At 62.5% G+C, this 56175-nt stretch carries 55 protein-coding genes (1 of these 55 only partly in view); 36 read left to right on the forward strand and 19 right to left on the reverse strand.

Translation table 11 applies throughout. The features are described 5' to 3' along the window. A partial coding sequence (locus LBW87_RS17355; RefSeq protein ID WP_225202722.1) for an NAD(P)/FAD-dependent oxidoreductase occupies nt 1-376 on the reverse strand: 376 nt, incomplete at its 3' end. Nucleotides 377-649: 273 nt separating this feature from the next. On the opposite strand from LBW87_RS17355, the gene LBW87_RS17360 reads away from it, so the two are divergent. The 5 genes from LBW87_RS17360 (at nt 650) to LBW87_RS17380 (ending at nt 6107) form a co-directional block, all read left to right on the forward strand. After that, the gene (locus LBW87_RS17360) at nt 650-1078 is read left to right on the forward strand and encodes an acyl-CoA thioesterase (RefSeq protein ID WP_225202723.1); all 429 of its coding nucleotides are present in this window, start codon (nt 650-652) and stop codon (nt 1076-1078) included. A 125-nt stretch (nt 1079-1203) separates the two neighbouring features. Further along, complete coding sequence (locus tag LBW87_RS17365) at nt 1204-2355, forward strand: ABC transporter substrate-binding protein (RefSeq protein ID WP_225202724.1); 1152 nt, start codon at nt 1204-1206, stop codon at nt 2353-2355. Nucleotides 2356-2519: 164 nt separating this feature from the next. Next, nucleotides 2520-3410: a branched-chain amino acid ABC transporter permease gene (locus tag LBW87_RS17370; protein WP_225202725.1), complete on the forward strand. Its 891-nt coding sequence runs from the start codon at nt 2520-2522 to the stop codon at nt 3408-3410. Between the two features lie 4 nt (nt 3411-3414). After that, nucleotides 3415-5382 carry an ABC transporter permease subunit gene (locus tag LBW87_RS17375; RefSeq protein ID WP_225202726.1) on the forward strand — a complete coding sequence of 656 codons (1968 nt, stop codon included), beginning with the start codon at nt 3415-3417 and terminating at the stop codon, nt 5380-5382. Between the two features lie 2 nt (nt 5383-5384). Beyond that, complete coding sequence (locus LBW87_RS17380; RefSeq protein WP_225202727.1) at nt 5385-6107, forward strand: ABC transporter ATP-binding protein; 723 nt, start codon at nt 5385-5387, stop codon at nt 6105-6107. Nucleotides 6108-6417: 310 nt separating this feature from the next. Here the strand turns inward: LBW87_RS17380 and LBW87_RS17385 are convergent, their stop codons facing one another. Beyond that, complete coding sequence (locus LBW87_RS17385) at nt 6418-7134, reverse strand: DUF2076 family protein (RefSeq protein WP_225202728.1); 717 nt, start codon at nt 7132-7134, stop codon at nt 6418-6420. Nucleotides 7135-7370: 236 nt separating this feature from the next. Between LBW87_RS17385 and LBW87_RS17390 the strand changes: the two genes are divergently transcribed. Beyond that, a complete protein-coding gene (locus tag LBW87_RS17390) occupies nt 7371-8174 on the forward strand; it encodes an alpha/beta fold hydrolase (protein WP_225202729.1) in 804 nt (267 codons plus the stop codon). Between the two features lie 4 nt (nt 8175-8178). Here the strand turns inward: LBW87_RS17390 and LBW87_RS17395 are convergent, their stop codons facing one another. Together LBW87_RS17395 and LBW87_RS17400 are read right to left on the reverse strand one after the other, a co-directional pair. After that, nucleotides 8179-9399: an MFS transporter gene (locus tag LBW87_RS17395; RefSeq protein ID WP_225202730.1), complete on the reverse strand. Its 1221-nt coding sequence runs from the start codon at nt 9397-9399 to the stop codon at nt 8179-8181. Nucleotides 9400-10104: 705 nt separating this feature from the next. Then, entirely contained in the window at nt 10105-11331 is a 1227-nt protein-coding gene (locus LBW87_RS17400; RefSeq protein ID WP_225202731.1) for an ABC transporter substrate-binding protein, read from the reverse strand. A gap of 377 nt (nt 11332-11708) precedes the next feature. Here LBW87_RS17400 and LBW87_RS17405 point away from each other — a divergent pair, with 377 nt between their 5' ends. Then, entirely contained in the window at nt 11709-13331 is a 1623-nt protein-coding gene (locus tag LBW87_RS17405; protein ID WP_225202732.1) for a methyl-accepting chemotaxis protein, read from the forward strand. Between the two features lie 5 nt (nt 13332-13336). Here LBW87_RS17405 and LBW87_RS17410 read toward each other — a convergent pair whose 3' ends face one another. The 4 genes from LBW87_RS17410 to LBW87_RS17425 form a co-directional block, all read right to left on the reverse strand. Further along, a complete protein-coding gene (locus tag LBW87_RS17410; protein WP_225202733.1) occupies nt 13337-14770 on the reverse strand; it encodes a sensor histidine kinase in 1434 nt (477 codons plus the stop codon). Continuing rightward, nucleotides 14767-15453 carry a response regulator transcription factor gene (locus LBW87_RS17415; protein WP_225202899.1) on the reverse strand — a complete coding sequence of 229 codons (687 nt, stop codon included), beginning with the start codon at nt 15451-15453 and terminating at the stop codon, nt 14767-14769. The genes LBW87_RS17410 and LBW87_RS17415 overlap by 4 nt, the downstream gene beginning before the upstream one ends. A gap of 10 nt (nt 15454-15463) precedes the next feature. Next, the gene (locus LBW87_RS17420; RefSeq protein WP_225202734.1) at nt 15464-16243 is read right to left on the reverse strand and encodes a MipA/OmpV family protein; all 780 of its coding nucleotides are present in this window, start codon (nt 16241-16243) and stop codon (nt 15464-15466) included. Between the two features lie 71 nt (nt 16244-16314). Continuing rightward, nucleotides 16315-17232 carry a LysR family transcriptional regulator gene (locus LBW87_RS17425; protein ID WP_225202735.1) on the reverse strand — a complete coding sequence of 306 codons (918 nt, stop codon included), beginning with the start codon at nt 17230-17232 and terminating at the stop codon, nt 16315-16317. A gap of 196 nt (nt 17233-17428) precedes the next feature. Between LBW87_RS17425 and aceB the strand changes: the two genes are divergently transcribed. Beyond that, nucleotides 17429-19015, forward strand: a complete 1587-nt coding sequence (gene aceB / locus LBW87_RS17430) for a malate synthase A (protein WP_225202736.1) — start codon at nt 17429-17431, stop codon at nt 19013-19015. 143 nt (nt 19016-19158) lie between these two features. Here the strand turns inward: aceB and LBW87_RS17435 are convergent, their stop codons facing one another. From LBW87_RS17435 to ispD, 3 genes are all read right to left on the reverse strand, one after another. Further along, a complete protein-coding gene (locus LBW87_RS17435; protein ID WP_008115716.1) occupies nt 19159-19362 on the reverse strand; it encodes a cold-shock protein in 204 nt (67 codons plus the stop codon). A 309-nt stretch (nt 19363-19671) separates the two neighbouring features. After that, on the reverse strand, nt 19672-20172 hold the full coding sequence (gene ispF / locus LBW87_RS17440; protein ID WP_225202737.1) for a 2-C-methyl-D-erythritol 2,4-cyclodiphosphate synthase: 501 nt from the start codon (nt 20170-20172) through the stop codon (nt 19672-19674). Next, nucleotides 20172-20918, reverse strand: a complete 747-nt coding sequence (gene ispD / locus LBW87_RS17445) for a 2-C-methyl-D-erythritol 4-phosphate cytidylyltransferase (protein WP_225202738.1) — start codon at nt 20916-20918, stop codon at nt 20172-20174. Before ispD ends, ispF begins: the two co-directional genes overlap by 1 nt. A 169-nt stretch (nt 20919-21087) precedes the next feature. On the opposite strand from ispD, the gene mfd reads away from it, so the two are divergent. From mfd to LBW87_RS17460, 3 genes are all read left to right on the forward strand, one after another. After that, complete coding sequence (gene mfd / locus LBW87_RS17450) at nt 21088-24543, forward strand: transcription-repair coupling factor (protein ID WP_225202739.1); 3456 nt, start codon at nt 21088-21090, stop codon at nt 24541-24543. A gap of 62 nt (nt 24544-24605) precedes the next feature. Beyond that, on the forward strand, nt 24606-25466 hold the full coding sequence (serB, locus tag LBW87_RS17455) for a phosphoserine phosphatase SerB (RefSeq protein ID WP_225202740.1): 861 nt from the start codon (nt 24606-24608) through the stop codon (nt 25464-25466). Between the two features lie 58 nt (nt 25467-25524). After that, complete coding sequence (locus LBW87_RS17460; protein ID WP_225202741.1) at nt 25525-25887, forward strand: DUF4870 family protein; 363 nt, start codon at nt 25525-25527, stop codon at nt 25885-25887. Between the two features lie 31 nt (nt 25888-25918). Here LBW87_RS17460 and LBW87_RS17465 read toward each other — a convergent pair whose 3' ends face one another. Beyond that, the gene (locus LBW87_RS17465; protein WP_225202742.1) at nt 25919-26152 is read right to left on the reverse strand and encodes a hypothetical protein; all 234 of its coding nucleotides are present in this window, start codon (nt 26150-26152) and stop codon (nt 25919-25921) included. Between LBW87_RS17465 and LBW87_RS17470 the strand changes: the two genes are divergently transcribed. From LBW87_RS17470 to LBW87_RS17505, 8 genes are read left to right on the forward strand one after another with little or no spacing between them, the layout of a single operon-like run. Beyond that, the gene (locus LBW87_RS17470) at nt 26133-27758 is read left to right on the forward strand and encodes a methyl-accepting chemotaxis protein (RefSeq protein WP_225202743.1); all 1626 of its coding nucleotides are present in this window, start codon (nt 26133-26135) and stop codon (nt 27756-27758) included. The two genes, LBW87_RS17465 and LBW87_RS17470, sit on opposite strands and share 20 nt — an antisense overlap. Nucleotides 27759-27777: 19 nt before the next feature. Beyond that, the gene (locus tag LBW87_RS17475; RefSeq protein ID WP_225202744.1) at nt 27778-28257 is read left to right on the forward strand and encodes a chemotaxis protein CheW; all 480 of its coding nucleotides are present in this window, start codon (nt 27778-27780) and stop codon (nt 28255-28257) included. Continuing rightward, nucleotides 28254-29522: a CheR family methyltransferase gene (locus LBW87_RS17480; RefSeq protein WP_225202745.1), complete on the forward strand. Its 1269-nt coding sequence runs from the start codon at nt 28254-28256 to the stop codon at nt 29520-29522. The genes LBW87_RS17475 and LBW87_RS17480 overlap by 4 nt, the downstream gene beginning before the upstream one ends. Further along, the gene (locus tag LBW87_RS17485) at nt 29515-30213 is read left to right on the forward strand and encodes a chemotaxis protein CheW (RefSeq protein ID WP_225202746.1); all 699 of its coding nucleotides are present in this window, start codon (nt 29515-29517) and stop codon (nt 30211-30213) included. Before LBW87_RS17480 ends, LBW87_RS17485 begins: the two co-directional genes overlap by 8 nt. Further along, the gene (locus tag LBW87_RS17490; protein WP_225202747.1) at nt 30210-32516 is read left to right on the forward strand and encodes a hybrid sensor histidine kinase/response regulator; all 2307 of its coding nucleotides are present in this window, start codon (nt 30210-30212) and stop codon (nt 32514-32516) included. Before LBW87_RS17485 ends, LBW87_RS17490 begins: the two co-directional genes overlap by 4 nt. After that, a complete protein-coding gene (locus tag LBW87_RS17495; RefSeq protein ID WP_225202748.1) occupies nt 32513-33547 on the forward strand; it encodes a chemotaxis response regulator protein-glutamate methylesterase in 1035 nt (344 codons plus the stop codon). The genes LBW87_RS17490 and LBW87_RS17495 overlap by 4 nt, the downstream gene beginning before the upstream one ends. Before the next feature lie 11 nt (nt 33548-33558). Next, nucleotides 33559-34578, forward strand: a complete 1020-nt coding sequence (locus tag LBW87_RS17500; RefSeq protein ID WP_320442740.1) for a diguanylate cyclase — start codon at nt 33559-33561, stop codon at nt 34576-34578. Nucleotides 34579-34592: 14 nt separating this feature from the next. After that, entirely contained in the window at nt 34593-35048 is a 456-nt protein-coding gene (locus LBW87_RS17505; protein ID WP_225202749.1) for a MaoC family dehydratase, read from the forward strand. A gap of 24 nt (nt 35049-35072) precedes the next feature. Here the strand turns inward: LBW87_RS17505 and LBW87_RS17510 are convergent, their stop codons facing one another. From LBW87_RS17510 to LBW87_RS17525, 4 genes are all read right to left on the reverse strand, one after another. Beyond that, entirely contained in the window at nt 35073-35765 is a 693-nt protein-coding gene (locus LBW87_RS17510; protein ID WP_225202750.1) for a glutathione binding-like protein, read from the reverse strand. A 26-nt stretch (nt 35766-35791) separates the two neighbouring features. Then, nucleotides 35792-36946, reverse strand: coding sequence for a pyridoxal phosphate-dependent aminotransferase (locus LBW87_RS17515; RefSeq protein WP_225202751.1), 1155 nt, complete (start codon nt 36944-36946; stop codon nt 35792-35794). 95 nt (nt 36947-37041) lie between these two features. Beyond that, nucleotides 37042-37530 carry a putative toxin-antitoxin system toxin component, PIN family gene (locus tag LBW87_RS17520; RefSeq protein ID WP_225202752.1) on the reverse strand — a complete coding sequence of 163 codons (489 nt, stop codon included), beginning with the start codon at nt 37528-37530 and terminating at the stop codon, nt 37042-37044. A gap of 36 nt (nt 37531-37566) precedes the next feature. After that, nucleotides 37567-37851: a hypothetical protein gene (locus LBW87_RS17525; protein WP_225202753.1), complete on the reverse strand. Its 285-nt coding sequence runs from the start codon at nt 37849-37851 to the stop codon at nt 37567-37569. A gap of 202 nt (nt 37852-38053) precedes the next feature. On the opposite strand from LBW87_RS17525, the gene yaaA reads away from it, so the two are divergent. Then, entirely contained in the window at nt 38054-38830 is a 777-nt protein-coding gene (gene yaaA / locus LBW87_RS17530) for a peroxide stress protein YaaA (protein ID WP_225202754.1), read from the forward strand. A gap of 199 nt (nt 38831-39029) precedes the next feature. Here the strand turns inward: yaaA and LBW87_RS17535 are convergent, their stop codons facing one another. Beyond that, nucleotides 39030-39830 (reverse strand): outer membrane protein assembly factor BamD, encoded by an 801-nt coding sequence (locus tag LBW87_RS17535; RefSeq protein ID WP_225202755.1) that lies wholly within the window; start codon nt 39828-39830, stop codon nt 39030-39032. A gap of 126 nt (nt 39831-39956) precedes the next feature. On the opposite strand from LBW87_RS17535, the gene LBW87_RS17540 reads away from it, so the two are divergent. Further along, on the forward strand, nt 39957-41075 hold the full coding sequence (locus tag LBW87_RS17540) for an RluA family pseudouridine synthase (protein WP_225202756.1): 1119 nt from the start codon (nt 39957-39959) through the stop codon (nt 41073-41075). 12 nt (nt 41076-41087) lie between these two features. Then, on the forward strand, nt 41088-41831 hold the full coding sequence (pgeF, locus tag LBW87_RS17545; RefSeq protein WP_225202757.1) for a peptidoglycan editing factor PgeF: 744 nt from the start codon (nt 41088-41090) through the stop codon (nt 41829-41831). Between the two features lie 10 nt (nt 41832-41841). On the opposite strand, the gene LBW87_RS17550 is transcribed toward pgeF, so the two are convergent. Beyond that, on the reverse strand, nt 41842-42753 hold the full coding sequence (locus tag LBW87_RS17550) for a LysR substrate-binding domain-containing protein (protein ID WP_225202758.1): 912 nt from the start codon (nt 42751-42753) through the stop codon (nt 41842-41844). 148 nt (nt 42754-42901) lie between these two features. Between LBW87_RS17550 and LBW87_RS17555 the strand changes: the two genes are divergently transcribed. Together LBW87_RS17555 and LBW87_RS17560 are read left to right on the forward strand one after the other, a co-directional pair. Further along, nucleotides 42902-43675 carry a sulfite exporter TauE/SafE family protein gene (locus LBW87_RS17555; RefSeq protein ID WP_225202759.1) on the forward strand — a complete coding sequence of 258 codons (774 nt, stop codon included), beginning with the start codon at nt 42902-42904 and terminating at the stop codon, nt 43673-43675. Between the two features lie 89 nt (nt 43676-43764). Then, entirely contained in the window at nt 43765-43944 is a 180-nt protein-coding gene (locus LBW87_RS17560; RefSeq protein ID WP_225202760.1) for a hypothetical protein, read from the forward strand. 38 nt (nt 43945-43982) lie between these two features. Here the strand turns inward: LBW87_RS17560 and LBW87_RS17565 are convergent, their stop codons facing one another. Beyond that, a complete protein-coding gene (locus LBW87_RS17565; protein WP_225202761.1) occupies nt 43983-44300 on the reverse strand; it encodes a hypothetical protein in 318 nt (105 codons plus the stop codon). Nucleotides 44301-44356: 56 nt separating this feature from the next. On the opposite strand from LBW87_RS17565, the gene phaC reads away from it, so the two are divergent. From phaC to LBW87_RS17625, 12 genes are all read left to right on the forward strand, one after another. Beyond that, nucleotides 44357-46162, forward strand: coding sequence for a class I poly(R)-hydroxyalkanoic acid synthase (phaC, locus tag LBW87_RS17570; protein WP_225202762.1), 1806 nt, complete (start codon nt 44357-44359; stop codon nt 46160-46162). 145 nt (nt 46163-46307) lie between these two features. Beyond that, nucleotides 46308-47048, forward strand: a complete 741-nt coding sequence (gene phbB / locus LBW87_RS17575; protein WP_225202763.1) for an acetoacetyl-CoA reductase — start codon at nt 46308-46310, stop codon at nt 47046-47048. Nucleotides 47049-47478: 430 nt separating this feature from the next. Next, entirely contained in the window at nt 47479-48033 is a 555-nt protein-coding gene (gene phaR / locus LBW87_RS17580; protein ID WP_225202764.1) for a polyhydroxyalkanoate synthesis repressor PhaR, read from the forward strand. Nucleotides 48034-48208: 175 nt separating this feature from the next. Next, complete coding sequence (gene rimO, locus LBW87_RS17585; protein ID WP_225202765.1) at nt 48209-49585, forward strand: 30S ribosomal protein S12 methylthiotransferase RimO; 1377 nt, start codon at nt 48209-48211, stop codon at nt 49583-49585. Further along, nucleotides 49582-50013, forward strand: coding sequence for a hypothetical protein (locus LBW87_RS17590; RefSeq protein WP_225202766.1), 432 nt, complete (start codon nt 49582-49584; stop codon nt 50011-50013). Before rimO ends, LBW87_RS17590 begins: the two co-directional genes overlap by 4 nt. A gap of 55 nt (nt 50014-50068) precedes the next feature. Next, complete coding sequence (locus LBW87_RS17595) at nt 50069-51247, forward strand: cystathionine beta-lyase (protein ID WP_225202767.1); 1179 nt, start codon at nt 50069-50071, stop codon at nt 51245-51247. A 584-nt stretch (nt 51248-51831) separates the two neighbouring features. After that, a complete protein-coding gene (gene flhD, locus LBW87_RS17600) occupies nt 51832-52149 on the forward strand; it encodes a flagellar transcriptional regulator FlhD (RefSeq protein WP_008114171.1) in 318 nt (105 codons plus the stop codon). Nucleotides 52150-52309: 160 nt separating this feature from the next. Further along, the gene (gene flhC / locus LBW87_RS17605; RefSeq protein WP_225202768.1) at nt 52310-52909 is read left to right on the forward strand and encodes a flagellar transcriptional regulator FlhC; all 600 of its coding nucleotides are present in this window, start codon (nt 52310-52312) and stop codon (nt 52907-52909) included. Between the two features lie 88 nt (nt 52910-52997). Then, a complete protein-coding gene (locus LBW87_RS17610) occupies nt 52998-53789 on the forward strand; it encodes a class I SAM-dependent methyltransferase (protein WP_225202769.1) in 792 nt (263 codons plus the stop codon). A gap of 186 nt (nt 53790-53975) precedes the next feature. Then, nucleotides 53976-54836 (forward strand): flagellar motor stator protein MotA, encoded by an 861-nt coding sequence (motA, locus tag LBW87_RS17615; protein ID WP_225202770.1) that lies wholly within the window; start codon nt 53976-53978, stop codon nt 54834-54836. Between the two features lie 57 nt (nt 54837-54893). Then, nucleotides 54894-55826 carry a flagellar motor protein MotB gene (motB, locus tag LBW87_RS17620; RefSeq protein ID WP_225202771.1) on the forward strand — a complete coding sequence of 311 codons (933 nt, stop codon included), beginning with the start codon at nt 54894-54896 and terminating at the stop codon, nt 55824-55826. A 35-nt stretch (nt 55827-55861) separates the two neighbouring features. Further along, nucleotides 55862-56175, forward strand: the 5' portion of a protein-coding gene (locus LBW87_RS17625; RefSeq protein ID WP_225202772.1) for a chemotaxis protein. The gene runs 241 nt beyond the window's last position; only the first 314 of its 555 coding nucleotides appear in the window; the start codon lies at nt 55862-55864; the stop codon falls past the right edge of the window.

The following is a 56175-nucleotide window of genomic DNA, read 5'->3' on the forward strand; positions in this document are numbered from 1 at the left end:
AGATGACATAGTTGCCGTGGTTCTGGAAGCAGGCTGGCAACAGCCAGGACGGGGTCCGGTAGGCTTTGCTGGCAGACAGGAAAAGGAAGCGGTCTTCGGTGACCGGCACGTTCAGGGGCGCGCCTTGCTCCTTCCAGTCGGGGATCAGTTCGCTCAGTGCGCGCGGGTCCATCACCGCGCCCGACAGGATATGGGCGCCAACCTCGCTGCCTTTTTCGAGCACGCAGACGCCGACTTCCTTGCCGGATTGCGCCGCCAGTTGCTTGAGGCGGATCGCCGCCGACAAGCCGGCCGGGCCGCCGCCGACGATCACCACGTCGTATTCCATGGCCTCACGCGGGCCGTATTGTTGCAGCAGTTCTTGAGCAGAAGTCATGGGTGTCCCGTTATCTTTATGAAAGCGTATTTGCGAACGACCGTGCTATTGTTCAGTATTTTTCGCAATGACGCCAGAGCCTGCGCATTTATTTATCGCCTCCGATAAATGAAAGTTTTGCAGGCTCCGCTGTGTTTTCAGGCAATGACGCGTATTTTATTGGATTGATGGCCACCGATGGTGTTGATCTCGATTCGCCGAGCTCGATTTGCCGCAACGTAGGCCTGTTAGTGAACTGAGTTCTAAATCATTTACCGCACCACAAGGACCGCAATGAGCATTCAAGACGCCGACACCGCATTTCACCTGCTGCACACTGCCCGCATCCCCGTTCGCTGGGGCGACATGGATGCGCTGGGGCATGTCAATAACACCGTCTACTTCCGTTTTACCGAGCAATGCCGGGTCGAATGGCTCGATACGGCAGTGGGGCCGACCGGGGGCGGCGAGAGCGGGCCGGTCATCGTCAGCGCGCACTGCAACTTCCGGCGCCAGCTGAAATATCCGGCCACCGTGGCCGTCGAGATGTTCGCCGGCAAGTTGGGCCGCTCCAGTGTGGAAACTACCTACCTTATCCGCGACGCCGACCGGCCCGACATCATCTATGCTGATGGCGGTGCCAAGATCGTCTGGGTCGATTTCGTCAAGGAAAAATCGATGGCGCTGCCTGACTCGCTGCGGCAGATCCTGACGGGCTTGTAAGTTTGACGAAAGGAAACTGCGACAGAATCGGCCCGACACTCCCGCTAACTGCCATAGAGCAGAGGGAGCGACAAGTGCTTAGCCCGCTTTAGTGCTAGCCAACAATTAGAACCCTGGAGGAAGACATGACATACAAGACACAAGCCTTGGTAGCTGCCGCATTGATGAGCCTGGCAGTATCGGTCCAAGCTGCCGATCCGATCAAGATCGGCGTGACCGGCCCCTACACCGGCGGTTCTGCCCCGATGGGCGCTTCGATGCGCGACGGCGTCAAGCTGGCCGTGGCCGAGATCAATGCGCAAGGTGGCCTGCTGGGTCGCCAGGTGCAACTGATCGAACGCGACGACGAAGCCAAGAACGAACGCGGCGTGCAGATCGCCCAGGAACTGATCAACAAGGAAAAAGTCGTCGCCACGGTAGGCTTCATCAACACCGGCGTGGCGCTGGCCTCGCAGCGCTTCTACCAGGAAGCCAAGATTCCCGTGCTCAATAACGTCGCCACCGGCAGCGTGATCACGAAGCAGTTCGAGAAGGACAAGGATAACTACGTCTTCCGCACCTCGGCCTCGGATCAGATCCAGGCCAAGATGATCGCCGACGAAGCGATCGACAAGCAGAAATTCACCAAGGTCGCGATCCTGGCTGACTCGACCAACTACGGCCAGCTCGGTCGTGAAGACCTCGAGAAGGTGCTGGCCTCCAAGAAAATCACCCCGGTGGCCGTCGAGAAGTACAACATCAAGGACGTCGACATGACGGCCCAGTTGCTCAAGTCCAAGCAGGGCGGCGCGCAGGCAGTGCTGACCTATGGCATCGGCCCGGAACTGGCGCAGATCGCCAACGGCATGGAAAAGCTGAACTGGCACGTGCCTATCATCGGTTCCTGGCCGCTGTCGATGGGCAACTTCATCGACAACTCCGGCAAGAACGGCAACGGCGCCCGCATGCCGCAGACCTTCATCCAGGACGGCAATACGCCAAAGCGCAAGGCCTTCATCGAGGCCTATCAAAAAGCCTACAAGGTTGACCGCATGCCATCGGCCGTGTCGGCCGCCCAAGGCTACGACTCGATCCTGTTGCTGGCCGCTGCCATCAAGCAAGCCAACAGCACCGACGGCGAGAAGGTCCGCGCTGCCCTGGAAAGCCTCAACACCAAGGTCGAAGGCGTGGTCACCACCTATGACAAGCCATTCACCAAGGAAGATCACGAAGCCATCAAGCCGGGCACTGTGGTCATCGGCGAGGTGCGCAACGGCCGCGTCGTCCTCGGCAAGTAAAGACGTTCAGGCATAGCAATGAAAGGCCAGTCCTTGCGATCCGGGGACTGGCCTTTTTCGCACGACTAGTTGCCATCCGGTCAACAGCACGTCGAATGTGCTGCCGGTCGCAGGGCTGCTGGTCAACTCCGCCACCCGGCGGCAGCCGCTTCTTGGGAAATACAATGGATATCCTGTTACAGCTGGTCTTTTCCGGCATCGCACTGGGCATGATCTATGCGGTCATCGCATTCGGTTACCAGCTAACTTTTGCCACCTCCGGCACCCTCAATTTCGGCCAGGGCGAAGCGCTCATGCTGGGCGCCCTGGTCGGCCTCTCGGTCGTGGGCAACATCCACGGCGGGCCTTACCTCAACTATTGGCTGATGATTCCCATCGTGCTGGTCTTCGGCGGCCTGCAAGGCATGTTCGTCGAATGGATCGGCGTGCGTCCGGCGATCAAGATCAAGTCCGAGTTCGGCTGGATCATGTCGACCATCGCGCTGGCGATCATCTTCAAGAATGTCGCCGAGAACATCTGGGGCAAGGACGACCTGCCTTTCCCGTCACCGATCTCGGGCACGCCGTTCCAGGTGTTCGGCGCCAACGTGCAGCCGATGCAGGTGCTGGTGGTGATCGGCGCCTTGCTGATCATGGCTGCCGTCGAGCTGTTCAACCGCAAGTCGATCTATGGCAAGGCGGTGGTGGCGACCTCCAACGACCGCGACGCGGCCGGCCTGATGGGCATCAACACCAGCATGGTGATCACCTTCTCGTACGCCTTGTCGTCGGCCACCGCCGCCTTCGCCGGCGTGCTGGTGGCGCCGCTGACGCTGACCGGCGCCACCATGGGCGCCGCGCTCGGCCTGAAGGCGTTTGCCGTGGCCATCATCGGCGGCCTGACCTCGGGCATGGGCGCCATCGTCGGCGGCCTGATCCTGGGCGTGGCCGAAACCGTGACCGGCTTCTATATCTCGACCGGCTACAAGGAAGTACCTGGGCTGTTGCTTCTGCTGCTGGTGCTGGCGGTCAAACCTGCAGGCCTGTTCGGCAAAACTGCGATCAAGAAGGTCTGATGCGATGAACAAGAAAATCCTGCTGCTGTCGGTGCTGGGCCTGATCGTTCTGGCCGGTATCCCCCTGGTGGTGCACAACCCGTATTACCTGCACCTGATCGAAACCATCCTCATCTATGCCATCCTGCTGTTCGGGCTGGATATCGTGGTCGGCTACACCGGCCAGGTCTCGCTGGGCCATGCCGGCCTGTTCGGCATCGGCTCGTATGCCGTTGGCGTGCTGTTCTTCAAGCTGGGCATGCCGATCTACGTCACGCTGCCGGCCGCCATTGCGGTCACGGCCGTGTTCGGCGCGATCCTGGCGTTGCCGGCGTTGCGCGTGACCGGTCCTTATCTGGCGATGGTCACGCTGGCCTTCGGCACCATCATCCAGATCCTGATCAACGAGATGACCTTCCTCACAGAAGGCCCGCTCGGCATCAAGGTCGCCAAGCCGATGGTGGGCGCGGCGAAGATGAGCGAGGTCGAGTTCTTCTACCTGGTGGCGATCCTCACGGTGCTGGCCATGGGCGTGGTGCACCGCATCCTCAAGTCCAACCTCGGGCGCGCCTTCCAGGCGCTGCGCGACAGCCCGATCGCGTCGGACTGCATGGGCGTGTCGGTGTATCGCTACAAGGTCTACGCCTTCATCATCAGCGCTGCACTGGCGGGCTTGTCGGGTGGGCTGTATGCCTATTCGGAAGAGTACATCTCGCCTAACACCTATAACTTCGAACTGACGATCCTGTTCCTGCTGGCGGTGATCATGGGCGGGCGCAAGTCGCGCATCGGCTCACTCATCGGCGCATTGATCGTGGTGATGCTGCCCAGCCTGCTGTCGGACATCGAACTGTTCCGCAAGATCGCCAGCGTGCTGGCGCTGGTGGTGGTGGCCGGTGCGGTGGTGTCGCTGGTCAGGAAGACCAAGACCGTGCGCGCCGTGGCGGTGCCGGTGGTGGCGGTGGTGTTGATGGCGGCCTTCTCGTTCAAGCTGGAAAACATTACCGAATGGCGTCTCACCGTCTTCGGCCTGATGACACTGTTCGTGGTGTATTACCTGCAGGATGGCATCGTCGGTTTCTGCCGTGGCCTGTTCGGTCGCACGCTCACTACCGTGCCGCCGGTGGCGCAGCAGATCAGCGGTGACAGGCAGGTGGCCGTCATTACCACCGACTCGGTCAAGGACGCCGGCGCCACGCTGCTCAAGGTCAACCAGATCCTGATGCAGTTCGGTGGCCTCAAGGCGCTCAACAAGGTCGATCTCGATGTGCGCAAGGGCACCGTACATGGCTTGATCGGTCCCAACGGATCGGGCAAGAGCACCATGATGAACGTGCTCACCGGCATCTACCGTCCCACCGATGGCGGCGTCGAATACGATGGTCGCCAGATCTCGGGCAACACGCCTTCGGCGATCGCCCTGGGTGGCGTCGCGCGGACCTTCCAGAACGTGCAGCTGTTCGGCGAGATGACCGCCACCGAGAACGTACTGGTGGGCTTGCATCACACCTTCGCCAGCAATGTGGTGGATGTGATGGTCAACACGCCGCGTTATGTACGCGAAGAGCGCCAGGCACGCGAGCGCGCCGCCGCCATTCTGGAGTTCGTCGGCCTGGCCAACCTGGCCAACGAAGAAGCACGCAACCTGCCGTACGGCAAGCAGCGCCTGCTCGAGATCGGTCGCGCCCTGGGCCTGAACCCGAGCCTGCTGCTGCTGGACGAACCGGCCGCCGGCCTGACCGCGCCCGACATCAAGGACCTGATCGCGATCATTCGCAAGATCCGCGAGGCCGGCATCACCATCATCCTCATCGAGCACCACATGGACGTGGTGATGTCGATCTGCGACACGGTGACGGTGCTCGACTTCGGCCAGAAGATCGCCGAAGGCAAACCAGCCCAGGTGCAAGCTGACCCCAAGGTGATCGAAGCCTATCTCGGCGGCAGCGCCGGCGATGATCACGACCAAAAACCGACACCTGCGGGAGCCTGAACATGCTGACCATTTCCAACCTGCACGCGTCCTACGGCAAGGTCGAAGTGCTGCATGGCATTTCGATGGAAGTGCCCAAGGGCAAGGTAGTGACCCTGATCGGCTCCAACGGCGCCGGCAAGACCACCACCATGCGCGCCATCTCCGGCATGATCAAGCCGAAGGGCGGCGAAGTCACGCTGGGCGGCAAGAACATCACCGGCCTCGACTCGCACAAGATCGCCCGTTGCGGCCTGGCGCATTCGCCCGAAGGCCGGCGTGTGTTTGCCACCATGAGCGTGAGCGACAACCTGTTGCTGGGCGCCTTTCCGCGCTTTACCCGGGCCCGGCCCAAGGGCGATATCGCGCACGACCTGGAACGGGCGCTGGAACTGTTTCCACGCTTGAAGGAACGTCAGACCCAGCTGGCCGGCACGCTCTCGGGCGGCGAACAGCAGATGCTGGCCATGGCGCGCGCGGTGATGCTCAACCCCGAGGTGATTCTGCTGGATGAACCCTCGATGGGACTGGCGCCGATCCTGGTGGAAGAGGTGTTTCGCATCATCTCGCGCCTGAAGGACGAAGGCGTGACGATGTTGCTGGTCGAGCAGTTCGCCGCCGCCGCATTGAACGTGGCCGACTATGGTTATGTACTGGAGAACGGCCGCATCTCGGTGCACGGCGCGGCCGAAAAACTGAAGGGCGACCCGGCGGTGAAGGCGGCCTACCTGGGCGGCGGACACTAAGTCGATCACCGCTCGCGCATCACCTGACGCCATCCTGCCGGTCGCAGGGTGGCGTTATTTTTTTGATATCGACCATCCGCACAAGCGTTGTTGATCGGTCAATCCCGGGCATGGGGACTTGCGCAATGGGAATATGTAAAGGAAAATCAAGAAACTTTCCAGCCGGCCACATTTGCTGGAGCACCGGATACAACGGCTCGCACGTCGCGAAAGCGGACAGCGTGTCGGGTATATTAAGGGGGAGACATACCTCTTGAAGACTGATTAAGGCGCCCACCGGGCGCCTTTTCTTTTGGGGCGCGCGTGACGCTCAGACGATCGAATCATCGTAGTCGCCGCTGTCACCGGCATCGGCCAGGTCGATGTTGCGGAGGTCGTCGAAGTCATTGCCGGACGCTGCGTCATTGCCGCTGTCGTCGCGGGCGCGGCCAGAATCCTTGCCGGCATCGCTGCCATAGTAGTTATTGACGGTGGTGTTCTCGACCGGTGTACTGCTCAAGGCATTCTGGTGCCCCGATGCGCCGCCGCCGCTGCCATTCATCAGGTGCTCGATGCCCTGGAACAGGAAAGCGCCACCGGCCACGCCGGCTGCCGTCGCCGCCACGGTACCCAGGGTGCTGCCCAGGCCGCCGCCGAAGAAACCGGTGGAGGGCGCTGCTGCAGGCGCCTGTGCTGCCGGGGGCGGCGCTGCCGAATATGCCGGCATATACGCCGGGGCCGATGAGCCAGGGCGTGCGGAGTTGCCCGCCGCGTTACCCCAGGCATTGCTGTCGAGGAAGCCAGGCGTGGCACCGGCGCCTGATTGTGCCGCCTGCAACTGGTTTTGCAGCGATGCGACCTGGGCCTTGGAGGTAGTGAGCGCCTGTTCCATCAGCAGCGCCCGCTGTACCAGCAGATAGGCTGCGTCGGGTTGCTGCGCCACGGCGGCGGCGATCATCGCAGCGGCTTGCGGGTCTTTGCCGATGCCGCGTACTTGCGTCAGTTGATTGAGAAAATCTTGCAGTGTTTGGGTTTCTTGAGGACTCATGATGCCGGGCTCCTGCCTGTGCTGTTACGTCGATGAATATAACAAACTGCAAAAACTGTGACTTCGGTCTGATTATGCGCGCAGCGTCGCGCGTCATTTGTGAAGTTAATTGCAAAGCTCGAAACAGCTTGTAACAAGGTGTACTCTTCTTTGCTCTGTCGCCGCGATGACAGCAGGAAAACGGCTGGCCGACGACAATATTGTTATTCCCATTACCTTCACCGAACTGCCCCGACATGGACCACGCCAAGTCAGTCACCTCGCAACAGCAAACCATCGTGACAGACGGGGGCCGCTTGCATGCCTGCATCTGGAACCGGGAGGCCGCACCGCAGCACGCGCCCATCGTCCTGCTGCACGATTCGCTGGGTTCGATCGAGCTGTGGCGCGACTTCCCGGCGCAACTGGCGGCATGTTCCGGGCGCGCCGTGCTGGCCTACGACCGGCTCGGGTTCGGCCGCTCCGACAGCCATGCCGGCAAGCTGGGACCGGGCTTCATTGCCGACGAGGCGAGGGCATCGTTATGGCCGGTGCTGGATCACTTCGGTGTCGACCAGGCGATCCTGTTCGGTCACAGTGTCGGCGGCGGCATGGCGGTGTCGGCGGCCGCGCAATGTCCCGGGCGGGTGATGGCGGTAGTGACCGAATCGGCCCAGGCCTTTGTCGAAGACCGCACGCTGGAGGGAATCCGCCAGGCGCAACGCAGTTTCGCCGATCCGCAGCAAATCTCCAGGCTGGCGAAATATCATGGCGACACCACGCGCGCGCGCTGGGTGTTGGACGCCTGGATCAACACCTGGCTGGCGCCGACCTATGCCAGTTGGTCGCTTCACGAGAAGTTGCACTGTCCGCTGCTGGCGTTGCATGGCGAGCACGATGAATTCGGTTCGTCCCTGCACCCGCAGCGTATTGCTGCGTTGGGCGCGCCGGGTGAATGGCGGATGATCCCGCAGTGCGGGCATGTGCCGCATCGCGAGCAGTCGGACATCGTGTTGCAGGCGGTCGCCGCATTCCTGCTGAACCTGACGAAAAAAGACTAACGGATCAAGTCGCCGCACGTCCCTGGATAAACCGGTTCAGGCGCCACACCAGCGTGGCCGCCACCAGCGACGTCCCCACGATCACATAGCCCACCGTATCGAAATGCTGCAGGTGTCCGTCTGGGGTCATGGTCACGATGTGACCGGCGATGATCGATGCCACGCCCCCCGACAGTTGCTGGATCGAGGCGCTGATGGCATTGAAGGAGCCGCGCTGGTGCTGCGCCGGCAGGGACGACACCAGTGCCTGGTAGGGGATCATGCGCGAGAAGATGCCCAGGAACAGCACCGCATTGACCACCACGATCACCGGGATCGTGATTCGGCCCAGATGGGTGTAGATCAACACCATCATGATCGACAGCGCGGTGCCGAACAGGAACACCCGGAACTTGCCCAGCTTGTCGGCGGCGCGACCGATCAGGGGGCCGAAGGCAATCGTGCACACGCCGGTGATCATGTAGACGGTCGGCAGGTGATGCAGGTCGATGCCCAGGTTGCCCACCAGGTAGGCGCTGCTGAATGGCATCAGCATGAAGCCGCCCGTCATCAGCAGCGCGGTGGTGGCGAAGGCCAGCAGGTAGCGCGGCTCGGTCACGGTATGCCATAGATGGAGAAAGGCGCTGTGCTCCTGCTTCAGCTTCAGGTGTTCATTGACGGGTTGCATCTTCCACGCCACCACCAGTCCACCGGCCAGGCCCAGTGCGGCCATGGCGATGAAGGGCATGTGCCAGCTCCAGCGGTTGGACAGGTACAGCCCGATCGGGATGCCCAGCACCTGGCTGGCGGCAAACGCGGTCTGGATCACGCCCATGACGCGTCCGCGCAGTTGCAGCGCAAACAGGTCGGTGGCGATTGCCAGCACGATGGAGCCGATCACGCCACCGAACAGGCCGGTGACGATGCGGGCGATCAGGAGGCTTTCGAAGCTTTGCGCCAGCCCGCACCACAAGGTGCCGATGACGAAGCCGGTATAAAAGAACAGCAGCAGTCGCTTGCGATCGAAGCGGTCGGCGAAGCCTGCCGTCAGCAGTCCCGACAGGCCGGCGCTGAAGGCATAGGCCGACACCACCAGGCCGAACTGCTGGGGCGAGATGTTCATCTCGGGCATGATCATCGCACCCAGCGGCGACATGATCATGAAGTCGAGAATGACGGCGAACTGCAGGAAGGCCAGCAAGCCGACGACGGTCTTCTGGTACGGCGTGAATGTGGTGGAGCTCATGTTGTCTTTCTTGTTCAAACGGGCGCCATGATGCTTTTCATGGACGGCGCGGGATGGCAAGGCAGACGTTCTGGAGGGATGAATATTGTGGGCCTGCCCGCACGGTGAGGCGAGCAAGCGTAGGGGCAAGTGCGGTCGGATGCAAGTGCTATCTGCTGACGGCAAGCTGACGTGTCGTCAACGATACAAACGCAAAAGAGCAACTCCATCTCCGTCGTCCCGGCGCAGGCCGGGACCCAGTGACTTGGGTTGCGCATCCACGACCGCTGAACGACGCTGGATTCCTGCCTTCGCAGGAACGACGGGTTAGTGATAACTCCACCACCGTCGTCCCGGCGCAGGCCGGGACCCAGTGACTTGGGTTGTGCATCCGCGACCGTTGAACGACGCTGGGTTCCTGCCTTCGCAGGAACGACGGGTTAGTGATAACTCCATCTCCGTCGTCCCGGCGAAGGCCGGGACCCAGTGACTTGGGTTACGCATCCACGACCGCTGAACGACGCTGGGTTCCTGCCTCCGCAGGAACGACGGGTTGGTTATAAAGTCATCTCCGTCGTCCCGGCGAAGGCCGGGACCCAGTGACTTGGGTTGTGCATCCGCGACCGTTGAACGACGCTGGGTTCCTGCCTACGCAGGAACGTTGAGTTAGTGATAACTCCATCACTGTCGTCCCGGCGCAGGAAAGACCGACTAAATCGAGCCCCCTTACTGCTTGAGCAGGCTGCACTTGGATTCCGCCACCGACGTGAACGCCTGTTCGCCCGGAATCGTCTCCAGCAGCTTCAGGTAATCCCATGGTTTCTTCGATTCGGCCGGCGATTTCACCTGGTACAGATACATGTCATGGATGTTGCGGCCATCGGCACGGATGTAGCCCTTGTTATAGAAATCGTCGATCCTGGTCTTCTTCAGTTCGGCCATCACCTTGGTCGAATCGTCGGTGCCGGCGGCAGCCACCGCCTTGAGATAGGTGGTGGTGGCCGACCAGGCGGCGGCCTGGTGGGTGCTCGGCATCTTCTTCATCTTCTGATAGAAGCGCTCGGCAAACTTGCGCGAGGCTTCATCCTTGTCCCAGTACCAGCTGTCGGTCATCATCAGGCCCTCGGCATTGGCCAGGCCCAGTGCATGGATGTCGTTGATCACCATCAGCAGGCCCACCAGTTTCATCGACTTGGTGATGCCGAATTCCTTGGCGGCCTTGATCGAATTGACCGTGTCTTCGCCGGCGTTGGCCAGTCCCAGGATCTGCGCCTTGGATGCCTGCGCCTGCAACATGAACGACGACAAGTCCGAGGCAAACGGTGGATGCTTGACCGAGCCGACCACGGTGCCGCCATTGGCCTTGACCACCGCGCTGGTGTCGTTGGCCAGCGAGTGACCGAACGCGTAGTCCGCCACCAGGAAATACCACGACTTGCCGCCCTGCTTGATGACGGCGGTGCCGGTGCCGCGCGCCAGCGCTACCGTGTCGTATTCGTAATGCACGGTGTAGGGCGTGCACTCTTCGTTGGTCAGGCGTGCAGTGCCGGCGCCGATGTTGATGTAGACCCGCTTCTTCTCGGCCATCACCTTGTTCATCGACAAGGCCGTGGCCGAGTTGACGCCGCCGATCAGCATGTCCAGGCCTCGCTCGTCACTCCATTCCCGGGCGCGGGTGGCGGCGATGTCGGCCTTGTTCTGGTGGTCGGCCGACATGATCTCGATCGGCTTGCCCAGCACCTTGCCGCCGAAGTCGGCCACCGCCATGCGGATCGCTTCCAGGCCGCCGGTGCCGTCGGTGTCGGCGTATGGGCCGGACATGTCGGTAATGAATCCGATGCGTACCGCGTCGTTCGATACCTGGGCGTGACCGAGCCCGCTGGAACAGGCCAGGGCCACGCCCAGGGTGCAGGCCAGCAGGCGCCGTGGCCGGCGTGAGGGGGATTGCTGCATGTCTTGTCTCCTTGGTTTTTATCGGCCGCCTTGGGACGGCTCGGGGGTAATGCTGATCTTCATTGTGGCGTCAATGGAGCGCGAACTCAAGCAAGCCGGTCTTGCCAGCGATCGGGGCGATATCGGCACGGTCGCGCTGAACTGATTAACTTAATATCTTTCCCGGAGCGCGGGAGCCGGTCGCGCCGCTTCAATGGCCGGCCAGGTGCGCTGCGCGGTCTTTTGCAAAGTAGGGGGGCAATCGCCATCTGTTCCCTGTTTAGCCGGCGGCGGGCGGCATGCGATAGTGTGAGCAGCATGTCACGCATGCGCCAATAATCAAAAAGCAATCAAAAAAATTGGCGTCGGGGAGACGCCAGGATCTGGGACCATATCAAATGAACTTCATCGGCAACATGAAAATCGGCAAGCGCCTGACGCTGGGCTTTGCTGTCATCCTCGCTTTTTCGGTGGTCGTCGCCGGCATCGGCGTCTGGCGTCTTGAAAATGTCTCGACGGCAACCCGCGAGATGATGAGCGCACCGTTGATGACCGAACGTCTGCTGGCCGACTGGTACGCCAACCTGGCCACCGGCATCCGCCGCACCATCGCCATCGCCAAGAGCACCGATCCGGCACTGGGCCCGTATTTCGCCGCTGAAGCGGCAGCCTCGTCCAAGAGCTCGGGCGAATACCAGAAGAAGGTCGAAGCGCTGATGAGCTCGCCCGAAGAGCTGGCCTTGTTTGCCAAGATCGGCGAACTGCGCAAGGTCTACCTGTCGTCGCGCGACGAGATCAACAAGGCCAAGGCCGGCGGCAATGCCGAAGAGGCCGATCGCGTCTTGGAGAAAGTGTTTGTCCCGGCCGCTACCGCCTATCAGGATGCGATGCGGGCGCTGGTCGAATTGCAGCGCGCCGAGATCGACGCCACCGCCAAGGAAATCGATGCCATCGCGGCCAACAGCCGGTTGTTGATCATGGTGCTGGAAGGCTTGATCCTGCTGCTGGGCGTGGTGAGCGCGCGTTTCCTGACGCTCGGTATCACGCGCCCGCTGGATGCGGCCGTCGGCATTTCGCAGCGCGTCGCCCAGGGCGACCTGTCAGGCGAGGTGGCGGTGCGTTCGCGTGACGAGACCGGCCAGTTGCTGCATTCGCTCAACACCATGAACAGCAACCTGCGCGGCATTGTCAGCAATGTGCGCAGCGGTACCGACACCATCACCACCGCCTCGGCCGAGATTGCCGCCGGCAACCTCGACCTGTCGTCGCGCACCGAGCAGCAGGCCAGTTCGCTGGAAGAGACCGCCTCGGCCATGGAAGAGCTGATTTCAACCGTGCGCCAGAATGCCGATAATGCCCGCCAGGCCAGCCAGCTGGCCGTTTCGGCCTCGGAAGTGGCCGAGCAGGGCGGTGGCGTGGTGAGCCAGGTGGTGCAGACCATGGGCTCCATCAATGACTCGTCCAAGAAGATCGTCGACATCATCAGCGTGATCGATGGCATCGCGTTCCAGACCAATATCCTGGCGCTCAATGCCGCCGTCGAAGCCGCCCGTGCCGGCGAGCAGGGGCGGGGTTTTGCGGTGGTGGCCTCTGAAGTGCGTTCGCTGGCGCAGCGCTCGGCCTCGGCCGCCAAGGAAATCAAGCAGCTCATCAATGATTCGGTGTCCAAGGTGGACGACGGTAGCCGCCTGGTGGAGCAGGCCGGCAACACCATGCACGAAGTGGTGACCAGCGTGCGCCGCGTCACAGACATCGTGGCCGAGATCAGCGCCGCCAGCGCCGAGCAGACCAGCGGCATCGAGCAGATCAACCACGCCATCACGCAGATGGACCAGGTGACCCAGCAGAACGCGGCACTGGTCGAGCAGGCTGCGGCGGCGGCGGCCTCGATGCAGAACCAGGCCGATGGCCTGGCCCGACTGGTGAGTGTATTTACCTACGACGATGCGGTCCCACCGGTGGCGCCAGTGCGGGCCGCGGTCGACATCACGCCGCGGGTCAGCTTGCCGGGCGCGCGCTAAGCGTTTCAGCCAGGCCCGGACCGGGCGAACCGGACGTCGAACTGCGCGCCCGGATGGGTATTGGTGACATGCAGCGTCCAGCCGTGCGTGCGGGCGATTTCGGCGCAGATCGACAAGCCCAGTCCGGCGCCTTCGTCGCGCCGGTGCGGGCCGCGCCAGAAGCGCTTGAACAGGTGCGGCATGGCGTCGTGTTCGATGCCCGGGCCCTGGTCCCTCACGCTCAGGCTGAAGCGGTCGGCATGGACACTCACCGTGCTGCCCGGCGGGCTGTGATGGATGGCGTTTTCCAGCAGGTTCTTGACCAGCACCGAGAGCGCGCCGGCATCGGCATTGATCAGGTCGCGCTGCTCTTCATCGCTGGCGATGAAGGCGACGCGTACTTCCCGCGAGCGCGCCAGGCGCGCCAATTGCTCGCCCACCTGCGTCAGCACGTCGGCCGGATCCAGCGCTTCGATCAGGTAGTTGTGTTGTTCGCTGGCTTCGGCCAGGTGCAGTAGTTGATGGACGTGGCGGGCCATCTGGTCGATGTCCTTGAGCAGCATGCTGCGGTCGCCCAGGTCCCCCAGTTCTACCTGGCCACGCATTAGGGCCAGCGGCGTCTTCAGTTCGTGCGCCACGTCGGCCAGGAATTCACGTTGCTGGCGATAACCCTGTTCCACCCGATCCAGCGCCAGGTTGAATCCATCGAACAAGGGCGTCAGCTCGCGTGGCACATTGCTGACCGACAAGCGCGCCGAAAGATTGTCCGGCTCGATGCTGGCCATGGCCACGGCGGCCCGGCGCAAAGGCTTGAGCAGGTAGTGCAGGGTCGCCACCACCACCACCGAAAACAGCAGCATGCACGCCACCACCGTGATGAGGGTCAAGTGCCGCATCCGCTCGGTGCCATCGTCGAGCGTGATCCGGTGCAGGCGGTCGCTGCGCATGACCTGCAGGAACATCGGGCGGCCATCGTGCTCGATGCGCCGCGTCAGCACTTCGGCGCGCATGTTGTTTTCAAGCAGGCTCAGTCGCGTGGCGGCCGGGTCGAAGCCGGCGCCGGCGGCGGTGAAGGCGGTGTCGCTGCCGTCCGAGGCCAGCAGCACGCGGCCCTGCATGTCAAGCACCCGGTATACGCAATCCTGGGTCAGCACCTGATAGCAGGCTTCGACCCGCTGGTTGACATCAAGTTTGTAGGGCCGGCCGGTGGCGTCGTACAACAGGCCGCTCGTGACGCGCTCGGCACTTTTTTCGAGTTTGTAGTCGACGATCATTTCGGGCTGCCAGCGCTGCAGCGCGGCGATACCGCCCACCACCACCGAGGTGGCCAGCGTGAGCAATAAAGCGGTCACGCCCAGCAGCCGCCAGGACAGGTTGTAGGGGCGGTTGACGCAGGCTGAGCGCTGCGTGCGATGTGCGCCTGCCGGGACCGATTGCGGAGGGAGATGGGATACGCTCATGTCGGCTCTTCAGGGCGCCTGAGGGCATAGCCCAGGCCGCGTTGATTGATGATCTGCACCTGTGAACCGATCGCAGTCAACTTGCGTCGCAGGCGGTGCAGTGCCACGTCCAGCGCATTGGGCGTGACCGGTTCGGCGATGCCCCAGGCGGCCGCTTCCAGTGCCGTGCGGCGCACCGTGCTGCCGGCGGCGCGCACCAGCAACATGACCAGCTGCAATTCGGAGGGCGACAGCGAAATCAATTCGTCGGCGCAGACCATGCGTGCTTCCAGCGGGTCGATCAGGATGTCGTCATAGCGCGGCTGCAGGCTTTGCTGGCGCGGCGGGCGACGCATCAGGGCGCGCACGCGGGCCACCAGCTCTTCCATCGGAAAGGGTTTGGCCAGGTAATCGTCGGCGCCGGCTTCGAGGCCGCTGACGCGATCGTGCAAGGCATCGCGTGCGGTCAGCATCAGGCAGGGCGTATCGACCTGACGTGCGCGCAGGCGTCGCACCAGGTCGAGGCCGTCGCCGTCGGGCAGGTTGCGGTCGACCACCAGCGCTGCATAGTCGATCTGCGTCAGGCCCGCATCGGCTTGCGACAGCGTGGCATAGACGTCGGTTTCGATCCCGGCGGCGGCCAGCGCCTTGACCACCAGCGCGGCCATGCGCTCATGGTCTTCCAGCAAGGCGATGCGGTTCATCATGTCATGCTCAGAAACGGTAGAGATAACCAGCACGCACGGCAGCGGCGCTGGAGCGATCCACCAGCGGGCTGTCGGTGATGCCGCTGCCGAAGTGCGTCAGCCGCAGGTCGAGAAACAGCGACTGGCTCTGCGTGAACGAAAAATCGGTGCGCAGACCGCCCACCAGGTTGGTGGTCGAGCCGCCGCGATAGGCCGCGCGCTGGGCGGTGGCTTCGTTCTGGCGCACTCCGAAATAGTAATCGACATAGTTGCTGCTCATCCAGTTGGCGCCGAGGTAGGGCACGAAGGTCAGGCGACCGGTCTTGAAGCGATGCTCGGCCAGCAGCTTGAGGGTCTGGCCGCTGCTGTGGCCGGAGGCGTCGGTCAGCCATTCCAGCGACAGGTCGGCATAGGGATTGCGCCACATCGCGTGCGCCCCGGCCCAGAAGCCGTCCTTGCGTTCTTCCATGCCATTGAGGATGGGCGCATCGCCTGCTTTATAACCGTCGTCCGCATACTTGGCGCGCAGGTCGAACGATACCGGGCCCAGTGCACCCAGCTTGAGGTCGGCGGTGGTGCCGACAAACCGGAAGCGGCTGCCATTGTACATAAGCAAGGGCAGGGCGCGGGTCTTGTTGCCGTAGCCCCGGTAAGGGCTCCGTTCGACGCCGGCCGCCACGCCCAGCGCCCAGGTGGTGGCTTGCGGATCGGCGGCGGATGCGGCTTGCTGGGCGTGCGCGGCGGGCGACGCCAGCAATGCGGCAAGGGTGGTCAGGGCGAACAGGGGACGGGCGGGGATGCGGTGCATGAAAGCTCCATGGTTTGGGTGACAGCGGATCATCCTGCAGGGCGACTTACCGGATCCTTACCAACGCCGCCTCAAGCCAGGGGAATTTTCGCTTTCCAGTAATCGGCCTGGGCATAGGCATGTCGCAGGAAGTCGACCAAGGCACGGATGCGCAGGGGCAGGTGACGCCGCTGCGCGAACACCGCATAGATCGACGGCGCCGGCGCGGCGAACTTGTCGAGCACCGTCACCAGTTGCCCGGCCTCGAGCGCGGCGCCGACTTCCCACATCGAACGCCATGCCAGGCCGCGGCCATTGAGTGCCCAGTCGTGCAGCACTTCACCGTCGTTGCACACCATGTTGCCGCCCACCTTGAACAGCGCCTCTTTGCCGTTCTGGCGCAGCGTCCAGCCGCGCTGGCTGCCTTCGCTGCTCATCGCCAGGCAGTTGTGGCGGGCCAGTTCATCGGGGGATTGCGGCGTGCCATGGCGGCGCAGGTAGGCGGGTGCGGCGACGACGACGCGCTGGTTGTCGGCCAGCTTGACGCTGACCAGGTTGGAGTCCGACAGCGGCGCGATGCGGATGGCGACATCGATTCCTTCACCGATCACGTCGGCGATCCGGTCATTGAGGTTCAGGGTCAAGGTCAGGTCGCGGTGCTCGGTCAGGAACGACGGCAGCAGGGGCGCCACGTGCTGGCGTCCGAAGCCGGCCGGGGCCGAGATCAGCAGGTGCCCGCTGGCGCGGGCGCTGCGCTCGGAGACCGCCGATTCGGCGTCTTCCAGGTCGGCCAGGATGCGCTGGCAATCCTCCAGGAAAGCGGTGCCTTCGTTGGTCAGCATGATCTTGCGCGTCGTGCGCTGCAGCAGCTTTACCCCCAGCCGTTCTTCAAGCGCATCGAGGCGGCGACCGATCATGGCCGGGGCAATTCCCTCGGCCCGCGCCGCAGCCGAAAGACTGCCGCGTGCAACCACGTCGACGAAGGTGGAAATCTGTTTGAACTGGTCCATGGGCTGCCCGTCATATCGCGATTGGCCATTATCGATACACTTGTGACTAAAACGCAAAGATAAATTGATAAATCGTGTCACTCATATCAATTTAGTTTAAATATACTGCGTACATAAATTGTCGGAAGAAGGGCGGACTGCGCGCGACTTCAGGCAGAATTCCGAAGTGTTCTTTTTCTATTTTGAGGAGTCCAGCATGACGCAATTGAAGCTGCCGGCCGGCATGGAAATTTCTGGCGAGATCAAGCCGGGTTACGAAAACATCCTGACCTTCGACGCCTTGTCGCTGGTCGCCAAGCTGTCGCGCACCTTTGAAGCGCGCCGCCAGGAGCTGCTGGCCGCGCGTGCCGAGCGCGTCAAGCGCCTCGACGCCGGCGAGCGTCCCGATTTCCTGAAGGAAACCGAATCGATCCGCACCGGCGACTGGAAGATCGCACCGATCCCGAAGGCGCTCGAATGCCGTCGCGTCGAAATCACCGGCCCGGTCGAGCGCAAGATGGTCATCAACGCCTTCAACTCGGGCGCCGACAGCTACATGACCGACTTCGAGGACTCCAACTCGCCGGTCTGGGATAACCAGGTCACTGGCCAGATCAATCTGTTCGACGCCATCCGTCGCACCATCTCGCTCGAATCGAACGGCAAGAGCTACAAGCTCAACGACAAGATCGCCACGCTGGTGGTGCGCCCACGCGGCTGGCACCTGGACGAGAAGCACGTGACCGTCGACGGTCGTCGCATCTCGGGGGGCATCTTCGATTTCGCGCTGTTCCTGTTCCATAACGCCAAGGAGCAACTGGCCCGCGGCGCTGGTCCTTACTTCTACCTGCCCAAGATGGAGTCGCACCTCGAAGCGCGCCTGTGGAACGATATCTTCGTGCTGGCGCAGGACGAAGTCGGCCTGCCGCAAGGCACCATCAAGGCCACCGTGCTGATCGAGACCATCACTGCGGCGTTCGAGATGGAAGAAATCCTGTATGAACTGCGCGAGCACAGCGCTGGCCTCAACGCCGGTCGTTGGGACTACATCTTTTCGTGCATCAAGAAGTTCAAGAACGACAAGGACTTCTGCCTGGCCGATCGCGCCAAGGTCACCATGACTGCGCCGTTCATGCGCGCCTATGCGCTGCTGTTGCTGAAGACCTGCCACAAGCGCGGCGCGCCGGCCATCGGCGGCATGAGCGCGCTGATCCCGATCAAGAACGATCCCGAGAAGAACGCGATCGCCATGCAAGGCATCATCAACGACAAGAAGCGCGACGCCACCGACGGTTACGACGGCGGCTGGGTGGCCCACCCGGGCCTGGTCGAGGCTTCGATGAAGGAATTCGTCGCGGTGCTGGGCGACAAGCCGAACCAGTTCGAGAAGCAGCGCCCGGACGTCGACGTCAAGGCCTCTGACCTGCTCGACTTCAAGCCCGAGACGCCGATCACCGAAGCCGGCCTGCGCTACAACATCAATGTCGGTATCCACTACCTGGGCGCCTGGCTGGCCGGCAATGGCTGCGTGCCGATTCATAACCTGATGGAAGATGCCGCCACCGCCGAGATCAGCCGGGCCCAGGTGTGGCAGTGGATCCGCAGCGCCAAGGGCAACCTGGAAGATGGCCGCAAGGTCACCGCCGACATGGTGCGTGCGATGATCCCGGAAGAATTGGCGAAGGTGAAGGAAGTGGCCGGCACGGGCGCGACCTATGACCGCGCCGCGAAGATCTTCGAAGAGATGTCCACCTCGGAGCAGTTTGCCGAGTTCCTGACGCTGCCGCTGTACGAAGAAATCTGATCCGGCGCCGGCACTGCCGGACCATGGACCCCGCTCTTGCAGAAAGAGCGGGGTTTTTTTATTGTCGTCCCGGACCTGGCGCCGGTCGTACAGACGAAAAAAATCCCCGACCTTGGCCGGGGATTCTTTTTAAGTCGGAAGACTTACGCAGCTTGGATGTTCGAAGCTTGCTTGCCCTTAGGGCCAGTAGTCACTTCGAAAGTCACGCGTTGGTTTTCTTTCAACGACTTGAAACCGTTCGACTGAATTGCCGAGAAGTGAGCGAACAGATCTTCGCCGCCTTCATCAGGAGTGATAAAACCAAAACCTTTTGCATCGTTGAACCACTTGACGGTACCTTGTGCCATTACAGACTCCAAAATTTAATTGATTGGGGCTTCTATGCCCGGCTCTTTATCGTTACTCGGGAGGAATGACAGCGAGATGACCGCACTACCAACTCGAAACCTAACGACGGCCTGATTATACTCATTAAATTGAGAATGCAAGCTATTTTCAGAAGCAAACTTTCATTTAATTATTCAATCGTTTCGCGATGCACTTTAGTTTTCGATTCTTGCCGAAAAATGGTGCACATTTTTTCACGCAATCCCTTGTCTGGTGCGGCTTTGCGCTTGTCGGTCAGTGTCCTACAGAAATGTCCTACAAGCCATTGTTCAGTCGCCTTTTTGATGAATCAGCACCACCGCTTCGGCGGCAATGCCTTCTTCCCGACCCAGCCATCCCAGGCGCTCATTGGTCTTGGCCTTGATGTTGACTTGCTGTTCGGCAATCCCGAGGTCTTCGGCCACATGCTTGACCATGGTGGGGATGTGCGGCGCCATCTTGGGCGCCTGCGCGATGATGGTCGCATCCACGTTGCCCACCGTATAGCCGGCTTGCGCCACCCGGCGCATCGCTTCGCGCAGCAGCACGCGCGAGTCGGCGCCCTTGAATTGAACGTCGGTGTCAGGGAAATGGCGGCCGATGTCGCCCAGCGCGGCCGCGCCCAGCAGCGCATCGGTGATGGCGTGCAGCAGCGCGTCGGCGTCGGAGTGACCCTTCAGGCCCAGATGGTGCGGGATGGTCACGCCCCCCAGTATCAGCAGGCGTTCGGGCACCAGCGCGTGGCAGTCGTAGCCCTGGCCGATGCGAAACGGAAAAGAGGAAGAAGTCATCAGTGGGGGCCTTTCAGGAAGAACTCGGCCAGCGCGGCGTCTGCCGCCAGCGTGACCTTCAGATTGCGGGGGCTGCCTTCGACCAGTCGCGGCTGCAGGCCGAGCAGTTCGATGGCGCTGGCGTCGTCGGTGATGGCGTCCAGTTGTCCTTGATCGCAGGCGCGCTGCAGCGCCTGCTGCAGCAGCGCATAGCGAAACATCTGCGGCGTCTGGGCCGCCCATAGGCCGGCGCGCGGCACGGTCTGCTGCGCGCGTGTCGCGTCGTCGGCGCTTACTCGCTTGAGGGTGTCGACTACCGGTAAGGCCAGCAGGCCGCCCACCGGATCATCGCCCAGCGTGGCCAGCAATCGGTCGATCAGTGCGGCATCCAGGCCGGGGCGGGCAGCGTCGTGCACCAGCACCCAGTCACCATCGGCGACCTCGGTGCGCATGGCCTGCAATCCGTTCAGGACGCTTTCCTGGCGTGTCGGGCCGCCCACGCGCAGCACCGTCACCCGGTCCCGCAGTGCGTCCTCGAGCAGGGTGTCTATCCAGCCGTCGGCCGCGCTCACCACCACGAAGGTGTGGGCAATGCGCGGGTGGTCGGCGAAGGCGGCCAGCGCGTGATGCAGCATCGGCTTGCCGGCCAGCGTCATGTATTGCTTGGGGGTGTCGCCACCCATGCGCGCACCGACGCCGGCGGCCGGCAGCAGTGCCAGGTAGCGTGGCGGCGCTGCCGCCGGGAAAGGGGAGTCTGCTTGGTTCATGGAGAAGATCTGGCGCGCCGCCAATGGCCAGAGCGCCCGGGCAGCGGCCTTGCAGGGGCCATCGTTTATAATGCGAGGCTGAATTCTAATGCCAAAACCGCTACCGCGGCCGGCATTTGGCAGCGATTTGATCGCAGATCCCTGCCGAATATCCGACCGCTTGAGTCCGATGCCCTTCGACCTGAAAAAATCCCTCCCCAAGCCCGGTGTGCGTTTCGTCCCACCGGCCGTGCATGGTTCGGCCGATGCCTGCCTGCTGGCGCAAGCCGCGCTCGAGCTCAAGCGCCAGGGCCGCATGCTGGCCGTGGTGGTGGCCGGGGCGACCGACGCCCAGCGGCTGCTGGCCGAAATTCCCTGGTTCACGCCGCCGACCGACCCGGCCGACCCCGCCGCCAAATTGCGGGTGCACCTGCTGCCCGACTGGGAAACGCTGCCCTACGATGCCTTCTCGCCGCACCAGGACCTGGTCTCGGAGCGGCTGGCCACGCTCTATGAAGTGCAGTCGGGACAATGCGACCTGCTGATCGTGCCGGCCACCACGGCCTTGCTGCGCATGGCGCCGCCGCAGTTCCTGGCGGCCTATACGTTCTTCTTCAAGCAGGGCGAGAAGCTGGATGAGGCGCGCCTGAAGTCGCAACTGACGCTGGCCGGCTACAGCCATGTGGGGCAGGTGATGTCGCCGGGTGAATATTCGGTGCGCGGCGGCTTGATCGATATCTTCCCGATGGGGTCGGTGCTGCCGTATCGGCTCGACCTGTTCGGCGATACGGTCGAGACCATTCGTACCTTCGACGCCGACACCCAGCGCTCGCTGTATCCGGTGCCGCAGGTGCGCATGCTGCCGGGGCGCGAGTTTCCGATGGATGAAGCGGCGCGGCTGGCGTTTCGCAACCGCTGGCGCGAAGTGTTCGAGGGCGATCCCTCGCGCACCGCCATCTACAAGGACATCGGCAGCGGCATTGCCTCGGCCGGTATCGAGTATTACCTGCCGCTGTTTTTCGAGCAGACCGCAACGCTGTTCGAATACCTGCCGGGCGACACCATGTTCGCCACGGTGGGCGACGTCGAGCAATCGATCAAGCGCTTCTGGAGCGATACCCGCTCGCGCTGGCAGTTTCTGCGCGCCGATCGCGAACGTCCGGTGCTCGAACCGAAGGCCATCTATCTCGACGACGAAGATTTCTTCACGCTCCTGAAGCCCTATGCGCGGTGGGTCGTCAAGACCGACGACGCGCCCTCCGAGCTGTCGGCGCCGCTGCCCGAGATCGCCGTCAACCGGCGTCTCGACGATCCGCTCGCCAATCTGCGCGCGTTCCTGCAGAAGACCGATAACCGGGTGCTGATCTGCGCCGACAGCAACGGCCGCCGCGAGACCCTGCAACAGTACTTTGCCGAATACGACCTGCACCCGGCGCTGTGTGACGATCACCTCGCCTTTGCCTCCAGCAATGAACCGTTGATGCTGGGCGTGGCGCCGCTGCAGTGGGGCTTCCAGCTGCCCGGCCTGGGGCTGGCCTTCATCACCGAGACCGAGTTGTATGCCGGCAGCGGTCGTCGCGCCGGCCGTCGCAAGCAGCAAGCCACGACCGAAGTCGAGTTCATGGTGCGCGACCTGTCCGAACTCAAGATCGGCGATCCGGTGGTGCATTCCAATCACGGTATCGGCCGCTACATGGGCTTGATCAGCATGGACCTGGGCGAGGGCGAGACCGAGTTCCTGCATCTGGAATACGCCAAGGAAACCAAGCTCTACGTGCCGGTATCGCAACTGCACGTGATCTCGCGCTATTCCGGCGCTTCGCCGGAAGATGCGCCGTTGCACTCGCTGGGCTCCGGCCAGTGGGAAAAGGCCAAGCGAAAGGCGGCCCAGCAGGTGCGCGATACCGCCGCCGAACTGCTCAACCTGTATGCGCGACGCACGCTGCGCCAGGGCCATGCGTTCGAATATTCGGCGCACGACTACGAGGCATTCGCCGACAGTTTCGGTTTCGAGGAAACCGCAGACCAGGCCGCCGCCATCAATGCCGTCATCAAGGACATGACCTCGGGTCAGCCGATGGATCGCCTGATCTGCGGCGACGTCGGTTTCGGCAAGACCGAAGTGGCCTTGCGGGCTGCGTTCGTGGCGGTGATGGGGGGCAAGCAGGTGGCGATCCTGGCGCCCACCACGTTGCTGGCCGAACAGCATGCGCAAACCTTTGCCGACCGCTTTGCCAACTGGCCGGTCCGCATTGCCGAACTGTCGCGTTTCCGTACCGGCAAGGAAGTCACGCAAGCCATCAAGGGCATGGGCGACGGCACCATCGATATCGTCATCGGCACCCATAAACTGCTCTCCGGCGACGTCAAGTTCCAGCGCCTGGGTTTGGTCATCATCGATGAAGAGCACCGCTTCGGGGTGCGCCAGAAAGAAGCGCTCAAGGCGCTGCGCGCCGAGGTCGATGTGCTCACGCTCACCGCCACCCCGATCCCGCGCACGCTGGGCATGGCGCTGGAAGGTTTGCGCGAGTTCTCGGTGATTGCCACGGCGCCGCAAAAGCGGCTGGCCATCAAGACCTTCGTGCGCGGCGAAAACGAATCGACGATTCGCGAAGCCTGCCTGCGCGAACTGAAGCGCGGCGGCCAGGTGTACTTCCTGCACAACGAGGTCGAGACGATCGGCAACCGGCGCGCCATGCTCGAGGCGCTGTTGCCGGAAGCCCGCATCGGCGTGGCGCATGGCCAGATGCACGAGCGCGACCTCGAAAAGGTGATGCGCGACTTCGTGGCGCAGCGCTTCAACATCCTCCTGTGCACCACCATCATCGAAACCGGCATCGACGTGCCGAGCGCCAACACCATCATCATGCACCGCGCCGACAAGTTCGGCCTGGCGCAGTTGCACCAGTTGCGCGGACGGGTGGGGCGCTCGCACCACCAGGCCTATGCCTACCTGCTGGTGCAGGACGTGCAGGGGCTGAGCAAGCAGGCGCAGCGCCGGCTGGAAGCGATCCAGCAGATGGAGGAACTGGGCAGCGGCTTCTACCTGGCGATGCACGACCTCGAGATTCGCGGCGCCGGCGAAGTGCTGGGCGACAACCAGTCCGGCGAGATCCACGAGATCGGTTTCCAGATGTATTCGGACATGCTCAACGAGGCGGTCCGGGCGCTCAAGGAGGGCAAGGAGCCCGACCTGGCAGCGCCCCTGTCGTCGACCACCGAGATCAACCTGCACGTGCCGGCGCTGCTACCCAACGACTACTGCGGCGATGTCAACGAGCGCCTGTCGCTCTACAAGCGCTTTGCCAACTGCGTCAAGCCGGAGGCCATCGACGAGTTGCAGGAAGAACTGATCGACCGTTTCGGCAAGCTGCCCGAACCGGCCCGCGCGCTGGTCGAGACCCATCGCCTGCGGATTGCCGCCAAGCCGCTGGGCATCGTCAAGATCGACGCCCATGCCGAAGCGGCGTTGATGCAGTTCATGCCCAATCCGCCGATCGACGCCATGCGCATCATCGAGCTGGTGCAGAAGAACCGCCAGGTCAAGCTCAATGGCCAGGACAAGTTGCGCATCACCGCCGCCATGGTCGACCTGAATGCCCGCGTGCAGCAGGTCAAGCAGATCATGAAGGCCTTGAGCGCCTGAGTTCTAATTAATTAATAAATACCCGATACCCCCGTCTACCCGCATACACCAGCAATCGAACCATGAACCTGATCCTGCAAGCACTCACCAGCAACGCCGCGGCCGCAGCCGCCATCGAATCCATTGCCGGCGTCACCGGCGCGGCCGGCGTGCAAGCCATTGCCGCTCGTGCCAGCGGCACCCAGGCCTGGCGTCTTGACGGGGCGGCGCAAGCGGCCAATGCCGAACTCGACCGCGCCTGCCTGGCCGCCGGCATCGACTACGCCTGGATCGATCCGGCGCTGCGCCTGTCCGACTTCAGGCTGGTGGCGATGGACATGGATTCGACCCTGATCACCATCGAATGCATCGACGAAATCGCCGACATGCAGGGCTTGAAGCCGCAAGTGGCCGAGATCACCGAAGCCGCCATGCGCGGCGAGATCGAGTTCAACGAAAGCCTTACCCGTCGCGTGGCGCTGTTGAAGGGGCTCGATGCCGCCGCGCTGCAGCGGGTCTATGACGAGCGGCTGCAATTGTCGCCGGGCGCCGAGCAGATGTTGCAGGCGATCCAGGCGGCGGGCCTGAAGACCTTGCTGGTGTCGGGTGGCTTCACCTTCTTCACCGATCGCATGAAGACCCGCCTCAATCTCGATGTCACGCATTCCAATACGCTGGAGATCGCCGACGGCAAGCTGACCGGCCGCGTCGTGGGCGGCATCGTCAACGCCGACGAAAAGCGGGCCACGGTCGAGCGCGTGTGCCGTGAGATCGGCGCCGAGACCCATCAGGCCATCGTCATGGGCGATGGCGCCAACGACCTCAGGATGATGGAAGTGGCCGGTCTGTCGGTGGCGTTCCGGGCCAAGCCGGTGGTGCGGGCGCAGGCCGATGTGGGCTTGAATTTCGTCGGTCTGGACGGCATCTTGAACCTGCTGGGCTGAGCGGCGGTCTGAGTGACTGGTCGCGTTTGGCGCGGCCTTGTTCACGAAAGGAGTCGCAATGACGCAGGAACTGGTGCTGGACAACAATACGCAATCGGCCAAGGAACTGGCGCGCTGGCTGTATATCATTCACGGCCTGTGCCTGGTGTTCTCGCTGGGCATGTTGTCGGTGCTGCCGTTGATCGTCAACTATATCAAGCGCGGCGACGTGCGCGGCACCTGGCTCGAGTCCCACCACCGCTGGCAGATCCGGTCGTTCTGGTGGTACGCCTTCTGGGCCGGCGCCGCATTTTTGTTAAGCCTGACCGTGATCGGCATCCCGATCGCGATCCTGATCGCCACCCTGGCCTGGATCTGGAAGGCGTACCGGATCATCAAGGGTTTTATCGATCTCAATGACAACAAGGCGATGCCGGTTTGAACGGACCGATGTTGCAGTGATCCGCTATTTGTTAGTCGACGGCACCTTCGGGTGCCGTTTTTGTTTCCTGAAGGAAAAGAGGGAATTGTCGAATCAATAACTGCAGTGCGTTGCCGAGATAGTCATCTCGAACCCTTTCGTCCATAATCTCGAAGAATTTCCCGTTATTGGCGCTGCGCACGCGAAAGCGAACGCATCCGTTGGAGCAGGAACTGCTGACCCCCCAACCCAAGAAAGCCTGCGGCATGAAAAACTGGTCGATCAAGCAACGTATCCTGGGCAGCTTCGCGCTGATTCTGATCCTGATGGCAACCATGGCCGGCATCTCGGCCTGGAACCTGTCGCGTATCGAAGACAGCGCCACCAGCCTGCGCCGTGATTCCACCCCCGGCCTGTATTACAGCACCATGATCAATGCGGCCTGGTACGAGAATCTGTTGATGGCGCAGCAGATATCCCAGGTCGACGAGACCGAGGGCGAACGCCAGGGCAACATTGCGCTGTTGCGTCGCAACGGCGAACGCCTGGACCGCTTGCAGGAAGACTACGACAAGACCGTCTTCACCGATGAAGATCGCAAGCTGTTCGTCGAATTCAAGGAAACCCGGCAGAAATACCGCGCCATCATGGGCGAGGTGCTGAAGATGGATTTCAGCCAGCGGGCCGTCGTCAACAAGGCCGTCAACGAGCAGCTTCGTCCGCAGTGGCGGCAGGGCTACCAGTTGACCCAGCGCATGGTCGAGAAGAACAAGGCGATTGCCGACGACGCTTCCAACGACATCGTCAGCGCCGTGACCTCGGCGAAATTCTCGATGCTGCTGTCGCTGATGGCCGCGTTGCTGGCCGCACTGGTGTGCGGTTTCCTGTTGATGCGGGCGATCAACGAGCCGTTGCAGCGCCTGATGGCGATCCTCGACGTCATGCGTTCGGGCGATTTCTCGCGCCGCCTCAAGCTCGAGAGCGAAGACGAATTCGGCCACCTGGCCGGTGGCTTCAATCGCATGACCGATGACCTCACTTCGCTGGTGGGGCAGGCGCAACGCTCGTCGTCCCAGGTCGCCACTTCGGTGACCGAGATTGCCGCAACCTCCAAGCAGCAGCAGGCGACCGCCGCCGAGACGGCCGCCACCACCACCGAGATCGGCGCCACTGCGCGCGAGATCTTTGCCACCTCGCGCGACCTGGTGCGCACCATGAACGAAGTCTCGGTGGTGTCCGACCAGACTTCGGCGCTGGCCGGCAACGGCCAGGCCGGTCTGACCCGGATGGAAGACACCATGGGCAGCGTGATGGAGGCGGCCGGTTCGGTCAGCGCCAAGCTGGCGATCCTCAACGAGAAGGCCGGCAACATCAACCAGGTGGTGACCACCATCACCAAGGTGGCCGACCAGACCAACCTGCTGTCGCTCAATGCCGCCATCGAGGCTGAAAAAGCCGGCGAACATGGCCGTGGATTCTCGGTGGTGGCCACCGAGATCCGGCGCCTGGCCGACCAGACCGCCGTGGCCACCTATGACATCGAGGTGATGGTCAAGGAAATCCAGTCGGCGGTGGCCGCCGGCGTGATGGGCATGGACAAGTTCTCCGACCAGGTGCGGCGCGGCATGCAGGAAGTGCAGAACGCCGGTGGCCAGCTGTCGCAGATCATCTCGCAGGTGCAGGCGTTGTCGCCGCGCTTCCAGATGGTCAACGAAGGCATGCAGGCCCAGGCCAACAGCGCCGAACAGATCAACCAGGCGCTGGTGCAGTTGTCGGAAGCCGCGCAGCAGACCGTCGAGTCGCTGCAGCAATCGAGCCAGGCCATCGAAGAACTGAACGTGGTGTCCACCGAGTTGCGCAACGGCGTATCGCGCTTCAAGGTTTCGGCCTGAGGCATTGGCGCCGCATTTCATGAACCAGAAACTGTTTCTGCTGTTTCACATCGGTCGCGACCGCTATGCCCTGCAGGCATCGGACGTGGCAGTGGTGTTGCCGCTGGCGCCGCTGAAGCAGGTGCCGGGCGCGCCGCCGTCGGTGGCCGGTCTGTTCAGCTACGGCGGGCAACATGTGCCGGTGCTTGATATCAGTCATCTGGCGCATGGCCAGCCAGCGGCCGTGCGCATGTCGACGCGGCTGGTGCTGATCCATTACGCGCTGCCCGGGCGCGCGGCGCAGTTGCTGGGCCTGGTGCTTGAAAAAGCGACCGATACGCTGCGTTGCGATCCGGCCGATTTCCAGTCATCCGGGCTGGACAACCAGGAAGCGCCGTACCTGGGCCCGGTGTTGCGACATCACGGCGAATTGCTGCAATGGATCACGGTGGATGCCTTGCTCGATGCGCGCACCCGTGAATTGCTGTTTCCCGAGCAGCCGGCAGGGGAGGCCGCATGAAGGCCTTGCACGATATCGCCGATCGGCTCAAGGCTGCGATGGGGCTGGACATGTCCACCGTCGGCAGCAGCCTGATCGAGCGCGTGGTGCGCGAACGCATGGCGGCCCTGCAGATCACCGACGACCGGCATTATCTGGCGCATCTGCAACCGGGCAGCGACGAGTTGCAGAAACTGATCGAATTGGCGGTGGTGCCGGAGACCTGGTTCTTCCGCGACCGCGAGGCGATGCTGGCACTGGCGCGCATGGGGCGCGAGAAACTGGTGGCCGGGCAATCGGCGCGCCTGCGCATCCTGAGCTTGCCATGCTCCACCGGCGAAGAACCGTATTCGGTGGCGATGGCCCTGTTCGACGCCGGGGTGCCGGCGTCGGCGTTCCAGATCGATGCCATCGACATTCGTACGCTGTCGCTCGACGTAGCCGCCACCGGCGTGTATGGGCGCAATTCGTTTCGCGGCAGCGACATGGGTTTTCGTGATCGCTATTTCACCGTGCAGGGCACCCAGTGGCGCATCGACGAAGAGGTCAAGGCGCAGGTGCGCTTTGCCGCCGGCAATATCCTGTCGGACGACTTCCTGGCCGATGCCTTGCCCTACGATTTCATCTTGTGCCGCAATGTATTGATCTATTTCGAGCGGGCGCTGCAGATGCAGGTGGTGGCGATGCTGGAACGCATGATCAAGGATGACGGCACCATCTTCGTCGGTCCCGCCGAGGGCGGCCTCATGCTCAGCCCGCGGGTGGCCTCGGCGGGTATTCCGCTGGCCTTCGGGTTTCGCAAGCGCCGTCACGATGAAGTCTTACCGGCCGCGTCGATCCCGGCCGCGCCTGCTCCCGTTTCCTTCGCTGCGGCAACCCCGGCTACGCCCAAGGCGCCCAGGGCACGTTCGTCGCGCAGCGCGCAGGTGGCGGCTCCGGTGGTCGACGCCGGTGAGCAGGACCTGCTGGCCCAGGCACGATTGCTGGCCGACCAGGGCGAGTTCAGCCGCGCCGATGCCTTGTGCGAGCAGGTCATGCTGGCCCACGGCGCCAATGCCGATGCCTTCCATCTGAAGGGCCTCATCGCCGATGCCAGCGGCGACGCCAGCGGCGCCCAGCGCTATTACCGCAAGGCGGTCTATCTCGACCCCGGGCACCACGAGGCGCTGCAGCACCTGGCCGCCTTGCTGCAGGCGCAGGGCGACCTGTCGGCGGCGCGCCTGATGCGCCAGCGCGCCGAACGGGCAGAACAATCCACGACACAGGGGGCAGGCAGCCATGGCTGAAATCGCGCTCTCGTCTTTCAACTCAGGTGACGGCATCGACGATTGCTGGAACCACATCGGCGTGCGCGGCGACAGTTCGTGCCCGGAGCTGGTCACGCACTATCGCTGCCTGAATTGCCCGACCTACGCCAGCGCGGCGCTGGTGCTGCTCGACCGTGCCATCGAAGGCGGCGCCGTCGCGCAGGAATGGGCGCAGTCGGCCGAGCAGGCGGCGCAATACGCCACCGGCGGCGACACCACCGGCGTGCGCGAATCGGCGCTGGTGTTTCGCATCGGCGACGAATGGCTGGCGCTGTCGACCGCGGCGGTGCTGGAAGTGGCCGACAGCCGGCCGGTGCATTCGCTGCCGCACCAGCGCAATGGCGCGGTGCTGGGCGTGCTCAACATTCGTGGCGCGCTGCGCATCTGCATCTCGCTGGCGGCGCTGTTCGAGATCTCCGACCAGGCCATCCGCAATACGGGTCAACCTTACATGGTGGTGGCGTTGCACGAGGGCCAGACGCTGGTGTTCCCGGTCGATGAAGTGGCCGGGGTGCAGCGGTTCGACGCTGCCACCGTCGAGCCGGTGCCGACCACGCTGGCGCAGACCGCCACGCCCTATGCGCGCGGCTTGCTGGACTGGCGCGGGCGCAAGGTTGGTCTGCTGGACCATGGCCTGCTGTTCTATGCGTTGGCGCGGAGCATGACATGAGCACGCCAGACCTGAGCCAGATGTCGATGCTGGACCTGTTCCGCTTCGAGGCCGAAAGCCAGATTCAATTGCTCAACACCAGCCTGCTGGCGCTGGAAGGGGGCGCCGATCCGGCCGAACACCTTGAGGCTTGCATGCGCGCCGGCCATTCGCTCAAGGGCGCCGCCCGCATCGTCGGCCTCGACGCCGCCGTCAGGATCGCCCATGTGCTGGAGGACTGCTTCGTGCTGGCCCAGCAAGGCAAGCTGGTGCTGGGGCGACAGCATATCGATGTGCTGCTGCGCGGCGCCGACCTGCTGGGGCGCATCGCCAGTCCACCCGATGGCGACGAAGCCTGGGCTGACAATGCCGGCAGCGTCGAGGTCGATGCCTTCATGTCGGCCCTGTCGATCGTGATGAGCGGTGGCCAGTTGCCGCCGCCGGTGGCGCCTGCAGCGGCAGCGCCAAGCGCACCGGCCGCTGCGGCTGACATCGCGTTGCCTGTGGCGCCGCCTGCACCCGCGCCGGCGGCGTCGGAAGCCCCGGCAGCGCCCACCATGTCAACGGCGGGCAATGCACGCGCGGTGCGCGTGAGCGCCGACAACCTGGACCGCCTGCTGAGCCTGTCGGGTGAATCGCTGGTGGAGTCGCGCCGGCTCAAGTCCTTTGCCGATGGCATGCTGCGCATGAAGCGCATGCAGCGCGAAGCCATGCATTCGCTGGAGTTGTTGCAGCAGCGCCTGTCGGCCTCGGATGCCGGTGAACTGGCCCACGCCGTTCTGGGCGAGGCGCGCGCGCTGATGCAGCAGAGCCAGCATCTGCTGGGCGACCAGTTGAACGAGCTGGAGGCCTTCGACCGCCGTTCGATCAATCTCTCGCAACGACTCTACGACGAGGCGCTGGCGTGTCGCATGCGACCGTTCGCCGACGGCACCGGCGGTTTTGCGCGCATGGTGCGCGATGTGGCCGCGTCGCTGGGCAAGACGGTACGGCTGGACATCGTCGGCAATGCGACCCAGATAGACCGCGACATTCTCGAGAAGCTCGAAGCGCCGCTGGGGCACCTGCTGCGCAACGCGCTCGATCACGGTATCGAATCGCCGGCAGCGCGCCAGGCAGCGGGCAAGCCCGAGCAAGGCGTGGTCAGGCTGGAGGCGCGGCACAGCGCCGGCATGCTGCATATCGAAGTGGCCGACGACGGCGCCGGGATCGACCTGGAACGCCTGCGGGCCAGCGTGATCAGCCGCAAGTTGTCCAACGAGGAAACGGTGGCGCGGCTGTCCGAGGCCGAGTTGCTGGAGTTCCTGCTGCTGCCCAGTTTCACGTTGCGCGATACGGTGACCGACATTTCCGGGCGCGGGGTTGGCCTGGATGTGGTGGCCGACATGCTCAAGCAGGTGCGCGGCACCTTGCGCATCCATACCCAGCCCGGCGCCGGCACCCGTTTCGTGTTGAAGCTGCCGCTGACCTTATCGGTCATCCGCAGCCTGCTGGTCGACATCGGCGGCGAGCCTTATGCATTCCCGCTGGCCTACGTCAATCGCACGCTGCGCCTGGCGCCGGCGCAATTGCAGACGCTCGAAGGCTATCAGCACTTCACCCATGACGGACGCCAGGTGGGGCTGGTCAGTGCCCACCAGATCCTGCAGAAAGGGCAATGGCGCGCCAGCGACGACAGCGTCTGCGTGGTGGTCATCGGCGACCATGAACACGCCTATGGCCTGGCGGTCGACGCTTTCCTGGGCGAGCGCATGCTGGTGGTGCAGCCGCTCGATGCGCGGCTGGGCAAGATTCCTGACGTGCTGGCTGGCGCCCTGATGGAAAACGGCGACCCGCTGCTGATCCTGGATGTGGCCGACATGCTGCGTTCGGTCGAGAAACTGACCTCGTCCGGCCGCCTGGAGGCCTTGCATCACACCGGCGCGACGCAGGTCGTGGGCGCGGCCCACAAGAAGGTGCTGGTGGTCGACGACTCGCTCACCGTGCGTGAGCTGGAGCGCAAGCTGCTGACCAATCGCGGCTATCACGTCAGCGTGGCGGTGGATGGCATGGATGGCTGGAACGCCGTGCGCACCGAGCGCTTTGACCTGGTCATCACCGACATCGACATGCCGCGCATGGACGGCATCGAGCTGGTCACGCTGATTCGCGCAGCGCCCAGCCTGCAGTCGCTGCCGGTGATGATCGTTTCATACAAGGACCGTGAAGAAGACCGGCAGCGAGGACTGGAAGCCGGCGCAGATCACTACTTTACCAAGAGCAGCTTCCACGACGAGAGCCTGTTACAGGCCGTCGCTGACTTGATTGGAGACGCAACATCGTGAGAATCGGGATCGTCAATGACACACCGATGATGGTCGAGGTACTACGGCGCGTGATCGCCGAAACCGGGCGCCACGAATTGATCTGGATCGCCCACGACGGCGAGGAAGCGGTGCAGATGTGCGCCTGGCAATTGCCTGACGTGGTGCTGATGGATTTGCTCATGCCCAGGATGGACGGGGTCGAGGCCACCCGCCGCATCATGCTCGGCACCCCGTGCCCGATCCTCATCGTTACCTCCGACATGGGCACCAGTACCGCCAAGATCTACGAAGCGCTGGGCCATGGCGCGCTGGATGCGACCCAGACCCCGGCGCTGATCGGCGCGGCCGGCAAGCGCGACGCCGCCGCCCTGATCGAAAAGATCGATAATCTCGGCCTGCTGCCGCCGGAAGCCGTGGCGCCGCCGGTGCGCGTCAGGGCAGCGCCGGCAGCGGCGCCGGTGGCCATTGCAAATACTGCTGCCGTGCCGCTGGTGGCCGTGGGCGCATCGGCCGGCGGCCCGGCGGCGCTGGCCCAGTTGTTGCGTGCGATTCCGGCTGATTTTGGCGCCGCGTTGGTGATCGTGCAACACATCGATGCCGCCTTTGCGCAAGGCATGGCCGACTGGCTCGGGATGCAGGCACGCATTCCCGTGCGGCTGGCGCAAGAGGGCGACTTGCCGCAGGCCGGCCAGGTGCTGCTGGCCGGTAACAACAAGCACCTGGTGTTTCGCGGTGGTGGTGCGCTGGGCTATGTGGCCGGCGCGCCATCGGATGTCTACCGGCCCTCGGTCGACATGTTTTTCCATAGCGTGGTCAAGCATTGGCCGGCCCCAGCGGTCGGCGTACTGCTCACCGGGATGGGGCGCGATGGCGCCGCCGGTCTCAAGGCCATGCGCGAGCACGGATCACACACGATTGCACAGGATCAGGCCAGCTGTGCGGTCTATGGCATGCCCAAGGCAGCGGTGGCGCTTAATGCCGCAGTCGAGGTCTTACCGGTTTCAGGCATTGCGGCAAGGCTGCAGGGTCTGCTGGCCACAATCAGTTGAAGGAACAGAAAATGATTTCGGTGCATACCGATATCCAGAATGGCAGCGCTGCGCTGTCTGCGGACGAATACAAGATCATGGTGCTGCTGGTGGATGACCAGGCCATGGTGGGCGAGGCGATCCGCCGCGCCCTGCTCAACGAAAAGAATATCGACTTCCATTTCTGCACCAACGCCGAAGAAGCGTTGGCGGTGGCCGAGCGCACCCGGCCCACCGTGATCCTGCAAGACCTGGTGATGCCGGGTGCCGACGGCCTGACGCTGGTACGCCAGTATCGCGCCAGCCCGGTGCTGGTCGATGTGCCCATCATCGTCTTGTCGAGCAAGGAAGACGCCACCGTCAAGCGCGATGCCTTCACCAGCGGCGCCAATGACTACATGGTCAAGCTGCCCGACATCATCGAACTGGTGGCGCGGATTCGTTATCACTCGCGCTCCTATATCAATGTGTTGCAGCGTGACGCCGCCTATCGGGCCTTGCGCGAGAGCCAGCAGCAACTGCAGAAGAGCAACTTCGAGCTGCAACGCCTGACCAACACCGATGGCTTGACCGGGATCGCCAACCGGCGTTATTTCGACGACTACCTCAATGCCGAATGGAAGCGGGCGCGGCGCGAGAAGCTGGAACTGTCGCTGCTGCTGATCGACGTCGATTTCTTCAAGCTCTATAACGACAACTACGGCCACGTGGCCGGCGACGCCGTGCTCAAGCGGGTGGCGCAGGTGCTCGATGGCAGCGTGATGCGGCCGGCCGACCTGTCGGCGCGATTCGGTGGCGAAGAATTCGCCATGATCCTGCCGCGTACCGACATCGCCGGCGCACATGGCATCGGCGCCAAGATCTGTGATCTGATCCAGGCCCAGCAGTTGCCGCATGCGCGCTCGACCGCCAGCCAGTGGCTGACCGTCAGCGTCGGCGCGGCCTGCGTGGTGCCGGGTGACGAACAGGACGTCAAGGAACTCATCGAGATGGCTGACCAGCGCCTGTACCAGGCCAAGCAGCAGGGGCGCAACCGCGTCGTCTGGCAGTAAGGGAATCGAACCACATGCGCGATATCGCCACACTGGAACAACTCGAAGCGCTGGCCGGACAGCAGGTAGCCGTCAGCGAATGGATCGAGATCACGCAGCAGCAGGTGGACCGGTTTGCCGACGCCACCGGCGACCATCAATGGATACACGTCGATGTCGAGCGTGCGCGGCGCGAATTGCCCACCGGCGGCACGGTGGCGCATGGTTTCCTGACGCTGGCCCTGCTGCCGCAGATACTGGCCAGCACCATCGACCTCGGTGCGCAGGTCAAGATGCTGATCAACTATGGCCTGAACCGGGTGCGCTTTCCGGCGCCGCTGCCGGTCGGCAGCCGGGTACGCGGGGTGGTGGTGCTGCAGTCGGTGGAGCGCATTCCCGGCGGCGCCCAACTGGCTTGGGAAATCACGCTGGAACGCGAAGGCGGGGACAAGCCCGTGTGCGTCGCTGAATTCCTGGTGCGCCGGTACTGAACCGGCGCACCTTCATCACGCTGCTCAGCGCTTGGCGTACTGGCTGCTGCCGAACAGCAGTTCCTTTGCCTTGTCATCGTGCAGCGGCTTGCGCTTGTCGGCCAGCACCGCCACGCCACGCTGGACTGCCGGACGCGCATTGATGGCGTCGAACCAGCGTTGCACATTGGGGTAGTCGGCCAGGTCGATGCCCTGGTTCTTGTGCGAACGGGTCCAGGGAAAGCTGGCGATGTCGGCGATCGTATATTCATCGCCGGCCAGGTAGGCATGCTGGCCCAGTTGCTTGTCCATCACCTGGTACAACCGCTTGGCTTCATTGCTGTAGCGATTGACGGCGTACTCGATCTGCTCCGGCGCATACAGCCGGAAGTGGTGCGCCTGGCCCAGCATCGGCCCCAGGCCGCCCATCTGGAACATCACCCATTGCAGCACGTCGTATTTCTCGCGGTCGGTGTTGCCGAGAAAACGCCCGGTCTTGCCTGCCAGGTAGATCAGGATCGCACCCGACTCGAACAGCGAGATCGGCTGGCCGTCCGGACCATCCGGATCGACGATGGCCGGGATCTTGTTATTGGGCGAGATCTTCAGGAATTCAGGCGTGAACTGGTCGCCGGCGCCGATATCGATGGCGTGCGCGGTGTAGGGCAGGCCGCACTCTTCCAGCATGATGTGAACCTTGTGGCCGTTGGGCGTGGCCCAGCTGTAGACGTCGATCATGGCATTCTCTTGAGGTTGATGTTCAGTTAGAGCCTGGCCAGGCGCTCCAGCGCCAGGCGCAGCGTTTCATCCTTCTTGGCGAAGCAGAAACGCACGATGCCGGATTCCTTCGGGGTGTTATAGAAAGCCGAGACCGGAATGGCGGCGACCCCGATTTCGGTGGTGAGCCACTTGCAGAATTCGGCTTCGGACAAGTCGGAGATGGCATCGTACCTGACGCATTGGAAGTAGGTGCCTTCCGAGGGCAGCAGCTCGAAGCGGGTGCCGGCCAGGCCCTGGCGGAACAGGTCGCGCTTCTTCTGGTAGAAGGCCGACAGGTCGAGATAGGGCGCCGGGTCTTTCATGTACGCGGCGAGGCCGTATTGCACCGGTGTGTTGACGGTGAAGACGTTGAACTGGTGCACCTTGCGGAATTCGGCGGTCATCGCCGCCGGGGCGGCGACGAAACCGACCTTCCAGCCGGTGACGTGATAGGTCTTGCCGAAGCTGGAATTGATGAAGCTGCGCTTGACCAGTTCCGGATGGCGCGCCAGCGACTGGTGCGGTGCGCCGTCATAGACCATGTGCTCGTAGACTTCGTCGGACAAAATCAGGATATCGGTATCACGCACGATATCGGCCAGCGCCTGCACATCGCTGGCATCGAACACGGTGCCGGTCGGATTGTGCGGGGTATTGACCATGATCATGCGGGTCTTCGGGGTGACAGCGGCGGCCACCTTGTCCCACGGGATGCTGTAGCCGCGCTCGCCGACCGTCATCTGCACAAACACCGGAATGCCGCCGGCCAATTCGATGGCCGGCACGTAACAGTCATAGACCGGTTCGATCACGATCACTTCGTCGCCGGCATGCACGGCGCACAGCACCGAGGTCAGGATGCCCTGGGTGGCGCCGGCGGTGACGGTGATTTCGCTGGCGGCATCGTAGCGATGGCCATACAGCTTCTCGACCTTGTCGGCGATGGCATCGCGCAGCAACGGCACGCCGGCCATCGGCGGATACTGGTTCAGGCCGTCCTGCATGGCATTGGTGACGGCCTGCACCAGCGCCGGGTCACAGTTGAAATCGGGAAAGCCCTGGCCCAGGTTGACCGCGCCTTTTTCGGACGCCAGCGCCGACATGACGGTAAAGATGGTGGTGCCGACGTTAGGCAGTTTGGTGACGATGTTAGTGCTCATTGCTGCGGGCCTGGTTGGTTTTGCGAGGCCGTTATTTTAGCTGGAATCGGCAGCAGCGATTATTGCGATGCGGCATGAGCATATGCCTGGCGGCACTATAGCGGCGCGCGATCGAAGAAGGCATCCGCGCGCCAGTGCTGGGGTTGCACGATGGCAAACATGCCGTTGCGGTTGGTGCGACGGGCCAGCTTGAGCACCGCACGGTCCTTGCTTACCAGCACATGGGCCTGGCATTGCAGCGCCAGTTCAAGAAACTTCTGGTCGTCACGGTCGCTGCAGATCGGCAGGCCGAAGGTATTGACCTGCTGCACCGGCAGGCAATGCAGCAGGCGATCGAATTCATCGCAGATAGCCTGGCGGTCGGTGGCCAGCGCCGCCAGGTGCGGATAGTCGAGCACCGCCAGCCATTCGCTGCGGCAGTCGTCGCGCGTAAATGCCTGCACGCTGCCGTCGTTGAGCGCCTGCAGCAGCGCGTGCCAGCGCGGATCGCGAAAGACGAACAGGTCGAGGCAGACGTTGGTGTCGAGTACCAGGCGCTGGCGGGGGAGGGGCTGGGGTGCGGGACTTGCCTGGTTGTTGCTCATCAGTTAATTGTTTAGTGCTTGAAGTGACCGGCGATATCAGTTGTCGATGCCGCCATTGTTGGGGGGCAATGTTTCATGTGACTGAAACAGGTCGCCGCCGTTTTCGAGCGCATCATACCCCTGATCCGTCAGGCGCCAGAAATTATGCATGTCGACCGCCACCAGGCGACGGTCATTGAGCAGCCGCAGGTGATGCAGGATCTGTTCCGGCGCCTGCTTGCCGGCCAGCTCTCCTTGGATCTTCTCGACGTCGCCATAGGTGGTGCCGAATAACGCCAGGGTCTTGAGAATGTCGCCCATCAGGGCCTTGTCCCGTTTCATGGTCTGCCTCCTGCTTTGTGATGGTGTTGATAATGGTCCCGTATCGACTAACTGAATAGACCGCAAAGCAGGCGGCGAGTGCCAGCCATCTGATCCTGCCCTGGTTAACGGCAGGCAATGGCGCCGACTTGAGCCGCACGCAACGGCTGTGCTTTCTGTATCATTGCCGCCATCCTGTAGACCTGATGACCAAGATACTCCCATGCTGATTGTTCTGTCTCCCGCCAAGTCGCTTGATTACGACAGCGCACCCACTACCGACATCCACACCACACCCGGCTTCGTGCCACGCTCGGCCGAGCTGATCGAGATCCTCAAGAAGCTGTCGCCGGCCGAGATCGGCAGCCTGATGAGCATCTCCGACCCGCTGGCGGTGCTCAATGCCGGGCGTTACGCGTCGTGGTCGCGCAAGTTCACGGCCAAGAATGCCAAGCAGGCGGTGCTGGCCTTCAATGGCGATGTCTACGAAGGGCTGGATGCGGCATCCTTGAATGCCCGGCAACTCGATTACGTGCAGGGCCACGTGCGCATCCTGTCGGGCCTGTACGGCATGCTGCGTCCGCTGGACCTGATGCAGCCTTACCGCCTGGAAATGGGGACCAAGCTGGCCAACGCGCATGGCCGCGACCTCTATGCGTTCTGGGGCGATGAAGTCACGCAGGCGATCAACGTCGAACTGGCGCAGCAGAAGGCGCCGGTGCTGGTCAACCTGGCCTCGGAAGAATATTTCAAGGTAGTCCGGCCCAAGCTGCTCAAGGCGCAGGTGATCGCCCCGGTGTTCGAGGACTGGAAGGGCGGCAAGTACAAGATCATTTCGTTCTACGCCAAACGCGCGCGCGGCTTGATGGCCCGTTATGCGGCGCTCAACAACATCAACCAGCCCGAGAAGCTCAAGGGCTTCGATCTGGATGGCTATGCGTTTGCCGAAGATGCTTCCAACGAGCGCAGCTGGGTGTTTCGTCGACGGGTGGCGGACTAGTCATTCTGGCGGACTCTGCAGTAACAGACGCTGGGTCCTGACATGCGTCAGGACGACGGGGAGGGGTATTGCAGGTTTCCGTAGTCCTGGCGAAGGCCGGGACCGAGCGTCTTCTTTCCGGAGCAGTCAATCGCCCAACAAAAAACCCTCGCAATGTGAATTGCGAGGGTTTTTTGTTAGTACCAGCGGTAACGGGTGCTTACCAGATCTTCCACCAGGGACCAGCCTTCTTCTTGGGGCCGCCGGTGTACCACGAGCTGTTCGGGTAGGTCGCCTTGATCACGCGCTCGGTGTCGTCACGCAGCTTGGTCTGGCCCAGTGCGTCGTAGGAGCGCATCAGGATGAACAGCGCTTCTTCATTGGCCGGCGAGTCAGGGTATTGCTTGATGGCAGCCTGGGAACGGTTGGCTGCCGATACGTAGGCGCCGCGGCGGAAGTAGTAGTTGGCCACGTGCACGTCGTACTGCGACATGGCGTTGACCAGGTACTTCATGCGCGCCACCGCATCAGGGGTGTACTTGCTTTCAGGAAAACGTTCTGCCAGCAGCTTGAACGAGTCGAACGCGTCGCGCATGGCCTTGGGGTCGCGCTCGGTGTTGTCCTGGTCGGTGAAGGTGTCGAAAATGCTGGTGCGATCGTTGAAGTTGATCAGGCCACGCAGGTAATACATGTAGTCGACATTGGGATGGTTCGGGTGCAGCTTGATGAAGCGGTCAGCTGCCGCCAGGCCCTGCGCCTGGTCGTTCTGGCGGTAGTAGGCGTAGGCGATATCCATTTGCGCCTGCTGGGCATAGGTGCCGAACGGATAACGCGATTCGAGCTTCTCGAAGTACTTGATTGCCTTGTCGTAGCCACCTGCGTTCAGTTCGTCCTTGGCTTCCGAGTATAATTTGCCCGCCGACCAGCCGACTGTCTCGTCCTTTTGCTCCGGCAGCAAGCCGCAAGCAGCAAGCGACAGGGCGAAGGCTACGGTGATGAATTTAAATAAGATTTTTTGCATGTTTTGCATGACTCAGTGTGCGTGTCTGATTGCGTGTCCGTAAAGGCGTGCCAGGTACGAGGCGCCTGTCTGAGCCGGCTGCAAAGGTTACCCAATCCAACCCGCCCAATCCGGCGATTATAGCTGATGTCACGTAAGAAACCCCCTCAGATTACAAATGACGAGCAGCCTGTAAATCCAGGTTTGCCAACTCCCCTGGAAATCGACGAGGTCGATGAAGGCGACGAGGCGCTCGATGATGCCGCCTCGACGCTGGCCCCGATTTCGCTGCGGCTGACCGATGACGCCATCGGGCAGCGCCTGGACAAGGTGCTCTCGGGGCTGATCCCCGAGTTTTCCCGCAACCGCATCCAGCAATGGATCGAAGACGGCCATGTCACCGTCGATGGCGCCACCGCCAAGATCAAGACCACCATGCTGGGCGACGAGCAGATCGAGATCGCCCCCCAGGCCGCGCCGCAGGATCACCCGTACGAACCCGAGGCGATGGCGCTCGATATCCTGCACGAGGATAAATCGATCATCGTGCTCGACAAGCCGGCCGGGCTGGTGGTGCATCCGGCCGCCGGCAACTGGAGCGGCACGCTGCTCAATGGCCTGCTGCATCATTGCCCGGCGCTGGCTCAGGTGCCGCGCGCCGGTATCGTGCATCGGCTGGACAAGGAAACCAGCGGCCTGATGGTGGTCGCCAAGACTCTCGCGGCCCAGACCGACCTGGTGCGCCAGTTGCAGGCGCGCACCATGAAACGCCAGTATCTGGCGCTGGTGTGGGGCACGCCGCAGTTGAGCGGCACGGTCGATGCGCCGATGGCGCGTCATCCGCGCGACCGCATCAAGATGGCGGTCTCCGAAAGCATGTACGCCAAGACGGCGGTGACCCATTACCGCAAGCTGGCCACCGGGCTGATCGATCGCAAGCCGGTGAGTTTGCTGCACTGTCGCCTGGAGACGGGGCGCACGCACCAGATCCGTGTGCACCTGCAGTCGCTCGGCTTTCCGCTGGTGGGCGATGCGCTGTACGGCAAGCACCATCTGATTCCGGTGTTTCCGCGCCAGGCGCTGCAAGCGGCGCGGCTGGGCGTGGTGCATCCCGGTAGCGGCAAGTTCCGTCAATGGGCCGCGCCGCTGCCGCAGGATATCGTCGAACTGCTGCAACGGGCAGGCATCGATCCGGCGCTGGCGGTGATTCCCGAAATGTCGGATGACCCGGACCCGGTCTCGGGTGACGTCGACGACGACTATTAATTAAGGAACCGCATGCAGCTGCTGATGCCCGACTGGCCCGCGCCGCCCAATGTGGGCGCGTTCGCCACCATGCGCGCCGGCGGTTTCAGCCTGGCGCCGTATGACGATGGCGCCGGTGGTGCGGGCCTCAACCTGGGCAATCATGTCGGCGACGACCCGCTGCTGGTGGCGGCCAATCGGTCGCTTCTGGCGCGCCTGCTGCCGCAGGAACCGGCCTGGTTGACGCAGGTGCATGGCACCACCGTATGCGATGCGGCCACCGTGGCGGCTGGCGCCGAAGGGGATGGTTGCGTCAGTGACCAGCCCGGTGCGGTGTGCGTGATGATGACCGCCGACTGCCTGCCGGTGCTGTTGTGCGATCAGGCCGGCAGCGTGGTGGGGGCGGCGCATGCCGGTTGGCGCGGACTGGCCGCAGGCGTGCTTGAGCAGACAGTGGCCTCCATGCGCGCGCGCGGCGCCGGGCGCATCATGGCCTGGCTGGGGCCGGCCATCGGCGCCCGCCAGTTCGAGGTCGGGGCCGAGGTGCGGGATACCTTCGCGCAGCATGATCCGGCGGCGTTGCAGGCGTTCACGGCGCGTGAGCAATCGGGCAAGTTCCTGGCCGATATCTACCACCTGGGGCGGTTGCGGCTGCGCAGCGCCGGCGTGGACGACATCAGCGGCGGCGGCCTGTGCACGGTCAGCGATGAACGCTTCTATTCCTATCGACGCGACAAGACCACGGGGCGCATTGCCTCGCTGATCTGGCTCAAGTAGCCATCAGCATTCAGCGGTCCGCGTCCTTCTCCTTGAAGTCGAGCAACACCTGTATCAGTGCCCGCGTATGACTGGGCAAGCCCTCCAGCGTGCGTACGCACACCTGCAGTTGTCGCCGGGCCCATGGGTCGGCCAGCGGCACCATCCTGATCTGTAACTGGCTGGCGGCTGTCCTGGCGGCCGTCTCGGGGATGACGGCCACGCCCACGCGTTGTTCGACCATGCGGCAGATGCCGTCGAAACTGCGCAGCCGCACCCGGTATTGCAGCGGCCGTCCGGCACGGGTGGCGTGGCCGCCCAGGTGCTGTTGCAGGGCGCTGTCGCCGGACAGGCCGACGAAGTCCTGGTCCAGCAATTCGCTAAATGAAAGCGATTTGCGGCGCGCCAGCGGATGGCGCGTCGGCAGCACCGCGACCAGGTGATCCGGGCGGAAGGTGAAGGTCTGCAACGGCCCGCTATCGGTGGAGTCGACGATGATGCCGACATCGGCCGCGCCTTCCGTGACCGCCTGCACGACTTCATAACTGAGTTTTTCCTCGAGTTCGATGTCGGTATGGGGGTGCGCGCTCAGGAAGGCGGCCAATGCCTGCGGCAGGAATTCGGTCATGGCCGAGGTATTGCACAGCAGGCGGATGCGGCCCTTGAGGCCGTGCGCGTATTGCCCCAGTTCGTCGCGCAAGCGGTCCATCTGCTGGCCCATCATGCGCGCGTGATGCGCCAGCGCACGGCCGGCGTCGGTGGTGCACACGCCGCGCCGGTTGCGTTCCAGCAAGGCCGTCCCCAGGGCATCTTCCATATTGCGTATCCGCTGGCTGGCCGAGGCCAGCGCCATGTGTGCGCGCGCCGCGCCGGCGGTGATGCTGCCGCTTTCAACGATATGCAGGAAGAGTCGCAGGTCGGACAGGTCGAAACGGTAGCTCATGGCATTCCTCGGGACGGGCGAATCAGGCTTCGGAAAACCCGAAGGCTGGCTAAGTGTATTCCACATTTTCAGGTTCCGGCCGCGCTGGCAGACTGCTGCCATTGCGGTGGTAAATGGGTAAACGGGTAACCAGGGCAGGGTGGTCAGGATGCAGGCAATACTTTCCTTCATGGGCATGAGCAGTGCCGAGCTGGCGCTCAGCCTGGCGGTATTTCTGCTGGCCGGCTTCGTCAAGGGCGTCATCGGCCTGGGTTTGCCGACGGTGGCGGTGGGCTTGCTGAGCCTGGTGATGTCGCCGGTGCAGGCAGCGGCCCTGTTGATCGTGCCGTCGATGGTGACCAACGTCTGGCAGTTGCTGGCCGGTGGCGCCTTCATGGCGCTGGCGCGACGCCTGTGGAGCATGCTCGCCGGCATCGTGCTGGGCACGCTGGTGGGACATGGCTGGATGTCGGTCGATGGCGGGCAGCGCGCCAGCATGGCACTGGGTGCGGCGCTGGTGTTGTATGCGCTGGCCGGCCTGGCTTCGTTCAAATGGTCGGTCACGCCCGGCCAGGAGCGCTGGTGCTCGCCGCTGGCCGGCATGCTGACCGGGCTGATCACCGCCGCCACCGGCGTATTCGTGATACCGGCCGTGCCTTATCTGCAGGCGCTCGACCTGGAGCGTGAACAAATGATCCAGGCGTTGGGATTGTCGTTCACCGTCTCGACCCTGGCGCTGGCGCTCAACCTGGGGCAGGCGGGCCTGCTGGGGTCGGGCGTGGCCGGTGCTTCGCTGGTGGTGCTGTTGCCGGCGCTGCTGGGGATGAGCATCGGCGGCTGGCTGCGCGGGCGCGTGCCGGCGCCGGTATTTCGCCGTTGCTTCTTTATCGGGCTGATGCTGCTGGGGGCGCATCTGGTGGTGCAGGGAGTGTGGCGAGCATGAGCCGGCGCCAGCGTCGCAGTTGGAACATCGACGGACCCCGTCTGCTGCCACGCAACGAGGTCCATGTGTATGCCTACGAGCAGGGATGCATGATCGCCATGCTCGATGGCGAGTTACGTGAAAATCACGTTGCAGTCACCATGCTCTACGTCTCGCCGCCATGGCGCGGCAGCCTGGTGCTGCGTGACATGCTCGCAGCATTGAAGTTGCGCTATCGACATGTTGTGGTGGCGCGGCGGGACGCGAGCGGCGTGTCGTCCGGGGCATGATGCAATGCGCAACCGGAGCGCGGCAATGGGCGCTTGCATCAGTGCTCGGGGGGCTTGGTGCGATGCGCGTGCACCATCGTGGATGAGTCGCCGGTTCTAACTTCTTCGATTGTTTTCTCGACATTCGACTCGCATTTGTCTTCGGTTGCCTGCGCCGGTTTCTCCTTGGGCGCGGCCTTCATCTTCTCAATCCGTTGTCGATTCCGCTTGCGTTGCGGTGTACCCATCAGGTATAAAACGATGGTCAAGGGAAATACACCGTACAGCAGGAAGGTAGCCACACCGGCGACCGCCGATTGTTCAGTGATCGACATCATGAAGACGACGTAGAGCCATGCGATTGCAACGATATACATGGTGAAGATGGCGTCGAGACAAATCGTAAAGATACGCGAAAAGTGCAGATCCGAGCATGAAAAAGCAGAATCCGCAGCAAGCCTCCTCCGACGTCCCTGCATGGTTGACCCAGATGGCCGATCCGAAGTACTGGACCTCCCTGCAATCTCAATTTCAATCGCAGTTTCAGCCGAAGAGCGCCGCCCAGGCACCCCAGCAAGCGTGGCCCAATTTTGCGGCCGGCGCGCCGCTGGATGGCGCTGCGCTGGCGCGGCAACTGGCCGAGCACGGCGCCAGTATCGAGCCCACTGAGCTGATGGCGCTGCAACAGGACTACGCCCGGCAATTCGGCGCGCTGTGGCAAGACATCATCGCCGCGCGCACGCCTGCCATCACCGATCGCCGGCTGTCGAGCCCGGCCTGGCAGGAAAACCCCTACTTCGCGTTCCAGGCCGGCGCCTATCAGCTCAACGCCAAGTTCCTGCTGGCCTTGGCCGATGCCGTCAAAGGCACGGAAAAGGTGCGTCATCGGGTGCGTTTTGCGGTGCAGCAAATGATCGACGCGATGTCGCCGGCGAACTTCCTCGCGACCAACCCGGTGGCGCAGCAGAAGATCATCGAGACCCGCGGCGAAAGCCTGACCAAAGGCATTGCACAGTTGCTGGCCGACTTGCAGAAGGGGCATGTGTCGCAAACCGACGAGACTGCCTTCGAAGTCGGGCGCGATGTCGGCGCCAGTGCCGGTGCGGTGATCTTCGAAAACGAACTGTTCCAGCTGATCCAGTATCAGCCGCTGACCAAGACCGTGCATGCGGTGCCGCTGCTGATCGTACCGCCCTGCATCAACAAGTTCTACATCCTCGACCTGCAGCCGCACAATTCGCTGGTGCGCTATACGGTGGAGCAGGGCCATACGGTGTTCCTGGTGTCGTGGCGCAATGCGGACGCCTCGATGGAGGCGACGACCTGGGATCAATACGTCGACGACGCCGTGGTCAAGGCGATCCACGTGGTGCAGGAAGTGAGTAAGCAGGCGCAGATCAACGCCCTCGGTTTTTGCGTGGGCGGCACCATCCTGTCGTGCGCCCTGGCCTTGCTGGCCGCACGCGGCGAAAAGCCGGTCGCCAGCCTGACCTTGTTGACCACGTTCCTCGATTTCGTCGATACCGGCGCCATCGATGTCTATATCGACGACATGCAACTGGCCATGCGCGAGCGGATGATCGGCAAGCGCGGCCTGATGGCCGGGCGTGATTTCTCGAGCGCCTTCTCCAGCCTGCGTCCGAATGACCTGCTGTGGAATTACGTCGAATCGAACTACCTCAAGGGCGAGCCGCCGACCGCCTTCGACCTGCTGTACTGGAACGCCGACAGCACCAACCTGCCGGGGCCGATGTTCTGCTATTACCTGCGTCATATGTATCTGGAGAACGCGCTCAAGGAACCGGGCCGGCTGACGGTGGCGGGCGAAAAGATCGACCTGCGACGCATCGCCGCGCCGGCGTTCATCTACGCGTCACGCGATGATCACATCGTGCCCTGGAAGTCGGCCTATGCCTCGACGGCGCTGATCAATGCCGGCAAGCCGGCCAACAATCGCTTCGTGCTGGGTGCGTCGGGCCACATTGCGGGCGTGATCAATCCGGCCTCCAAGAACAAGCGCAATTACTGGATCAACGACAAGCCCGCCGCCGATGCCGACGCCTGGATGGCAGGCGCCAGCGAGCATCCCGGCAGCTGGTGGGGCGAGTGGGCCGGGTTCCTGGCCGGGCATGCAGGACGCAAGGTGGCCGCGCCCAAGCAGCCGGGCTCGCCCAAGTACCGTGCGATCGAGCCGGCGCCGGGTCGTTATGTCAAGGTCAAGGCCGAACAGGTGGCGTGACTGCGCCGGTGTCGGTCCCAGCCGGTCGCAGAAGCCGGCGTGAATGAAGGGTGTTGCAAGTGCTCAAGGATAAAAGGGGCGGTGCGAGACAAGGCTGCATGACGAAGTACTCCAATATATTCAATCCACACTAGGAGGCAGGACAATGAGCAAGCGTATCGCATATGTGACCGGAGGTATGGGCGGCATCGGTTCCGCCATCTGCACCCGTCTGTGCAAGGACGGCTATACGGTCGTGGCTGGCTGCGGCCCCAATTCGTCGCGCAAGGATAAATGGCTGGCGGCCATGCGCGAACAGGGCTATGACATCCATGCATCCGAAGGCAACGTCTCGGACTGGGAATCGACCCGTGCCGCCTTCGAGAAGGTGCGCAACGAAATCGGCGAGGTCGATGTGCTGGTCAATAACGCGGGCATCACCCGCGACGGCCAGTTCCGCAAGATGTCCAAGGGCGATTGGGACGCGGTCATCGACACCAACCTCAATTCGCTGTTCAACGTGACCAAGCAGGTCATCGAGGGCATGATCGAGCGCGGCTTCGGACGCATCATCAACATCTCGTCGGTGAACGGCCAGAAGGGCCAGTTCGGCCAGACCAACTACTCTACGGCCAAGGCCGGCATCCATGGCTTCACGATGGCGCTGGCGCAGGAAGTCGCGACCAAGGGCGTGACCGTCAACACCGTCTCGCCCGGTTACGTCGGGACCGACATGGTGCGCGCGATCCGTCCCGAAGTGCTCGAGAAGATCGTCGCCGGCATTCCGGTCAAGCGCCTGGCCGAACCCGAGGAGATCGCCTCCATCGTGGCCTGGATCGCTTCGTCCGAAGGCGGCTACGCGACCGGATCGGACTTCTCGCTCAACGGCGGCCTGTACATGGGTTGAGTTTCATCGCTGCAGCCGGCCGCGCCGGTTGCAGCATTGCGCCCGCTAGGGACATTAAATCTGCGAGATGCGTTGCCCCCGGCAAGCGTCGCCTGCCGTTGTTGCAGCTCCTTGCCGTAGCACCACTACGGCGCGTCGCTACGCCTAGCCAGACAACGCTTGCCGACCTCTCGCACTCGCAGATTTAATGTGGACAGGCCCTGGTACCTTGCGTAGCAATATTGGCTTACCCATTGCTGCTCGTTCCCCCTATAATGAACATGCATGTTGCTACGCAAAAGTGGCAGCACTGCAAAGTCACGTAACGAAGTAATAGAGAGGGCAGACAAGAATGCCCCACACGCCTGCGGGTTGGGAATGCACTGAAGCGGCCCGCATTCGCTGCAAACAATAGCCGGCACCCGGCTAAAAGAGAGAGACTGGACTTCAGATGACCAAAGCAAAAAATTCGGCCGATCGACTGATCAAGAAGTATCCCAACCGCCGTCTTTACGATACCCAGACCAGTTCCTACATCACCTTGACCGACGTCAAGCAGCTAGTGCTGGACAATGAAGAATTCACCGTCGTCGACGCCAAGAATGGCGACGAACTGACCCGCAGCATCCTGTTGCAGATCATCCTCGAAGAAGAATCGCACGGCGCGCCCATGTTCTCCAGCGCGGCGCTGTCGCAGATCATTCGTTATTACGGTCATGCGATGCAGGGCATGATGGGCTCTTACCTCGAGAAGAACATCCAGACCTTCATCGACATCCAGAACAAGCTGGCCGAGAACTCCAAGGGCCTGTACGAGGGCAAGCCGTTCAGCCCCGAGATGTGGAGCCAGTTCATGAACGTGCAGGGCCCGATGATGCAGGGCATGATGAGCAACTACATCGAGCAGAGCAAGAACCTGTTCGTCCAGATGCAGGAACAGATGCAAAGCCAGACCAAGAACATGTTCGGTACCTTCCCGTTCGGCAATCCGCCAGACCAGAAGTAACGTTTCATTGCGCCGCTGGTTTGACCGATGCCGTCCGCGTTGCGGGCGGCATTTTGTTTTTTGCGGCGCATTGGCCGACCCGGCTGGCACCCATCGGTGCGGACGCGGTACAATACTGCCCTGATTTTTAAAGCTTTTTTCCGTCTTAGCCAGTTTTTCCAGCCAGCCTCCTATCATGTCCAACGCATCCTCTCCCGTTTTGCCGTCTAGCCCCAAGGTCGGTTTTGTCTCCCTTGGTTGCCCCAAGGCGCTGGTCGACTCCGAGCAGATCCTGACCCAGTTGCGGGCAGAAGGCTACGACACGGCCAAGTCGTATGACGGCGCCGACCTGGTGATCGTCAACACCTGCGGCTTCATCGATGCCGCCGTGCAAGAGTCGCTGGACGCCATCGGCGAGGCGCTGAGCGAAAACGGCAAGGTCATCGTCACCGGCTGCCTGGGCGCCAAGAAGGATGCCGACGGCGACGACATCATCCAGAAGATCCACCCCAAGGTGCTGGAAGTGACCGGGCCGCACGCCGTGGGCGAAGTCATGCAGGCGGTGCACCGGCACCTGCCCAAGCCGCATGCGCCTTTCATCGACCTGCTGCCGCCGCAGGGCGTCAAGCTCACCCCCAAGCACTTCGCCTACCTGAAGATTTCCGAAGGCTGCAACCATCGCTGCAGCTTCTGCATCATCCCGTCGATGCGCGGCGACCTGGTGTCGCGGCCGATTGCCGATGTCATGCTGGAAGCGGAAAACCTGTTCAAGGCCGGCGTCAAGGAATTGCTGGTGATTTCGCAGGACACCAGCGCCTATGGCGTCGACGTCAAGTTCCGCACCGGGTTCTGGAACGGTAAGCCGATCAAGACCCACATGACGCAGCTGGTCGGCGCGCTGGGTGAGTTGGCGTCCCAATACGGCGCCTGGGTGCGCCTGCATTACGTCTATCCCTATCCGCACGTCGACCAGATCATGCCGCTGATGGCCGAAGGCAAGATCCTGCCTTACCTGGATGTGCCGCTGCAGCACGCCCATCCGGATGTGTTGAAGCGCATGAAGCGCCCCGCCAACGGCGAGAAGAACATCGAACGCATCCAGGCCTGGCGCGCGCTGTGCCCCGATTTGACGATTCGCTCGACCTTCATTGCCGGCTTTCCGGGCGAAACCGAAGCCGAGTTCGAGTACCTGCTGGACTTCCTGAAGGAAGCCGAGATCGATCGCCTGGGCTGCTTCGCCTATTCGCCGGTGGAAGGCGCCACCGCCAACGACATCGCCAATCCGGTGCCGGAAGAGTTGCGTGAAGAACGTCGTGGTCGGGTCATGCAATTGCAGGAAGAAATCTCCAAGAAGCGCCTGCAAGCCAAGGTCGGCAAGACCTTGCGGGTGCTGATCGACGAGGTCGATCGCAATGGCGGCGTCGGCCGCAGCTACGCGGATGCGCCCGAGATCGATGGCGTGGTGTACGTAAAGCCACCGTTCGAGCCGCATCGCAAGCTTGAAGTGGGCCAGTTCGTGGAGGTACGCATCACGGCCGCCGATGCCCACGACCTGTGGGGCGCCGCCGAGTGAGCCGCGCCACGCTGGTTGCACTAACGCTGGCGCTGGCGGCGGCGATGCCGTTGAGCGCGCGGGCGCAGGTGGCGGCAGACAGGAATGCAGCGGACACTGCCGCCAGTGCGGCAACTTCGCTGCGGCAAAGCCTGATGGAGCATGTGCTGGTGATGCGGGGTGAACTCGACGGCCAGCGCATCCAGCTCACGCTCGAGCCCAAGAAAAACGAAGACGGCCTCAAGGGTCGTTATTTCGTCTTTGGCGAGTCCACCGAAATCCTGCTGGCCGGTGAGGTCGACGGCGATGACCTGGTGATGGAAGAATCCCGCAATGGCCGTGATGTGTCGGGCCAGTGGGAAGGCCACCGCCAGGGTGCCGTCATCGTCGGCACCTGGTCCAATGCGGATGGCTCGGTGACCCGGCCTTTCTCGCTGCAACTGCCCTGAGCGACCGGCGCTGCGTGGCCGGTCTTGTCTAGTCTTTCGTCATTCGAGGTATTCCGTGTCCGCACCAGAAAATACGCCGCAGACTTCGCTGGTCCATAGCGCCTATCGCGCCCCTGATGGGTTCGAGGCCTTTCCGGTGGGGATTCATCATGCCTCGACCGTGGTGTTTCCCGATGTCGCGACGATGCGTTCCCGCGACTGGCGCGAAAAACTCGGCTACACCTACGGCCTGCATGGCACCCCGACCAGCTTCGTGCTGGAGGCGCGTTTGGCCGAGATCGAGGGCGGCAACTATTGCCGCGTCACGCCCAGCGGCCTGGCCGCCATCGTGATGATCAATTTCGCGCTGCTCAAGTCGGGTGATGACGTGCTGCTGCCGGATAACGTCTACGGCCCCAGCAAGGACCTCAGTCGCTGGCTGCAGCGCGACTTCAATATCAACGCGCGTTTCTACGATCCGATGATCGGCGCCGGCATTGCCGAGCTGATCACCCCCGATACCCGCCTGATCTGGACCGAGGCGCCCGGTTCGGTGAGCATGGAAGTGCCGGACATCCCGGCCATCTGTGCGGCAGCCCACGCGCGCGGCGTGCGGGTAGCGATCGACAATACCTGGGCCGCCGGGCTGGCCTTCAAGGCCTTCGATCACGGTGTCGACATCGTCATGCAGGCGCTGACCAAGTACCAGTCCGGCGGCTCGGACGTCTTGATGGGCGCGGTCATCGTGCGCGACAAGGCTCTCAACGAGCAACTCGAACTGGCCCACGCGCGCCTCGGTTTTGGCGTCGGCATGGATGATGTGTACCTGGTGCTGCGCAGCCTGTCATCGATGCGTCTGCGTTTCGATGCCCACGATGCGGCCGCGCGCGAAGTTGCGCAATGGCTCAAGGCGCGTCCGGAGATTGCCAGCGTGCTGCATCCGGCATTCGAGGATTGCCCCGGGCACGCGTTCTGGAAGCGCGACTTCACTGGCGCAGGGGGCTTGTTCTCGGTCATCTTCCAGCCGCATTTCGACGAACGCCAGACCGACCGTTTCGTCGACAGCCTGCGGCTGTTCAAGATCGGCTACAGCTGGGGTGGGGCGCACAGCCTGTGCGTGCCTTACCGGATGGCCGGCATGCGCGACGGCTGGCAGCGTCAGGGGCAACTGGTGCGTTTCAATATCGGCCTCGAATCGCCCCAGGACCTGATACGCGATATCGAAGCCGCATTGATGGCCATGCAGGCGGACTAGTCGACGTCCCATTTGATTTCACAAAATGGTTGAATTGGCCGAATTTTCGGCCTTTTTCGAGCTTTGGAATTCGCACGGGCGTTCTACAATTTGCCTTGTGTCCACCTCGGCTGTAGATGTTGCGCAAACGGCGTAAGGCTTTGTAAATCGACGCAAGTTTTTGCGCAAAGCTGATCCGAAAATCTACAGTGCTGGCAGCGTGAGTTGACACAAAGCGAACTTTAGTTGATGAGCTAGTCGTTCCCTAGCAACATGCGTTGGTTCCCGGCGTGGAATTTACACATTGTTTTATTGGTGTTTAGGCAAGTTTTTTTGCTCGTTTCGTGGTGGAAATTTTTTTTGTCACGAAGTTGAAATCAAGCTCGAAAGTCTTTCGCTGCCTGTCTCATCTAATTTTTATGTTGTTTTTTTCAACATAAACATCGGTTTTTGTAAGACAAACTCTTACAAGGTATATCGGCGTCTACCTGACGAAAAATACCGACCAAGTCTAATTTCCCGCCTTCCTTGCCCCCCTCAGAATTGGCTTGCAGTCAAGTAAATGTAACCGACTGTAAGCAGCTTTCCTTTGAAGTGGGGTCCAAATGAATACCAACGACATGATGGCGGAAATTCGTGACGCCAATCTCAGTTATCTGATGCTGGCGCAGCAGATGATTCGATCGGACAAGCCGACGGCAATCTTCCGGCTTGGCATCAGCGCTGAAATCGCTGACTTGATCGAGGGACTGAGCAATGTCCAGATCATGAAACTGGCGGGGACCAACATGATGCTGACGCGCTTTCGTTTCGACGACGGCGCCATTCTCGGCATGCTGACCAACTACAACAAAGATAAAAGCCTGGCGCAGTCGCATGCGGCCATTCTGATGGCTTGCCAGCCTGGCGAACAGATTTCGTAAAACCACAAGACAAGAAGCGCGGTCGTCGGTGCGGGGCACCGGTGGCAAAGCGCAGGCAGGGGTGACGTTGGGCCAAGCATGTCTTGGAAGTTGATCATCGGTCTCGCATACAGGTGGATTGCGAGATCAAATCAGTACGAAATTATCGGGGGGTAGTCGCATGGCTAAGAAGAGCGTTGTCACAGAGGCGCAGGAAATTCAGTTGGCCATAGAGCTGATCAACCTGGGGGCCCGCCTCCAGTTGCTGGAATCCGAAACTTCACTGTCGCGCGAGCGCCTGCTGAAGCTTTACAAGGAACTCAAGGGTGTTTCGCCCCCAAAGGGCATGCTGCCATTCTCGACCGACTGGTTCATCACCTGGCAGCCCAATATTCATTCTTCGCTGTTCATCAACGTGCACAAGTACCTGCTCGGTCACGCCCGCATCTCGGGCATCGAGGCAGTGATGAAGGCCTACAAGCTCTATCTTGAGCAAGTCGGCCAGACCGACTCGGGCGAGCCGGTCCTGTCGCTGACCCGGGCCTGGACCCTGGTGCGCTTCTTCGAGAGCAAGATGCTCACGACCACGCCATGCTGCAAGTGCAACGGACACTTCGTGGTGCATCGTCTCGACTTGCACCAGGATTACCTGTGCGGCTTGTGCCATATGCCTTCGCGTGCCGGCAAGACCAAGAAGGCCAAGGACGCCATCGGCGTGCCGCTGGCCGAACCGGTGCGCCTGCCGGTGGCCGCTGCGCTGCCGCAGGTAGCGTTGGCTTGAGGACTGGCTTGAGACTTGCGATCGGGTCTTGCATGGCAGTCAGTGGCATCGGCGGGGCGCTTGGTTCCCGCATGAGGCGCCCGGCATAGTGGCGCTGCTTCCGAATCAGGGTGAGGGGCGCCGGCCGGTGTGGCGGGCGCCCGCTGTCCAGGCGTTGCTGCTGTTCGTGCTGGCGCTGGTGGGCGCCAACGCGATCGATATCCTGGCGCAGCGTGCCGGACTCGCCGCTTTCTCCCCGCTCCAGACAGCATTGCTGCACGGCGTCCTGGCCGCGCTGCTGGCGCGCCTGCGCCGCATGGCGGTATGGTGGTGGTTCATCCTGCTGGTGTTTCCCGTGGCCGCACTCGGCGTGGCCCGCCTGCATCTTCCTTCCTGGCTGTTCCTGGCCGTCTTCCTGTTCATGCTGGTGTTGTTCTGGTCGACCTTTCGCAGCCAGGTGCCGTTCTATCCGTCCGGGCTGCCAGCCTGGAATGCGGTGGCGCAGTGCCTGCCGGCCGACCGGCCGATCCGCTTCATGGATATCGGCAGCGGCCTCGGCGGCGCCGTGCTCGAGTTGTCGCGGCGTCGCCCCGACAGTGACTTCACCGGCATCGAGATCGCGCCGTTGCCCTGGGCGGTCAGCCGCGTGCGGGCCGCATGGGCGGCAAACCGCTGCCGCTTTGTGCGTGGCGACTACCTGCGCCTCGACTTCGCCGACTATGACGTGATCTTTGCCTACCTGTCGCCGGCGGCGATGCTGGCCTTGTGGCAAAAGGCCTCGGCCGAGATGCGTCCGGGCTCGCTGCTACTGAGCTACGAATTCCATATCCCCGGCACCGAGCCCGATATCGTGATGCAGCCCGAGGAGGGCGGTCGGGTGTTGCATGGCTGGCGAATGTGAGGCATTGCCCCCATTCGAAAGACTTCGTCTTGGCGAGACGCAACGTATTAAGTTTTATGGTTTCGCGCCGTAATTGAAAAGGAAGGACGTTTTTCGGATATGTATTCCCCCATTTGCTTGAATGGAATACATGTAATCTGACATTCGTGAAGAAACACTCAACGCCATCTGGACGGGAGTAGGCACTTGTTAGTCATTATTGGATATGTCATTGTCTGTGGCTCCGTCTTCGGCGGTTTTGCCATGGCCGGCGGTCACCTGGGGGCTCTGTGGCAACCGCTCGAAGTGCTGATGATCGGCGGTGCAGGGGCGGGGGCGTTCCTGGTCGGTAACAACAGCAAGGCGATCAAGGCCACCATGGCCGCCATGCCGTCGCTGTTCAAGGGCTCGCGCTACACCAAGGCCTTGTACATGGAATTGATGGCGCTGCTGTTCGAGATCCTGACCAAGTCGCGCAAGGAAGGCTTGATGTCGATCGAAGGCGATATCGAAGAACCCGAAAGCAGCCCGATCTTCAGCAAGTACCCGGGCGTCCTGGCCGACCATCACCTGATCGAGTTCATGACCGATTACCTGCGCCTGATGGTGTCGGGCAACATGGACGCGTTCCAGATCGAAAACCTGATGGATAACGAAATCGAGACGCACCACCACGAAGGCGAGATCCCGGTGCATTGCATCGCCAAGCTGGGTGACGGCCTGCCGGCGTTCGGTATCGTGGCGGCGGTGATGGGGGTGGTGCACACGATGGAATCGGTGGGTATCCCGCCATCCGAACTGGGCATGCTGATCGCGCACGCGCTGGTCGGTACCTTCCTCGGTATCTTGCTGGCGTACGGTTTCGTGGGGCCGCTGTCGAGCCTGCTCGAACAGAAGCTGCACGAATCGACCAAGATCTATCAATGCGTCAAGGTCACGCTGCTGGCCAGTCTCAACGGCTATGCACCGGCGTTGTCGATCGAATTCGGCCGCAAGGTCCTGTTCTCGACCGAACGTCCGACCTTCCTCGAGCTGGAAGAGCACGTCAAGCAGGCCAAGGGCAAGTAAGCCCTGGCCAGCAGATCGATTCGACCGCAATGACAAGACATCAGCAGGAGTAGAGACATGGCCGACGAAGGGCTACGTCCCATTATCGTAAAACGGATCAAGAAGGGCGGCGGTGGTCACCACGGCGGCGCCTGGAAGATCGCCTATGCCGACTTCGTGACGGCAATGATGGCGTTCTTCCTGCTGATGTGGCTGCTGGGCTCGACCGCCAAGGGCGATCTCAACGGCATCGCCGAATACTTCAAGACTCCGCTCAAGGTGGCGATGGCGGGCGGCTCCGGCAGCGGCGACGCCAACACCGTGCTGCCCGGGGGCGGCAAGGATCTGACCCGTCAGGACGGCCAGTTGCGGCGCGGTGAAAACGATGTCGTCACCCGCAAGCAGACCCTCAAGTCGGCCCAGGAAGAAGTCGAGCGCGCCGAGCGCGTGCGACTCGAGAACCTCAAGCAGAAGCTCGAGAAGGCGATCGATTCCAATCCGACCCTGAAGCAGTTCAAGAACCAGCTGCTGATCGACATTACCTCCGAAGGCTTGCGCATCCAGATCGTGGACGAGAAGAACCGTCCCATGTTTGCCTTGGCCAGCGCGCAGTTGCAGCCGTACACCAAGGACATCCTGCACGAGATCGGCAAGGCCCTCAATGATGTGCCCAACAAGCTGAGCCTGTCGGGCCATACCGATGCCACGCCTTACTCGCGGGGCGAGAAGGGCTACAGCAACTGGGAGCTGTCGGCCGACCGCGCCAACGCCTCGCGGCGCGAGCTGATCGTCGGCGGCATGGATGAATCCAAGGTGCTGCGGGTGGTGGGCCTGTCGTCGGCAGTGCTGCTCGACAAGGAAGACCCGTTCAACCCGATCAATCGTCGCATCAGCATCATCGTCATGAACAAGAAGGCCGAAGAGCTGGTGGAGAAGGATAGCGGTTCACTCAATGTTTCCACCGATGCCGAGGTCCAGCAAGGCCTTTCGGTGCCGGCAACGGCGAATTGAGCGTATGTTTCAACTGACCACAGGAAGTGCCGGGTATGCCGACTAAGACCATGTTGCACGAGCTCAAGCGCCTGCTCCTCGATACGTCGAGTGGCGGCAGCCGCCAGCTCACGGAAGTTGAATCCGATCTGGTCCAGACCAACATCCTGTTGGGCGAGGCCATCGGCAAGCTCGGTTCCAGTTTCATGGACCTGCACCATTCGGTCCAGGCCCAGCAGCAACTGCTGGAAACCGTGATGAACGGCGACGGGCAACTCGATGCGGCCAGCATCGACAAGCTCAGGCAATTGCAGGGTGCAGTCAATCAGCACGTCAATGCGGCAGTGACCGGGCTGCAGTTTCAGGACAT

The organism is Herbaspirillum sp. alder98 (genome assembly GCF_020179755.1).
Taxonomy (GTDB): Bacteria; Pseudomonadota; Gammaproteobacteria; order Burkholderiales; family Burkholderiaceae_D; genus Herbaspirillum.

What these genes read in the sequence shown, in the direction of transcription:
- LBW87_RS17360 (WP_225202723.1), top strand. Translation starts at nt 650, where the DNA reads ATGAGCATTCAAGACGCCGACACCGCATTTCACCTGCTGCACACTGCC.
- LBW87_RS17365 (WP_225202724.1), top strand. Translation starts at nt 1,204, where the DNA reads ATGACATACAAGACACAAGCCTTGGTAGCTGCCGCATTGATGAGCCTG.
- LBW87_RS17370 (WP_225202725.1), top strand. Translation starts at nt 2,520, where the DNA reads ATGGATATCCTGTTACAGCTGGTCTTTTCCGGCATCGCACTGGGCATG.
- LBW87_RS17375 (WP_225202726.1), top strand. Translation starts at nt 3,415, where the DNA reads ATGAACAAGAAAATCCTGCTGCTGTCGGTGCTGGGCCTGATCGTTCTG.
- LBW87_RS17380 (WP_225202727.1), top strand. Translation starts at nt 5,385, where the DNA reads ATGCTGACCATTTCCAACCTGCACGCGTCCTACGGCAAGGTCGAAGTG.
- LBW87_RS17385 (WP_225202728.1), bottom strand. Translation starts at nt 7,134, where the DNA reads ATGAGTCCTCAAGAAACCCAAACACTGCAAGATTTTCTCAATCAACTG.
- LBW87_RS17390 (WP_225202729.1), top strand. Translation starts at nt 7,371, where the DNA reads ATGGACCACGCCAAGTCAGTCACCTCGCAACAGCAAACCATCGTGACA.
- LBW87_RS17395 (WP_225202730.1), bottom strand. Translation starts at nt 9,399, where the DNA reads ATGAGCTCCACCACATTCACGCCGTACCAGAAGACCGTCGTCGGCTTG.
- LBW87_RS17400 (WP_225202731.1), bottom strand. Translation starts at nt 11,331, where the DNA reads ATGCAGCAATCCCCCTCACGCCGGCCACGGCGCCTGCTGGCCTGCACC.
- LBW87_RS17405 (WP_225202732.1), top strand. Translation starts at nt 11,709, where the DNA reads ATGAACTTCATCGGCAACATGAAAATCGGCAAGCGCCTGACGCTGGGC.
- LBW87_RS17410 (WP_225202733.1), bottom strand. Translation starts at nt 14,770, where the DNA reads ATGAGCGTATCCCATCTCCCTCCGCAATCGGTCCCGGCAGGCGCACAT.
- LBW87_RS17415 (WP_225202899.1), bottom strand. Translation starts at nt 15,453, where the DNA reads ATGAACCGCATCGCCTTGCTGGAAGACCATGAGCGCATGGCCGCGCTG.
- LBW87_RS17420 (WP_225202734.1), bottom strand. Translation starts at nt 16,243, where the DNA reads ATGCACCGCATCCCCGCCCGTCCCCTGTTCGCCCTGACCACCCTTGCC.
- LBW87_RS17425 (WP_225202735.1), bottom strand. Translation starts at nt 17,232, where the DNA reads ATGGACCAGTTCAAACAGATTTCCACCTTCGTCGACGTGGTTGCACGC.
- aceB (WP_225202736.1), top strand. Translation starts at nt 17,429, where the DNA reads ATGACGCAATTGAAGCTGCCGGCCGGCATGGAAATTTCTGGCGAGATC.
- LBW87_RS17435 (WP_008115716.1), bottom strand. Translation starts at nt 19,362, where the DNA reads ATGGCACAAGGTACCGTCAAGTGGTTCAACGATGCAAAAGGTTTTGGT.
- ispF (WP_225202737.1), bottom strand. Translation starts at nt 20,172, where the DNA reads ATGACTTCTTCCTCTTTTCCGTTTCGCATCGGCCAGGGCTACGACTGC.
- ispD (WP_225202738.1), bottom strand. Translation starts at nt 20,918, where the DNA reads ATGAACCAAGCAGACTCCCCTTTCCCGGCGGCAGCGCCGCCACGCTAC.
- mfd (WP_225202739.1), top strand. Translation starts at nt 21,088, where the DNA reads ATGCCCTTCGACCTGAAAAAATCCCTCCCCAAGCCCGGTGTGCGTTTC.
- serB (WP_225202740.1), top strand. Translation starts at nt 24,606, where the DNA reads ATGAACCTGATCCTGCAAGCACTCACCAGCAACGCCGCGGCCGCAGCC.
- LBW87_RS17460 (WP_225202741.1), top strand. Translation starts at nt 25,525, where the DNA reads ATGACGCAGGAACTGGTGCTGGACAACAATACGCAATCGGCCAAGGAA.
- LBW87_RS17470 (WP_225202743.1), top strand. Translation starts at nt 26,133, where the DNA reads ATGAAAAACTGGTCGATCAAGCAACGTATCCTGGGCAGCTTCGCGCTG.
- LBW87_RS17475 (WP_225202744.1), top strand. Translation starts at nt 27,778, where the DNA reads ATGAACCAGAAACTGTTTCTGCTGTTTCACATCGGTCGCGACCGCTAT.
- LBW87_RS17480 (WP_225202745.1), top strand. Translation starts at nt 28,254, where the DNA reads ATGAAGGCCTTGCACGATATCGCCGATCGGCTCAAGGCTGCGATGGGG.
- LBW87_RS17485 (WP_225202746.1), top strand. Translation starts at nt 29,515, where the DNA reads ATGGCTGAAATCGCGCTCTCGTCTTTCAACTCAGGTGACGGCATCGAC.
- LBW87_RS17490 (WP_225202747.1), top strand. Translation starts at nt 30,210, where the DNA reads ATGAGCACGCCAGACCTGAGCCAGATGTCGATGCTGGACCTGTTCCGC.
- LBW87_RS17500 (WP_320442740.1), top strand. Translation starts at nt 33,559, where the DNA reads ATGATTTCGGTGCATACCGATATCCAGAATGGCAGCGCTGCGCTGTCT.
- LBW87_RS17505 (WP_225202749.1), top strand. Translation starts at nt 34,593, where the DNA reads ATGCGCGATATCGCCACACTGGAACAACTCGAAGCGCTGGCCGGACAG.
- LBW87_RS17510 (WP_225202750.1), bottom strand. Translation starts at nt 35,765, where the DNA reads ATGATCGACGTCTACAGCTGGGCCACGCCCAACGGCCACAAGGTTCAC.
- LBW87_RS17515 (WP_225202751.1), bottom strand. Translation starts at nt 36,946, where the DNA reads ATGAGCACTAACATCGTCACCAAACTGCCTAACGTCGGCACCACCATC.
- LBW87_RS17520 (WP_225202752.1), bottom strand. Translation starts at nt 37,530, where the DNA reads ATGAGCAACAACCAGGCAAGTCCCGCACCCCAGCCCCTCCCCCGCCAG.
- LBW87_RS17525 (WP_225202753.1), bottom strand. Translation starts at nt 37,851, where the DNA reads ATGAAACGGGACAAGGCCCTGATGGGCGACATTCTCAAGACCCTGGCG.
- yaaA (WP_225202754.1), top strand. Translation starts at nt 38,054, where the DNA reads ATGCTGATTGTTCTGTCTCCCGCCAAGTCGCTTGATTACGACAGCGCA.
- LBW87_RS17535 (WP_225202755.1), bottom strand. Translation starts at nt 39,830, where the DNA reads ATGCAAAAAATCTTATTTAAATTCATCACCGTAGCCTTCGCCCTGTCG.
- LBW87_RS17540 (WP_225202756.1), top strand. Translation starts at nt 39,957, where the DNA reads ATGTCACGTAAGAAACCCCCTCAGATTACAAATGACGAGCAGCCTGTA.
- pgeF (WP_225202757.1), top strand. Translation starts at nt 41,088, where the DNA reads ATGCAGCTGCTGATGCCCGACTGGCCCGCGCCGCCCAATGTGGGCGCG.
- LBW87_RS17550 (WP_225202758.1), bottom strand. Translation starts at nt 42,753, where the DNA reads ATGAGCTACCGTTTCGACCTGTCCGACCTGCGACTCTTCCTGCATATC.
- LBW87_RS17555 (WP_225202759.1), top strand. Translation starts at nt 42,902, where the DNA reads ATGCAGGCAATACTTTCCTTCATGGGCATGAGCAGTGCCGAGCTGGCG.
- LBW87_RS17560 (WP_225202760.1), top strand. Translation starts at nt 43,765, where the DNA reads ATGATCGCCATGCTCGATGGCGAGTTACGTGAAAATCACGTTGCAGTC.
- LBW87_RS17565 (WP_225202761.1), bottom strand. Translation starts at nt 44,300, where the DNA reads ATGTATATCGTTGCAATCGCATGGCTCTACGTCGTCTTCATGATGTCG.
- phaC (WP_225202762.1), top strand. Translation starts at nt 44,357, where the DNA reads ATGAAAAAGCAGAATCCGCAGCAAGCCTCCTCCGACGTCCCTGCATGG.
- phbB (WP_225202763.1), top strand. Translation starts at nt 46,308, where the DNA reads ATGAGCAAGCGTATCGCATATGTGACCGGAGGTATGGGCGGCATCGGT.
- phaR (WP_225202764.1), top strand. Translation starts at nt 47,479, where the DNA reads ATGACCAAAGCAAAAAATTCGGCCGATCGACTGATCAAGAAGTATCCC.
- rimO (WP_225202765.1), top strand. Translation starts at nt 48,209, where the DNA reads ATGTCCAACGCATCCTCTCCCGTTTTGCCGTCTAGCCCCAAGGTCGGT.
- flhD (WP_008114171.1), top strand. Translation starts at nt 51,832, where the DNA reads ATGAATACCAACGACATGATGGCGGAAATTCGTGACGCCAATCTCAGT.
- flhC (WP_225202768.1), top strand. Translation starts at nt 52,310, where the DNA reads ATGGCTAAGAAGAGCGTTGTCACAGAGGCGCAGGAAATTCAGTTGGCC.
- motB (WP_225202771.1), top strand. Translation starts at nt 54,894, where the DNA reads ATGGCCGACGAAGGGCTACGTCCCATTATCGTAAAACGGATCAAGAAG.